60 protein-coding genes and 1 pseudogene (2 of these 61 running past the window's edge) are annotated in these 55,688 nt (G+C 62.5%); 27 read left to right on the top strand and 34 right to left on the bottom strand.

The annotated features are described in order from the left end of the window. The 4 genes from J2T57_RS17020 to J2T57_RS17005 all read right to left on the bottom strand — a co-directional run. On the bottom strand, positions 1–273 hold the beginning of the coding sequence (locus J2T57_RS17020; protein WP_366519124.1) for a beta-ketoacyl-ACP synthase III. The gene continues 699 nt to the left of window position 1, outside the view; 273 of the gene's 972 nt are visible here — the first part of the coding sequence; the start codon lies at positions 271–273; its stop codon lies off the left edge, out of view. Continuing rightward, positions 270–1,304 (bottom strand): phosphate acyltransferase PlsX, encoded by a 1,035-nt coding sequence (plsX, locus tag J2T57_RS17015; RefSeq protein ID WP_253481807.1) that lies wholly within the window; start codon positions 1,302–1,304, stop codon positions 270–272. The genes J2T57_RS17020 and plsX overlap by 4 nt, the downstream gene beginning before the upstream one ends. 133 nt (positions 1,305–1,437) lie before the next feature. After that, complete coding sequence (rpmF, locus tag J2T57_RS17010; protein WP_253481793.1) at positions 1,438–1,620, bottom strand: 50S ribosomal protein L32; 183 nt, start codon at positions 1,618–1,620, stop codon at positions 1,438–1,440. 19 nt (positions 1,621–1,639) lie between these two features. Continuing rightward, the gene (locus J2T57_RS17005; protein ID WP_253481790.1) at positions 1,640–2,185 is read right to left on the bottom strand and encodes a YceD family protein; all 546 of its coding nucleotides are present in this window, start codon (positions 2,183–2,185) and stop codon (positions 1,640–1,642) included. Positions 2,186–2,297: 112 nt separating this feature from the next. Between J2T57_RS17005 and J2T57_RS17000 the strand changes: the two genes are divergently transcribed. Next, complete coding sequence (locus tag J2T57_RS17000) at positions 2,298–2,885, top strand: Maf family protein (RefSeq protein ID WP_253481787.1); 588 nt, start codon at positions 2,298–2,300, stop codon at positions 2,883–2,885. 17 nt (positions 2,886–2,902) lie between these two features. On the opposite strand, the gene J2T57_RS16995 is transcribed toward J2T57_RS17000, so the two are convergent. Then, positions 2,903–3,898, bottom strand: a complete 996-nt coding sequence (locus J2T57_RS16995; protein ID WP_253481767.1) for a S49 family peptidase — start codon at positions 3,896–3,898, stop codon at positions 2,903–2,905. After that, positions 3,895–4,866 carry an RluA family pseudouridine synthase gene (locus J2T57_RS16990; protein WP_436262715.1) on the bottom strand — a complete coding sequence of 324 codons (972 nt, stop codon included), beginning with the start codon at positions 4,864–4,866 and terminating at the stop codon, positions 3,895–3,897. The genes J2T57_RS16995 and J2T57_RS16990 overlap by 4 nt, the downstream gene beginning before the upstream one ends. Positions 4,867–5,242: 376 nt before the next feature. On the opposite strand from J2T57_RS16990, the gene rne reads away from it, so the two are divergent. Further along, a complete protein-coding gene (gene rne, locus J2T57_RS16985) occupies positions 5,243–8,143 on the top strand; it encodes a ribonuclease E (RefSeq protein ID WP_253481764.1) in 2,901 nt (966 codons plus the stop codon). 83 nt (positions 8,144–8,226) lie between these two features. Here rne and J2T57_RS16980 read toward each other — a convergent pair whose 3' ends face one another. Genes J2T57_RS16980 through J2T57_RS16955 form a run of 6 tightly spaced genes read right to left on the bottom strand, consistent with a single transcriptional unit; the run spans position 8,227 to position 13,911 of the window. Beyond that, positions 8,227–8,718 (bottom strand): low molecular weight protein-tyrosine-phosphatase, encoded by a 492-nt coding sequence (locus J2T57_RS16980; protein ID WP_253481761.1) that lies wholly within the window; start codon positions 8,716–8,718, stop codon positions 8,227–8,229. 33 nt (positions 8,719–8,751) lie between these two features. Then, positions 8,752–9,510: a 3-deoxy-manno-octulosonate cytidylyltransferase gene (gene kdsB, locus J2T57_RS16975; RefSeq protein ID WP_253481758.1), complete on the bottom strand. Its 759-nt coding sequence runs from the start codon at positions 9,508–9,510 to the stop codon at positions 8,752–8,754. Then, positions 9,507–10,532, bottom strand: coding sequence for a tetraacyldisaccharide 4'-kinase (gene lpxK / locus J2T57_RS16970; protein WP_253481755.1), 1,026 nt, complete (start codon positions 10,530–10,532; stop codon positions 9,507–9,509). Before lpxK ends, kdsB begins: the two co-directional genes overlap by 4 nt. A 40-nt stretch (positions 10,533–10,572) precedes the next feature. Continuing rightward, positions 10,573–10,992 carry an ExbD/TolR family protein gene (locus J2T57_RS16965; protein ID WP_253481752.1) on the bottom strand — a complete coding sequence of 140 codons (420 nt, stop codon included), beginning with the start codon at positions 10,990–10,992 and terminating at the stop codon, positions 10,573–10,575. After that, on the bottom strand, positions 10,989–11,627 hold the full coding sequence (locus tag J2T57_RS16960) for a MotA/TolQ/ExbB proton channel family protein (RefSeq protein WP_253481749.1): 639 nt from the start codon (positions 11,625–11,627) through the stop codon (positions 10,989–10,991). Before J2T57_RS16960 ends, J2T57_RS16965 begins: the two co-directional genes overlap by 4 nt. A gap of 46 nt (positions 11,628–11,673) precedes the next feature. Next, a complete protein-coding gene (locus tag J2T57_RS16955) occupies positions 11,674–13,911 on the bottom strand; it encodes a DNA internalization-related competence protein ComEC/Rec2 (protein WP_253481746.1) in 2,238 nt (745 codons plus the stop codon). Between the two features lie 225 nt (positions 13,912–14,136). On the opposite strand from J2T57_RS16955, the gene J2T57_RS16950 reads away from it, so the two are divergent. Continuing rightward, entirely contained in the window at positions 14,137–14,676 is a 540-nt protein-coding gene (locus tag J2T57_RS16950) for a DUF2062 domain-containing protein (RefSeq protein ID WP_253481743.1), read from the top strand. On the opposite strand, the gene lolD is transcribed toward J2T57_RS16950, so the two are convergent. Genes lolD through sfsA form a run of 3 tightly spaced genes read right to left on the bottom strand, consistent with a single transcriptional unit; the run spans position 14,673 to position 17,358 of the window. Continuing rightward, on the bottom strand, positions 14,673–15,362 hold the full coding sequence (gene lolD / locus J2T57_RS16945) for a lipoprotein-releasing ABC transporter ATP-binding protein LolD (protein WP_253481740.1): 690 nt from the start codon (positions 15,360–15,362) through the stop codon (positions 14,673–14,675). The genes J2T57_RS16950 and lolD overlap by 4 nt on opposite strands. Further along, positions 15,355–16,602 (bottom strand): lipoprotein-releasing ABC transporter permease subunit, encoded by a 1,248-nt coding sequence (locus J2T57_RS16940; protein ID WP_253481737.1) that lies wholly within the window; start codon positions 16,600–16,602, stop codon positions 15,355–15,357. The genes lolD and J2T57_RS16940 overlap by 8 nt, the downstream gene beginning before the upstream one ends. Positions 16,603–16,626: 24 nt before the next feature. Next, a complete protein-coding gene (gene sfsA / locus J2T57_RS16935; protein ID WP_253481720.1) occupies positions 16,627–17,358 on the bottom strand; it encodes a DNA/RNA nuclease SfsA in 732 nt (243 codons plus the stop codon). A gap of 186 nt (positions 17,359–17,544) precedes the next feature. Here sfsA and J2T57_RS16930 point away from each other — a divergent pair, with 186 nt between their 5' ends. From J2T57_RS16930 to J2T57_RS16910, 5 genes are all read left to right on the top strand, one after another. After that, positions 17,545–17,835 (top strand): hypothetical protein, encoded by a 291-nt coding sequence (locus J2T57_RS16930; protein ID WP_253481718.1) that lies wholly within the window; start codon positions 17,545–17,547, stop codon positions 17,833–17,835. Between the two features lie 16 nt (positions 17,836–17,851). Then, positions 17,852–18,877, top strand: a complete 1,026-nt coding sequence (locus J2T57_RS16925) for an agmatine deiminase family protein (RefSeq protein ID WP_253481716.1) — start codon at positions 17,852–17,854, stop codon at positions 18,875–18,877. 62 nt (positions 18,878–18,939) lie between these two features. After that, positions 18,940–19,830, top strand: coding sequence for a carbon-nitrogen hydrolase (locus J2T57_RS16920; protein WP_301289477.1), 891 nt, complete (start codon positions 18,940–18,942; stop codon positions 19,828–19,830). A 10-nt stretch (positions 19,831–19,840) separates the two neighbouring features. Continuing rightward, a complete protein-coding gene (gene mfd, locus J2T57_RS16915; protein ID WP_253481714.1) occupies positions 19,841–23,338 on the top strand; it encodes a transcription-repair coupling factor in 3,498 nt (1,165 codons plus the stop codon). Positions 23,339–23,381: 43 nt separating this feature from the next. Then, the gene (locus J2T57_RS16910; protein ID WP_253481711.1) at positions 23,382–24,065 is read left to right on the top strand and encodes a CsiV family protein; all 684 of its coding nucleotides are present in this window, start codon (positions 23,382–23,384) and stop codon (positions 24,063–24,065) included. A gap of 33 nt (positions 24,066–24,098) precedes the next feature. On the opposite strand, the gene J2T57_RS16905 is transcribed toward J2T57_RS16910, so the two are convergent. Further along, complete coding sequence (locus tag J2T57_RS16905) at positions 24,099–24,836, bottom strand: S-methyl-5'-thioinosine phosphorylase (protein WP_253481708.1); 738 nt, start codon at positions 24,834–24,836, stop codon at positions 24,099–24,101. Then, on the bottom strand, positions 24,833–25,393 hold the full coding sequence (locus J2T57_RS16900; RefSeq protein ID WP_253481705.1) for a hypoxanthine-guanine phosphoribosyltransferase: 561 nt from the start codon (positions 25,391–25,393) through the stop codon (positions 24,833–24,835). Before J2T57_RS16900 ends, J2T57_RS16905 begins: the two co-directional genes overlap by 4 nt. A 126-nt stretch (positions 25,394–25,519) precedes the next feature. Between J2T57_RS16900 and J2T57_RS16895 the strand changes: the two genes are divergently transcribed. From J2T57_RS16895 to J2T57_RS16875, 5 genes are all read left to right on the top strand, one after another. Beyond that, positions 25,520–26,785 (top strand): DEAD/DEAH box helicase, encoded by a 1,266-nt coding sequence (locus J2T57_RS16895; protein ID WP_253481701.1) that lies wholly within the window; start codon positions 25,520–25,522, stop codon positions 26,783–26,785. 17 nt (positions 26,786–26,802) lie between these two features. Beyond that, positions 26,803–27,222, top strand: a complete 420-nt coding sequence (locus tag J2T57_RS16890; RefSeq protein ID WP_253481682.1) for an acyl-CoA thioesterase — start codon at positions 26,803–26,805, stop codon at positions 27,220–27,222. 13 nt (positions 27,223–27,235) lie between these two features. After that, positions 27,236–27,847 carry an acyl carrier protein phosphodiesterase gene (locus J2T57_RS16885; protein ID WP_253481679.1) on the top strand — a complete coding sequence of 204 codons (612 nt, stop codon included), beginning with the start codon at positions 27,236–27,238 and terminating at the stop codon, positions 27,845–27,847. After that, positions 27,844–29,064, top strand: a complete 1,221-nt coding sequence (locus J2T57_RS16880) for an MFS transporter (protein WP_253481676.1) — start codon at positions 27,844–27,846, stop codon at positions 29,062–29,064. Before J2T57_RS16885 ends, J2T57_RS16880 begins: the two co-directional genes overlap by 4 nt. A 109-nt stretch (positions 29,065–29,173) precedes the next feature. Continuing rightward, positions 29,174–29,566 (top strand): DUF4878 domain-containing protein, encoded by a 393-nt coding sequence (locus J2T57_RS16875; RefSeq protein ID WP_253481673.1) that lies wholly within the window; start codon positions 29,174–29,176, stop codon positions 29,564–29,566. Positions 29,567–29,568: 2 nt separating this feature from the next. Here the strand turns inward: J2T57_RS16875 and J2T57_RS16870 are convergent, their stop codons facing one another. Beyond that, a complete protein-coding gene (locus J2T57_RS16870) occupies positions 29,569–30,525 on the bottom strand; it encodes an alpha/beta fold hydrolase (RefSeq protein WP_253481670.1) in 957 nt (318 codons plus the stop codon). A gap of 155 nt (positions 30,526–30,680) precedes the next feature. On the opposite strand from J2T57_RS16870, the gene J2T57_RS16865 reads away from it, so the two are divergent. Beyond that, positions 30,681–31,904, top strand: coding sequence for a hypothetical protein (locus J2T57_RS16865; protein ID WP_253481667.1), 1,224 nt, complete (start codon positions 30,681–30,683; stop codon positions 31,902–31,904). A 47-nt stretch (positions 31,905–31,951) separates the two neighbouring features. Here the strand turns inward: J2T57_RS16865 and J2T57_RS16860 are convergent, their stop codons facing one another. Genes J2T57_RS16860 through J2T57_RS16850 form a run of 3 tightly spaced genes read right to left on the bottom strand, consistent with a single transcriptional unit; the run spans position 31,952 to position 33,878 of the window. Further along, positions 31,952–32,494, bottom strand: coding sequence for a hypothetical protein (locus tag J2T57_RS16860; protein ID WP_253481651.1), 543 nt, complete (start codon positions 32,492–32,494; stop codon positions 31,952–31,954). Next, the gene (gene mazG, locus J2T57_RS16855; RefSeq protein WP_253481648.1) at positions 32,491–33,339 is read right to left on the bottom strand and encodes a nucleoside triphosphate pyrophosphohydrolase; all 849 of its coding nucleotides are present in this window, start codon (positions 33,337–33,339) and stop codon (positions 32,491–32,493) included. Before mazG ends, J2T57_RS16860 begins: the two co-directional genes overlap by 4 nt. 41 nt (positions 33,340–33,380) lie before the next feature. Next, positions 33,381–33,878, bottom strand: a complete 498-nt coding sequence (locus tag J2T57_RS16850; RefSeq protein WP_253481979.1) for a tetratricopeptide repeat protein — start codon at positions 33,876–33,878, stop codon at positions 33,381–33,383. A 112-nt stretch (positions 33,879–33,990) separates the two neighbouring features. Between J2T57_RS16850 and ispG the strand changes: the two genes are divergently transcribed. After that, positions 33,991–35,259 carry a flavodoxin-dependent (E)-4-hydroxy-3-methylbut-2-enyl-diphosphate synthase gene (ispG, locus tag J2T57_RS16845; RefSeq protein ID WP_253481645.1) on the top strand — a complete coding sequence of 423 codons (1,269 nt, stop codon included), beginning with the start codon at positions 33,991–33,993 and terminating at the stop codon, positions 35,257–35,259. On the opposite strand, the gene J2T57_RS16840 is transcribed toward ispG, so the two are convergent. From J2T57_RS16840 to J2T57_RS16830, 3 genes are all read right to left on the bottom strand, one after another. Further along, positions 35,229–35,717, bottom strand: coding sequence for an RrF2 family transcriptional regulator (locus tag J2T57_RS16840; RefSeq protein ID WP_253481628.1), 489 nt, complete (start codon positions 35,715–35,717; stop codon positions 35,229–35,231). The two genes, ispG and J2T57_RS16840, sit on opposite strands and share 31 nt — an antisense overlap. A gap of 65 nt (positions 35,718–35,782) precedes the next feature. Beyond that, positions 35,783–36,610, bottom strand: a complete 828-nt coding sequence (thiD, locus tag J2T57_RS16835; RefSeq protein ID WP_253481624.1) for a bifunctional hydroxymethylpyrimidine kinase/phosphomethylpyrimidine kinase — start codon at positions 36,608–36,610, stop codon at positions 35,783–35,785. A 14-nt stretch (positions 36,611–36,624) separates the two neighbouring features. Further along, on the bottom strand, positions 36,625–38,202 hold the full coding sequence (locus J2T57_RS16830; RefSeq protein ID WP_253481605.1) for a class I adenylate-forming enzyme family protein: 1,578 nt from the start codon (positions 38,200–38,202) through the stop codon (positions 36,625–36,627). 107 nt (positions 38,203–38,309) lie between these two features. Between J2T57_RS16830 and J2T57_RS16825 the strand changes: the two genes are divergently transcribed. Further along, positions 38,310–39,128, top strand: a complete 819-nt coding sequence (locus tag J2T57_RS16825) for a TatD family hydrolase (RefSeq protein ID WP_253481603.1) — start codon at positions 38,310–38,312, stop codon at positions 39,126–39,128. A gap of 34 nt (positions 39,129–39,162) precedes the next feature. On the opposite strand, the gene dusA is transcribed toward J2T57_RS16825, so the two are convergent. Beyond that, positions 39,163–40,161 carry a tRNA dihydrouridine(20/20a) synthase DusA gene (gene dusA / locus J2T57_RS16820; protein WP_366519122.1) on the bottom strand — a complete coding sequence of 333 codons (999 nt, stop codon included), beginning with the start codon at positions 40,159–40,161 and terminating at the stop codon, positions 39,163–39,165. Positions 40,162–40,226: 65 nt separating this feature from the next. Continuing rightward, positions 40,227–40,349, bottom strand: a pseudogene (locus J2T57_RS16815) (IS3 family transposase); the annotation flags it as partial. A 131-nt stretch (positions 40,350–40,480) separates the two neighbouring features. On the opposite strand from J2T57_RS16815, the gene J2T57_RS16810 reads away from it, so the two are divergent. From J2T57_RS16810 to J2T57_RS16795, 4 genes are all read left to right on the top strand, one after another. After that, positions 40,481–40,651, top strand: coding sequence for a hypothetical protein (locus tag J2T57_RS16810; RefSeq protein WP_253481583.1), 171 nt, complete (start codon positions 40,481–40,483; stop codon positions 40,649–40,651). A 601-nt stretch (positions 40,652–41,252) separates the two neighbouring features. Next, complete coding sequence (locus tag J2T57_RS16805; RefSeq protein WP_253481580.1) at positions 41,253–41,519, top strand: glutaredoxin family protein; 267 nt, start codon at positions 41,253–41,255, stop codon at positions 41,517–41,519. After that, the gene (locus tag J2T57_RS16800; RefSeq protein WP_253481578.1) at positions 41,516–42,079 is read left to right on the top strand and encodes a L,D-transpeptidase family protein; all 564 of its coding nucleotides are present in this window, start codon (positions 41,516–41,518) and stop codon (positions 42,077–42,079) included. Before J2T57_RS16805 ends, J2T57_RS16800 begins: the two co-directional genes overlap by 4 nt. A gap of 195 nt (positions 42,080–42,274) precedes the next feature. Beyond that, a complete protein-coding gene (locus J2T57_RS16795; protein ID WP_253481575.1) occupies positions 42,275–42,568 on the top strand; it encodes an Lpp/OprI family alanine-zipper lipoprotein in 294 nt (97 codons plus the stop codon). A gap of 91 nt (positions 42,569–42,659) precedes the next feature. On the opposite strand, the gene J2T57_RS16790 is transcribed toward J2T57_RS16795, so the two are convergent. From J2T57_RS16790 to J2T57_RS16770, 5 genes are all read right to left on the bottom strand, one after another. Next, positions 42,660–43,712, bottom strand: a complete 1,053-nt coding sequence (locus J2T57_RS16790) for a L,D-transpeptidase family protein (protein WP_253481556.1) — start codon at positions 43,710–43,712, stop codon at positions 42,660–42,662. 125 nt (positions 43,713–43,837) lie between these two features. Next, positions 43,838–44,599, bottom strand: a complete 762-nt coding sequence (locus tag J2T57_RS16785; protein WP_253481535.1) for a lysophospholipid acyltransferase family protein — start codon at positions 44,597–44,599, stop codon at positions 43,838–43,840. Between the two features lie 11 nt (positions 44,600–44,610). Continuing rightward, on the bottom strand, positions 44,611–45,408 hold the full coding sequence (locus J2T57_RS16780) for a class II glutamine amidotransferase (protein WP_253481532.1): 798 nt from the start codon (positions 45,406–45,408) through the stop codon (positions 44,611–44,613). 25 nt (positions 45,409–45,433) lie between these two features. After that, positions 45,434–46,027, bottom strand: a complete 594-nt coding sequence (locus tag J2T57_RS16775) for a CoA pyrophosphatase (RefSeq protein WP_253481529.1) — start codon at positions 46,025–46,027, stop codon at positions 45,434–45,436. Between the two features lie 113 nt (positions 46,028–46,140). Then, positions 46,141–47,106 (bottom strand): 2-hydroxyacid dehydrogenase, encoded by a 966-nt coding sequence (locus J2T57_RS16770; protein ID WP_253481526.1) that lies wholly within the window; start codon positions 47,104–47,106, stop codon positions 46,141–46,143. Between the two features lie 97 nt (positions 47,107–47,203). Between J2T57_RS16770 and J2T57_RS16765 the strand changes: the two genes are divergently transcribed. The 6 genes from J2T57_RS16765 (at position 47,204) to J2T57_RS16740 (ending at position 53,356) form a co-directional block, all read left to right on the top strand. After that, the gene (locus J2T57_RS16765; RefSeq protein WP_253481524.1) at positions 47,204–47,761 is read left to right on the top strand and encodes an NUDIX hydrolase; all 558 of its coding nucleotides are present in this window, start codon (positions 47,204–47,206) and stop codon (positions 47,759–47,761) included. Between the two features lie 128 nt (positions 47,762–47,889). Beyond that, positions 47,890–48,690 (top strand): response regulator, encoded by an 801-nt coding sequence (locus tag J2T57_RS16760; RefSeq protein WP_253481522.1) that lies wholly within the window; start codon positions 47,890–47,892, stop codon positions 48,688–48,690. 19 nt (positions 48,691–48,709) lie between these two features. Continuing rightward, on the top strand, positions 48,710–49,660 hold the full coding sequence (locus tag J2T57_RS16755) for an AAA family ATPase (RefSeq protein ID WP_253481520.1): 951 nt from the start codon (positions 48,710–48,712) through the stop codon (positions 49,658–49,660). After that, the gene (locus J2T57_RS16750; RefSeq protein ID WP_253481518.1) at positions 49,660–50,619 is read left to right on the top strand and encodes a DUF58 domain-containing protein; all 960 of its coding nucleotides are present in this window, start codon (positions 49,660–49,662) and stop codon (positions 50,617–50,619) included. Before J2T57_RS16755 ends, J2T57_RS16750 begins: the two co-directional genes overlap by 1 nt. Next, positions 50,616–52,568, top strand: coding sequence for a transglutaminase TgpA family protein (locus J2T57_RS16745; RefSeq protein ID WP_253481516.1), 1,953 nt, complete (start codon positions 50,616–50,618; stop codon positions 52,566–52,568). The genes J2T57_RS16750 and J2T57_RS16745 overlap by 4 nt, the downstream gene beginning before the upstream one ends. A gap of 47 nt (positions 52,569–52,615) precedes the next feature. Continuing rightward, complete coding sequence (locus tag J2T57_RS16740; RefSeq protein ID WP_253481514.1) at positions 52,616–53,356, top strand: glycerophosphodiester phosphodiesterase family protein; 741 nt, start codon at positions 52,616–52,618, stop codon at positions 53,354–53,356. A 9-nt stretch (positions 53,357–53,365) separates the two neighbouring features. Here J2T57_RS16740 and J2T57_RS16735 read toward each other — a convergent pair whose 3' ends face one another. The 3 genes from J2T57_RS16735 to ppsR are packed head-to-tail and all read right to left on the bottom strand — an operon-like array spanning position 53,366 to position 55,201. Next, positions 53,366–53,836 carry an Rrf2 family transcriptional regulator gene (locus J2T57_RS16735; protein ID WP_253481512.1) on the bottom strand — a complete coding sequence of 157 codons (471 nt, stop codon included), beginning with the start codon at positions 53,834–53,836 and terminating at the stop codon, positions 53,366–53,368. Further along, positions 53,833–54,318, bottom strand: a complete 486-nt coding sequence (locus tag J2T57_RS16730; protein WP_253481510.1) for a DUF1249 domain-containing protein — start codon at positions 54,316–54,318, stop codon at positions 53,833–53,835. The genes J2T57_RS16735 and J2T57_RS16730 overlap by 4 nt, the downstream gene beginning before the upstream one ends. 52 nt (positions 54,319–54,370) lie before the next feature. After that, positions 54,371–55,201, bottom strand: coding sequence for a posphoenolpyruvate synthetase regulatory kinase/phosphorylase PpsR (gene ppsR / locus J2T57_RS16725; RefSeq protein ID WP_253481508.1), 831 nt, complete (start codon positions 55,199–55,201; stop codon positions 54,371–54,373). Positions 55,202–55,492: 291 nt separating this feature from the next. On the opposite strand from ppsR, the gene ppsA reads away from it, so the two are divergent. Further along, on the top strand, positions 55,493–55,688 hold the 5' portion of the coding sequence (gene ppsA / locus J2T57_RS16720; protein WP_253481975.1) for a phosphoenolpyruvate synthase. The gene runs 2,189 nt beyond the window's last position; the window shows 196 of its 2,385 coding nt (coding positions 1–196); it begins with the start codon at positions 55,493–55,495; its stop codon lies off the right edge, out of view.

The raw sequence follows: 55,688 nt of genomic DNA, 5'->3' as shown, positions 1-55,688 counted from the left end.
AGTGCTCGGGAAGATCTGATCGGGAGTGCAGGTGCCCAGCACCAGCAGGTCAATATCCTGGGGCTGAACGTTGGCGGACTCCATGGCTGCACGGGCGGCGCGAATCGCCAGATCACTGCACAGCTGTCCCTCCGCGACGATACGCCGTTCGCGTATGCCGGTGCGCTCCTGAATCCAGGCGTCCGTGGTATCAACCAGCGCCTCGAGTTCGGCATTGGTCATGATTCTGTCGGGCAGGTAACTGCCTGTGCCACTGATGCGCGAGTAGGTCACTTGTCGGGCCTTTCCGAGAGCATTTCATCAAGCCGACGATCAATCAGCGCCGGCACCGCCTTTTCGGCTTCGAGCACGGCGGTCTTGATCGCCCGCTGGAAGGCGTATACATCGGCACTGCCGTGACTTTTCAGCACGATACCACGCAATCCGAGCAGGCTTGCACCATTGTAGCGCCGCGGGTCAATACGAGAGCGGAAGCGGCGGATGACCGGCATGGCAATCAACCCGGCCAGCTTGGTGAACAGGTTCCGGCGGAATTCCTCGCGCATATAATGGCTGATGATCGACGCAACTCCCTCGGCGGATTTCAGAGCCACGTTGCCAACGAACCCATCGCAGACAACCACATCCACATCGTCACTGTAGATGCCGTCCGCCTCGACATAGCCGATGTAGTTCAAGCCATCTTGCGTGGACAGGATGCGGGCCGCCTGCTTGACCTGATCATTACCCTTGATGTCTTCCTCGCCGATATTGAGCAGGCCGACCCTGGGCTGCTCGATCCCGTCCAGCGCTTCAGCAAGAACAGAGCCCATGACCGCGAACTGGAACAGGTGTTCGGCGGAACAGTCCACGTTTGCGCCAAGGTCCAGCATGCGGGTGTAGCCGCCGATCGAGGGGATGGTGGTAATGATCGCGGGGCGATCGATACCCGGAAGAGTTTTCAGCACATAGCGCGCGGTGGCCATGAGAGCCCCGGTGTTGCCTGCGCTGACAGACGCATCGGCCTCGTTTTCCTTGACCAGATTGATGCTGACGCGCATCGAGGAGTCTTTCTTCAGGCGTAAGGCCTGGGACGGGGACTCATCCATGGCCACGGTCTGCGAGGCATGACGGACGACGAGCTGCTCGCTGCGTTGGGCGCCGGCGCTGGCAAGCTCAGCGTCGATCGCGGCCTCGTCGCCTACGAGGATCAGGCGGACACGGGGGTTTTCGCGGCAGATGCCGACAGCGGCGGGAACCACGACGCTGACGCCGTGATCGCCCCCCATTGCATCGAGCGCGATTGTCGCATTGTAGGTTGTCATGCTGAATCGACCGCCTGTCGAAGATCGTCTGGCCCAGCCGTGAACGCAAAAACCCGCGCGCGACGTTCAGCGAGCGCGGGTCTTCCTCCGGTCCGACTGGCGCGGGCCGGTGCCGCCACGCGGCGCGAGCCGATTATTCTTCGCCGCCGGTCTCCATGACCTTGCGACCACGGTAGTAACCGTCGGGCGTGATGTGATGGCGACGGTGGGTTTCACCCGTGGTGCTGTCCACCGACACAGCGGCACCCTTCAGGGCATCATGGGCGCGCCGCATGCCACGCTTGGACCGTGTTTTCCGATTCTGTTGAACAGCCATCTTCTTCTCCTGAAAAAATCTAGTCGTCGCGACGCTTGAGTGATTCCAGCGCCGCGAAAGGGTTCGGTTTGCTCTCAGCCTGGGGCTGAGATTTACTGCGCGGGGCCTTCAGGCAACCCACTTCATCCGGATGCCGGGCAACAATGGGCAAGCCCAGAATGACCTCATCTTCTATCAGCGCATGCAGGCGAAGCTCCCCGTCATCGACAATCAGCGGGTCGAGACTCTCCGGCAAGGCCTCCGCTTCAGCTTCCGATGCGACAATACCGATACTGACCGGCAGTGTCGCGCGCCACTCGAAAGCCTGCAGGCAGCGCTGGCATAACAGCCATACATTCAGGTGCAACTCGCCACTGATCACGGGGCGACGGCCGATGTCTCTGCCAAGCTTGAGGGCAACGTCGACGCTGCCACGGTCATCCGTCAGCAACTCACACAGCCGGGCCATGCCTGCAACAGGCAGAACGCCGAGTACTTCCCGTCGCTGGTCGAGCCAGCGGGCCACATCGACAGTAGCGGGGGGAGACAACGACGTCATGGCAACCTGTTCTTTTGTGCCGCGCATATTATCCGTGAGGTTCCAGCCTGTCAAAAAGCCCTGACGCGGTGGGAAACCGGGCGACGCACTGGCATTATCGCCGCAGACGTGTCACCTGTTCCGCCAATGGAGTCTATGGATGCCTCAGAGAAAAGCCCTGGTCCTCGCCTCGAGTTCCCCCTACCGACGACAATTGCTGGATCGACTCGGGCTCGACTACGTGGCCGACTCGCCGGAGATCGACGAAACCCCGCACAGGTCGGAGTCGCCGGCAGCGTACGTTGCTCGACTGGCAGAGGAAAAGGCGCGAGCCGTCGCCGAGCGCCATCCGGGCGCATTGATCATCGGTTCCGATCAGGCCTGCGTTCGAGACGGCGAGATTCTCGGCAAACCCGGCACGCTGGAGCGCGCGCATCAGCAGCTTTTGGCGGCTTCCGGGCGAACCGTGCTGTTCACCACTGCCGTTTGCCTACTGGATACGGATGCCAATGAGGCTTGCGGCGACGTCGTTACTTTCCGGGTCCGATTCCGGACCCTGGATGACGCAGCGGTTCAGCGTTACCTGGAGCGCGAGCCGGCTGTGGATGCGGCGGGAAGCTTTCACTCGGAAGCCTACGGCATCACCCTGTTCGAGAGCATGGACGGCTCCGACCCGACAGCGCTCGTCGGCTTGCCGCTGATTGCACTGTGTCGATTGTTGCGCCAGGCCGGCTTGCAGCTGCCCTGACGCAACCTTCGCCCGCCCTACTGCAGTCCTTGTCTCCCACCCAGGGCGTCCAGAACGGCGTTCGAGACGCTGGCCCCCAGACGGCTGCCGAACTGATCCAGGAAAGAGCGACGGGGCGTAAAGTCCCGCAACTCGTCCACACCGACGACCTCGCGGGCAACGTAATTGAGGTTGCCCAGACCATCGGCAAGCCCGAGTTCCACGCCCTGCTCCCCGTTCCAGACGAGTCCGGAAAACAGGCTATCGTCCCCGTTGAGTCGGTCACCACGACCGTCCCGGACGGCAGAGATGAACTGTTGGTGGATGTCATCGAGCAGATCCTGCAGCCAGGCCACATCGTCAGGATCAGCAGAAGAGAACGGGTCGAGAAATGCCTTGTTTTCGCCCGCCGTGTAGAGCCGACGCTCGATGCCCAGCCGCTGGATCGCCTCTTCCGCGCCAAAGCCATTGAACAGGACGCCGATGGACCCGATCAGGGTTGCCGGGCTCACGTAGATTTCATCCGCCGACACTGCCAGGTAATAGGCACCGGACGTAAACATGTCGTCAGCGACGGCGTAAACCGGGATATCCGGATGCATCGCCTTCAGCCTCTGGACCTCATCATTGATCTGGGCGGACTGCACCGGGCTGCCACCGGGACTGTTGATATGCAGCACCACCGCCCGTGTCGACTCGTGATCGAAGGCATTTTGCAGGCCACGGATGATATTCTGCGCGGAGTTATCGCCACCCGGTGCGATGGCACCATCGACACGAACCACGGCGGTGTGCGCTGATGGAGCAGGATCGCCACCGAGGCCGAAATCCCAATCCCGTACCAACACGACGAGAAGCAGCAGATAAGCCAGGAAGGCGAGCTTGAAGAAGATGCCCCAGCGCCGGGCCCGACGCCGTTCCTTGATGCCTTCCAGGGCGATGTCCTGCAGGACCTGTCTTTCCCATCGCTCCTGCATGGGTGAGTTGCCCTGGGACGTTGCCTCCTTGCTGGATTCCCGATTCCAAATGCTCATTGCTTGTCTCCGGATAAGGTGTCGACTACCGCTGCCAGGTCCACTGGCAACGGTGCTTCAAATCGTCTCTCCCGCCCCTTGGCGTCAGTAAAGGTCAACGCGCTGGCATGGAGGAAAAGCCGGTTCAAACCTGCCTTGCGAAGCCGCCCGTTCGCCGATTCATCACCGTAGCGGCTATCGCCGGCCAGCGGATGCCCGATATGCGAGGCATGCACGCGAATCTGGTGCGTACGCCCGGTGTCGATGGTCACGTCGGCCAGACTCCAGTCATCGAACGTACGCAAGCGGCGAAACACACTTCGCGCTGCCTTGCCCTCATGCACCACGCGCACGGTGCGCTCGCCACCCTGTCGATGGTCGACGTCAAGCTCGGCTTCTACTGGTGTAGCGCCGCGTGGCAACCGACCTGCTACCAGGGCCAGGTAGCGTTTCTCAAGACCCCCGTCGCGAATCAGGGCATGCAACTCCCGAAGATGACTGCGCCGCCGTGCAACGAGCAGACAGCCGCTGGTCTCACGGTCAAGGCGATGCACCAATTCGAGTTGCCTGTCTTCAGGCCGCAGGACTCGCAGCGCCTCGATGACCCCGAATGCAAGGCCACTCCCACCATGCACGGCCAGGCCCGAGGGCTTGTCGAGGACGAGCAGATCATCGTCCTCATGAATAATGCACGCGCGGAGGCGTTCCAGCACCTTTGGCGGGACCGACACGGATGCTTTCCCGGCAAGTCCATGCAAGGGTGGCAATCGCAGTTCATCGCCTGCCTTGAGCCGATAGACCGGCTTGACCCGTCCCCCGTTCACACGAATTTCGCCCTTACGCAGCAGGCGGTACAAGCGCGTTTTCGGGAGGCCACGCAATTCACGCAGCAGAAAATTGTCGATGCGCTGCCCTTCGGCAGCAGCACCCACTGAAAGCTTGCGTACGGTGGGGGATGACATGGTCGTACCGGCGTCGGGCGTTTTCACGATGGGGATGATAACAGGACCGTGATTGCCGGTCTCCGTCAACATTGCTATATTGACGCCACGTTTTATCGCAGCGCAGCAGAACAATCAGGCGCTTGCGGGCAAAAACGGCAAAAGCGCATCAGTTTCGGATCACTCGCAGGTGCGGGTGGTTTACTTGATATGTCGCCGGCCAACGCCGGCCCTAGAGAAAACGCTCCCATGCACGCAGCCCGAGCGGTCCTGACAAACATGCTGGTATGGCGGATTTCAGCGCTCCTTCTGGAGCAGCTGACCGCTCTCGGCGTACGGCCATTGCCCGACGCCCGAACCGCAGTGACCGAACCCGACTCGCGTCTGACTTCCCGCATGGTCGAGCGTTGGAGACGGATCCTGCATGAAAAGAATGCTAATCAATGCCACGCAGCCCGAAGAACTTCGGGTTGCGATGGTGGACGGTCAGAAGCTTTATGACCTTGACATCGAATCCCCATCACGGGAGCAGAAAAAGTCCAATATCTACAAGGGTAAAATCACCCGCGTAGAGCCCAGCCTCGAAGCCGCCTTCGTCCAATACGGATCGGATCGGCAACGGCACGGTTTCCTCCCCTTCAAGGAAATTGCCCGGAGCTACCATAATGGTAATGGCGGTGACGGCAAGTCCTCCATCAAGGATGTCATCAAGGAAGGTCAGGAAGTCGTCGTCCAGGTCGACAAGGAAGAACGTGGCAACAAGGGCGCCGCGCTGACCACCTTTATCAGTCTTGCTGGCCGTTACCTTGTCCTGATGCCCAACAACCCCCGCGCTGGTGGCGTATCGCGTCGCATAGAAGGCGAGGAGCGAGACGAGATCAGGGATGCCCTCCGGCAGCTCGACGTCCCAGAAGGCATGGGCTTGATCGTCCGGACTGCCGGCGTCGGTCGCAACATCGAAGAACTGCAGTGGGACCTCAACTACCTGCTCCAGCTCTGGGACATGATTCAGAAAGCGGCCGACGAGCGCCCTGCTCCCTTCCTGATCTACCAGGAGAGCAACCTCATCATCCGTGCGCTGCGGGATTACCTGCGTGCCGATACGGGCGAGATCCTCATCGACGACGCCGGCGTCTTCCAGCAGGCACAGGAGTTCGTGCAACAGGTGATGCCGCACTTCCTGCCGAAGGTGAAGCTCTACGAAGACACGGTTCCGCTGTTTACGCGCTACCAGATCGAGAGCCAGATCGAGTCCGCTTTCGACCGGCAGGTGCAGCTACCCTCTGGTGGCGCCATCGTCATCGACCACACCGAAGCACTCATCTCCATTGACATCAACTCGGCGCGCGCCACCAAGGGCAGCGATATCGAGGAGACGGCGCTGAACACGAATCTCGAGGCCGCGGACGAAATCGCCCGCCAGCTTCGAATCCGTGACCTCGGTGGCCTGATCGTGATCGATTTCATCGACATGGGCCCCAACCGCAATCAGCGAGAGGTCGAGCAACGACTGCGGGACGCGGTGAAGATGGACCGCGCGCGGGTCCAGGTCGGCAGAATATCGCGTTTCGGCCTGCTGGAGATGTCACGCCAGCGGCTGCGAGCCTCTCTCGGGGAAGCCAGTCAGGAAGTCTGCAAGCGCTGTAACGGCCAGGGCACCGTGCGTGGCGTCGAGTCGCTGGCGCTGTCGATACTCCGCATCGTCGAGGAAGAAGCGATGAAGGAGAAGACGGCGAAGGTGGTGGCACAGGTGCCGGTAGATGTTGCCACCTTCCTGCTGAACGAAAAGCGCAGCGCCGTCTCCACCATTGAGGGTCGGAACGGTGTGCAGGTCCTTTTGATACCCAATCGCACGCTCGAAACACCTCACTACACTGTGCAGCGTGTGCGGGGCGACGACGACTCCGCGGACGACGTCAGTTACAAACTGCCGACTGCCGAAGAACCGGAGACCGTAACGCCGGCGCTTGCAGAGCCGCCGCGTCCGGAACAGCCGGCGGTGCGAGCCGTCGCTCCGGCTCCCGCCCCACCGTCAACGATCCCACAGACCAGCCAGGTTGCAGCACCTGCCAACGAGGGCCACCAGTCGTCCCGTGGATTGCTTGGTTGGCTGGGCTCCCTGTTCAAGAGTGAACCGGCCAACACGGCAGATCGGGAGCCCCAGGAAGACAACCAGGACGGCGGTTCGAACAGGCGCCGTCGCGGCGGCAGCCGACGCAGCGAAGGTGGGGACCGCGGTACTGGTGGAGAGCGCGGTCGGCGGGGCGGTCGTCGCGGCGGACAGCGTGCCTCCGGTGGCGATCGTCAGGCGAATGGAAGCACCAGCAAGGCTGAGGACGACAAGCCGCAGAAGAAATCAGAGTCGCAGTCAGCGACGGCGGACGACGGACGACGCCCACGTCGGCCTGTACGCCAGCAGCGCCCTGCCGAAGTGAAGGAAACTTCGACGGAAGCCGAGGAACCGAAGGCCACCGCCCCTAACACGGGATCAGCCAACGATGAGCAGGATAACGACGGCGAGCGTAGCCGCAGTCGTAGCCGACGCGGCCGTCGTGGTGGTCGCCGACGTCGTCGTGGCAACGGGGCCCGCCAGGACGAGAATCAGACTCAGGAAACCGGGCAGAATCTTGAGTCTGGCCAGGAGGGAAGCGAAAGCCGCGCTTCCAGTGATCAGGAAGCGCAACCTTCCAATGCTTCCAAGGCTGGTGATCATCAGACGGAATCCGCCCCGGTCTCAGCCTCATCGACTCCGGCTGCGGCTCCTGCTGCAGCTCCCGTGCCCGCCCCTGCCAAGGATGTTGAGGCGGTAGAGCCGGACTCGGCAAAAGACACGGAAACGAAAAAGCAGACGCCGAAACCCCGGGATCCCCGTATGCGCGATGGCCGGCCAAGAATTCCTGCAGTGGCAACACCTCAGGAAGAGGTGGCGAATCGGGAAGACCCAGCGCCTGAAGCTTCGGCTCCTGCTCCCGCTCCGATGCCTGCCGCCGAAGCGAAGCAGGAATCCATGCCCACCAGGGAGTCAGAGGTCGAGGCCAGCCAACCGGCGGTGGAAGTGAAAGCAGCGGCGGAGCCTGTGACCCAGGCCGAGGAAAAACCTGCTCCTGTTGCATCCACCGACGAGCCCAAGCAGGAAACTGCCGAGCAGGCTCAACCGGACACCGGCCAGGCAAGGCGCCCCGAGAGTGAACACCCCCCCGAGGAGGCGGCGTCACGGGAGCAGCAGGTGCAGAAGACTGCTTTCGAGGAACCTGCCGAAGTGGGAGTTGGTGACGACAACGGCAATGGAGACGGCGACGAAAAGGAGAAGCCGACTCGGCCGTAATCATTTAGCGGTTTCGGGACACTAGTAACGGGGGTCGGCCACGCACTCGGTGGCGAGGCCGGCCCCAGTCCCAGCTGACGCCGTCAGCGCTTGATCTGCTGACTGACCCTCGCGAGCAATCCGTCACAACCCGCATCGACCAGGCTGAACACGTGCCTGAATCCGTCTTTGCCACCGTAGTAGGGGTCCGGCACATCGCCCGCTGGAACATCCGGGGCGAAATCCAGCAGTCTGTGGATCCGCCCATGGGTGGCAGTCGGAGCCGACGACAGAAGAATTTCGAGGTTGTGACTGTCCATGGCGATGATCCAGTCGAAGTAATCGAAGTCGCCAGCACTGATCTGTCGTCCTCGAAGATCGCTGATGTCTATGCCGTGGCGCAGGGCCTCCTGTTGCGACCGTCGATCCGGCGGCCGGCCCACATGGTAGGCGTGGGTGCCCGCTGAATCAGTCTCGACATTGTCTGCAAGTCCCGTCTGCCGGAGTTTGTGCCTGAACACACCCTCCGCCGTCGGTGAACGGCAAATGTTGCCCATGCAGACGAATATCACGCGAACCAGTTCACCATTCGCCATGCATCAGGTCCTCCTCTGTGTCTCGGGTGGAACTCAGCGCAGACGTGTCAGCGCCGCTTCAGCGAGATGCAGCTGCTCGGGGGTGTCGATTCCCGGGCCGGTATCGCCTTCCACCCTCGCGGTGACAATTGTTTCGCCGTGCCAGAGCGCGCGCAACTGTTCAAGGCTTTCGATCCGTTCCAGCTCTGGTGCCTGCATCGTCGGATAGTCCCGCAGGAATGCCACCCGATAAGCATAAATACCGAGGTGTCGGTACCAGCATTGGACACTGGCGGGACGGCCTGCGTTCTGCCGGTCCCAGGGAATAGGTGCTCTGCTGAAGTAGAGGGCCTCGCCCAAGCGGTTGATGACCACCTTCACCACATTGGGATCATGCAACTCCCCGGCAGTGGCAAGGGGCGTAACCAGTGTGGCCATACGGGCTTCGCTTGCCTCTGATAGGCGGGCATGCAGACGCCGGATGAAATCCGGTGGCATCAGTGGCTCGTCACCCTGGAGATTGATGACGATCTCATCATCAGCCAAGGCCAGCGTTGTGACCACCTCGGCAAGCCGATCGGTACCGGACTGGTGGTCGGCCGAGGTCATGATGACTTCATGGCCTGCATCCGTACAAACACCGGCGATTTCCTCATGGTCTGTCGCGACGACCACACGAGCTGCACCTGCTTCCCTTGCCCGATCGCAGGTGTGCAGAATCATCGGCCGACCGGCGATAGGCGCGAGCGGCTTACCCGGGAATCGGGTTGAACCGTAACGTGCCGGGATTGCCACCATGAAGGACTTGCTCATGTGTCAGCCCCGGTCTTTCCATGGTTGTGGCGCTTCCGAAACCGATCCAGTCCAGCTCGAACACGAGAAATCAGCATGCGTTCGGTCTCGGCGGTGAGTACGGTCTCGGCAGGCACGGCCCAGTGGCGCGAATCCGCGAAACGCGTGCACTTCACCGCATCCTTTTCTGTCATTAGCACTGGCAGCTCATCATCGAACAGGATATCGCGCTTGGTGAACGGGTGGTGATCGGCGAATGGATGGGGAATCACCTCGATACCGAAACGCCTCAACGCGGCAAAGAAGCGATCCGGGTTGCCGATACCCGTTACGGCATGCACTTGCGACCCGGAAAAGCTGCCAAGATCGCACACGGTGTCACTACTGAGTGCATGTGCCTTGTCGAGCTTCAACGTGAAGTAGTAGTGGGTGATCCAGGACGGCCCCCCGTTGGCCACCACGAGATCCACCCCTCTCAGCCGCCTGCGCGGTTCCCGCAAGGGTCCGGCGGGCAGGCAATGGCCGTTTCCGAGTCCGCGGGCGGCATCAATCACCACGACTTCGAGATCCCGGGCGAGGGCATAGTGCTGCAGCCCGTCATCAGAGACGATCACATCGCAGCCGAATTGGTGAAGCAGCGCTTCGGCAGCCTCCACACGGTTGGGGCTTGCCACCACCGGGCAACCCGTTCGCTGGGCCAACAGCACCGGTTCATCACCGACTTCGTAAGGATCGCTGTCGGGCTCGACAAGCTGTGGCCACTTTTCAGCCTGCCCGCCGTAACCCCGCGTGATGATGCCGGGCCGACGCTTCATGCTCTGAAGGTAACGGGTCATCCAGATGACCAACGGTGTCTTGCCAGTACCACCAACAAAGATGTTGCCAATGACCATGACCGGGACGGCTAGCTGATGGCGCTTGCGCAAGCCGAAACGGTAGGCCAGACGACGGCAGAGCATCACGCCACGGTACAGCCACGATAATGGCAACAAGGCAAGCGTGCGTGGGCCGGAATGCAGCCAGAAGTCCGGAAAGCCGCTCACGAAGGGCTTTCCACCGGGAGCGCATTCACGAGTGCCGTGTTCATTGCTGCTCCTGGGGAACCGTGGCGATGGACAACCGCGAGATATTCGCCTGGCTCGCCGCATCCATTGCAATGACCAGGTTCTGGTGCGGCGTTCTGGCATCGGCACGGATCACCAGTGGTGCATCCGGCGTGTCTTCACGGGCCTGCAGCAGGCCGCGACGCACCGTATCTACCTGGTTGTTCACCAGTGCGCGGCCATTGATGAAGAACTCTCCCTCGGCATTGATAGCCAGCTCTATGGGCTCGACGATCTGCTCGCCAGGCTCACGACTGGCCTCGGGCAGTGTCAATTCCAGGTCCGCCTGGCGCATGAACGTGGTGCTGACCATGAAGAAGATCAGCATGAGGAAGACGACGTCGATCAGCGGAGTCAGCGTGATCTCCGGATCTTCACGTCTGCGGTGACGCAGGTTCACGCCTTGCCCTCTTCATCGAGTGCGCTGCGCTCACGCTGCCCCTGCACCACCTCGACGAGCTTCAATGCCTCCTGCTCCATCTCCACCACGAACTGATCCACCAGGCCGCGGAAGTACCGGTAGGCAATCAGCGAGGGAATGGCGACTGTGAGGCCAGCCGCGGTCGTGATGAGGGCTTCGGATATACCACCAGCGAGTACCGGGGCGTTACCAACACCGTGTGCAGTTATGGCGCTGAACACCTTGATCATGCCGATAACCGTCCCGAGCAGGCCGAGCAATGGCGTGATCGAGGCGATGGTTCCGAGGGTATTGAGAAACCGCTCCAGCGCGTGGGCCTCGTGACGACCGGCATCCTCGATGCTCTCCATCATGATCGGGCGGCTGTGGTGGAGATTGATCAGCCCCGCGGCCAGAACTCGCCCCAGCGGGGAGGACTCCCGCAGCTTGCGAATCTGTGCGGCATCGAGTTGCTTGTTCTTGAACAGGTGCCAGACCTGCGCGACCAGATGCGATGGAATGATGCGCTTGCGCTGCAGCGTCCACAAGCGCTCGCCGATGATTGCGAGCGACAGCAGCGAGCAGCCGATGATAGGCACCATCAACCATCCGCCGGCCTGGATCAGTTCCCACACGTTGCCTGTCCCTCCTTCCTGAGCGCCGGGGGTGTGGCAGCAGTGCTCACCCCTCCCTGCATACGCTCGGCATCATATCGGATTTGCCGTCTTGACCGAAGGGGCGCGCCCCGTCCCACCATGGGCGTTGACTGCGCTGTGTGACCGGTCGCTCAGCGGAACCCAGCCGCCAGCCTACGGCGCCGTGGCAGCCAGTGCGCAGAACAGTTGTGCCGCCCGCCTCCATATGGTCGAGGAGGGAGGCATGCGGGAGGCCATAACGGCCCCGGGCATCGACGGGCACGATCGCGAAACCGGGAGTCGCCTCAAGGTCGGGGATCAGGTCGCGATGACCATGCCCCGGCACCACGAGATAATCAGGACTACCAACGGCCGAAGGCAACCGGGCCCAGTCCCCTGCCCGCTCGATGCCGGTGGCGATCAGCAGCTTGGCTTCACCGGCTGCCACACTCACCACACAGCGATCGTCCTCCCCCACGGCGTCCACGCGGAAGTCGACGCCGTCCCAATGCCAGGAGCCGGCTTGCCGGCACGGATGGTCTGCGTAACGCCCGTACGCCATTCGATGCGCTGGCCAATCCTGGCCCCTGGCGTGCTGCCCGGCGCGGTCGCGGCTGATGAGCAGGCGATCCAGTTTGCTGATACCGGCTTCGGCGAGGGCATCCAGTCTGCCACGCCGAAAAGCCGCAGGACCGGTGTCCACCAACAGCGAATGATGCCGCGTCCGCACGAGAGTGGCGTGGCCGTATCCCACATCTAGCACCAGCACGTCAGCCATGCCGTCGGGGATGCGGGCAGGCAGCCATGACAGGGTCAGGGCCAGCAACGCCGCCATCGGCAACAAGACCAAGCGGGACACGCCCCGCAACCAGACCAGCACCAGCACGAAGCTCAGCCCACCGATCACCGGACCCACTGTCGCCCCCTGCCGCAAGACCGGGCTGAAGGCAGCCAGCCCACCCAGGGCCGCGTCCAGCAGGGTGAGCAACCAGCCTGCCCAACCAATAATGAAGTCGGCAACGGCAGACGAGATCAGCAACATCGGCGTCGCCGCCAACAACAAGGGCACGATAAGCGCCCCCACCGCGGGCACCGCGAAGGCATTTGCCAGGGGTGCAACCAGTGCGACATGGCCGAAGTTCATGGCGGTCATTGGCGCAAGGCCGAGAAAAAGCGCGAGCTGTGCCGCCGCCCATTGCCGCCACGCTGGCCATGGCGGTGCGTGACGGTGGCGGATCACGGCGACCAGCACAGCCACAGCGAGAAAGGATAGCCAGAAGCCCGCCTGTAGCGGGGCAAGCGGGTCCCTCACCAGCACGGCAACCGCGGCGAGGGCCAGCACCTGGAATGGGCCCACCGTGCGACGACTGCAGAGGGCCACCGCCGCGATGAAGAGCATGATGAGCGCACGTTGTGTGGGTAACGCAAAGCCAGCCAGCGCTGCATAAGCGGCGCCCACCGCCAGCGCCGGTACCGCGCCGGCCAGTCTCGCCGGAAGGCGATCGCACCAGGGCGAGAATCTACGCCAGGCAAAAGCGGCAATCAGCCAGACTCCACCCGCGGCGAGACTGATATGTAGACCCGAGATGGCGACCAGGTGATTGGTGCCGGTATCAAGCAGTCGCTGCCACTGCTCAGGCTCCAGATGGCGCCGATCCCCCACCAGCAGGGCTGCCGCCATGGCCCCGCCCCCCGAATCCGGGATCACCCGCACAAGACGGTCGGATAGACGTTCACGCAGGGCGTGCAGCCCTTGTGCATCCTGTATCAGCGATGCGTCTTGCGTTGCAACAACCTGACCCACGGCGTGCACCCGACGAGCCGTGCGCCAGCGCTCAAGATCCAGGCCGCCGGGGTTTGCGGGTGCAACCACCGGCTGCAAGCGCAGACGAAAGCGCCACTGCTCGCCAGCGTGTACCGGTTCGGCATTGCCGAACCAGGCCACATCGATCCGCCGTGGAACCCAGGCTTCGGCCTTGTCCACCCGCAGCAGGAAGCGATGCCCACCCGCAGCCGGCAGGTCGGCAATTCTGCCCTCCACCAGTGCCTCCATGCCTGCCTTGTCATGGGGAAGGCGTGAATTCAACTCGGCGTCGATAACCCAGGCAGTCCAGGCGTATCCGAGGAGGAAAGCCAACACACCCAGGGCAGCACGACGCCGACGGCACCGCGACAGCAGGAATAGACCGGGGAGCAGGGCCATGAGCCCGGCCACCAAGAGTTCTGGCCGGTTCAGGTGTGCCAGCAGAAGCCCGGCGAGTAAGCCAGGCAGTATGTGAGCCATAGTCCGTCCCTGGAGGTCTGGCGACCATTCGAAGGTTGCGCGGGTCTGTTCAATAATGGCAGCGTCCGTTCCGTGGACAGCGCTCTGCTGACTATGCTGACGCTGAAGGCGAATCAGGGCAAGATAAGCCATCACCGTATCGGGTGATGCTCCTGTGGGCGCGCACCGTCACAGCCCGGCGCCGAACATCCATGTCACCAGATCGAGGCTTCAGAAAGTCGCGCGATGCCGAGAAAGTTTCTCCGCCGCTATCTGCCAAAGTCCAGCGAAGTGCGTCAGCACCGCCAGTTGCGGTTGTTTGGTGCCCTGCTCGGCAACCCCAGGTTATGGCATCTGAACCGACATGGTGTTGCCGGCGGGTTGGGTGTGGGAGTCTTCTGGACTTTTATTCCCATGCCGTTCCAAATGATCCCCTCCGCCGCCACGGCAATCCTGCTCCGGGTCAACGTGCCCATTGCCCTGGCTGGGGTCTGGATTTCCAACCCCATCACCATGGCGCCGATGATGTACGGCCAGTACAGGCTGGGGCTCTGGCTCATGGGGTCGGACATGCGGCAACGGCGCGGCTTCGAACCGACCATAGACTGGTTCTGGCAGGAGATGGCGAACATCTGGCAACCGCTGATGCTGGGCAGCCTGACCTGTGCGGTGCTACTTGGAATGGCCAGCTACGGCATGGTGCATTTGATCTGGCGACTGCACATTCGCGCACAATTGCGACGCCGCCGATTGCGGGCTCGCAGGAAAAGACCCGAGTCTTCCTAAGCAGTCTCGGACAGTCGCCCATCATCCATGATTGCGTGGCGCTGCAGTCTCGCCGCCAGTGCCTGATCGTGAGTCACGACCAGCAGACTTGTGCCCACCTGTTGATTCAACTCCAGCAGCAATTCGAAAACGGAATCTGCGGTTTGGCTATCCAGGTTCCCGGTGGGCTCATCCGCCAGCACGCAGGCCGGTCGCGTCACCAACGCTCTTGCGATGGCCGTGCGTTGACGCTCGCCACCGGAAAGCTCGGAGGGTTTGTGGTCACTGCGTGCCTTGAGGCCGACGCGCTCAAGCAGCGCAGCAGCCTCACGTCGCGCCAGGGATGCGGACTCCCCGCGGATCAGCAACGGCATTGCCACATTCTCCACGGCGGTGAATTCCGGCAGCAGGTGGTGGAATTGATAGATGAAGCCCAGATAACGGTTTCGCGCCAGGCCGCGCTCCTTGTTGCCCATGTCGTACAGCGAACGTCCGGCCAGACTCACCGTGCCCTCGCTTGGCCGCTCAAGCCCACCGAGAATATGAAGCAGCGTGCTCTTCCCGGAACCGGAACGCCCGACGATGGCGAGTTGCTCCCCCCGGTGCACCTCAAGATTCACATCCTCGAGCACGGTGACCGGAGCCGGACCTTCCTTGAACGTCTTGCCAACTGCCACGCAGGACAATGTCGTGTCGACTTCATTCATAGCGCAGCGCCTCCGCCGGTTCGGTTCGTGATGCTCTCCAGGCGGGATAGAGGGTGGCAACCAGGGAAAGCACAAGGGCGACACCGGAGATACGCAGAACATCCCGCATCTGCAGATCCGACGGCAAGTCGCTGATGTAATAGACATCCGCCGGGAGGAACTGCTGACCAAGCATGCTTTCGATGGCCGGCACCAGGGTTTCCACGTTCAGGGCCAGGGCGATGCCTGCCACCGTGCCAAGCAGTGTGCCGAAGATCCCGATAATGGCCCCCTGAATCATGAAGATCCGCATGATGCTGCCGGGGCTTGCACCCAGCGTGCGCAGTATGGCGATGTCGGAACGCTTCTCGTTTACCACCATGACCAGGGTCGACACGATGTTGAATGCCGCCACGGTGATGATCAGCGTCAGAATCACGAACATCACCGTCTTTTCCGTCTGCACAGCCCGGAAGAAGTTCGCATGCTCACGGGTCCAGTCCCGCACCGAGTAGCGCCCGTCGAGGGTCAGGGCGAGTTCACGGGCCAACCAGGGTGCAGCCATCATGTCGTCGAATTCGAGCCTCAGACCTGTGATGCCCTCGTCCAGGCGCATGATCGCGGCAGCATCGTCGAGATGCATGAGGGCAAGCCCGCGATCATATTCGTACATGCCCACATGGAAGGTGCCCGCCACCTCGAAGCGGCGCACCCGCGGTACGATACCGGCAACGGTAGCGCGGGCTTCCGGGGTGACGACGGTTATGCGGTCACCCACCCGGGCGTTGAGCATTCTTGCCAGGGCGCTGCCGAGAATGATCCGGTACTCGCCGGACTCAAGGCGCTCCGCGGCATCGCCTTGCACGTTATCGAGTACGCGGGACACGGTGGCTTCATGCTCCGGCAGGATGCCGCGGATCATGGCTCCGCTGACCTCGCCGCCTCGGGTCACCATGACCTCGCCAGAGACAAACGGTGCGGCGCCTTCGACCCGGGGGTGATCGAGCACCTGCTCGCGCAAATCACGCCAGTCCGACAGCGGCTCGGAGGCACCCTGGATGCTGGCATGTGCAACCATACCGAGAATGCGTTCGCGCAACTCCCGTTCGAAGCCGTTCATGACCGACAGCACGGTGATCAGCGCCATGACACCCAGTGCAATCCCGGCCATGGAGATCAATGAGATAAAGGACACAAATCGGTTGCGCCGCTTGGCACCCGTGTAACGCAGCCCGATGAAGAGCTCCAGAGGCTTGTACATGTATGTTCCCGTCAGTTCTTCAATTCAGGCCGCGTCGAGTTGCGGGCATATCACCGGAAGCCGCCGCTGCAACGCGATGCGCCGGGGCGAAACGCGGGCACCCAGCGCGCAGACTTCGACGCCGGCGGCAATGGCCTCGCGAAGCGCCAACCCATAGGCCGGGTCGATGGCATCGGCCGGCCGCACTTCCGCCACATCGTCACGCTGCACACAGAACACCAACGCCGCCCGGGCACCCTGGCTTGCCAGCTCGGCCAGATGCCGCATATGCCGTGTTCCCCTGGTGCTGACCGCATCGGGGAACAGGGCGACGCCGTCCTCGACGGCCGCGGTCACGTTCTTGACCTCCAGGTAGCAAGGCGGCTCCCCTGCAGGTCCTTCCAGCACGAAGTCGATACGGCTTCCGCCGCCGGGCAAGGTGACCTCCCGCCGGATTCGATCGAAACCGCCAAGCCGGTCAGCCAGCATGCCGGTTTTCAGCGCTTCCTCAACCAGCCGATTCGATCGGCCCGTGTGGATGCCGACCAGTACGCCAGGGCTGCTTTCCACCAATTCCCAGGTGTGCGGATACTTGCGACTCGGCCGATCGGATCGGCTCAACCAGACCCGGGCGCCGGGCTCCTGGCAGCCGAGCATGGAGCCGGTGTTGGGACAGTGGGCCGTCAGAGCGGTTCCATCGTCCAGATGCACATCGGCAAGGAAGCGTTTATAGCGTCTTATCAGGGTCGCCGGAATCAGCGGCGGTTCGAACTGCATGGCGAACTCCGGCATGCGGCGTGAGCAGTCGCGCAAGAGGATACCAGCCCAGCTTCGGCAAACGTAGCGGCTCGCCAACACATCGGGACGCATTGGGAATTTGCCGGAATGCCAACCAGTGCATGGTCGTTGCCCACTCCAAGACGGTGTAATACCCTCCAAGACAAATGATTGTGGAGATCACGGATGCCAGTCCGCGCAGCAAAAATCGGAGTACTCGCCCTGGGTCTCGCCCTGTTCGCCCCCATTGCCTCGGCAGATCGTCTGCTTATAGACAATGTGCGCCAGGCCGACCAGATTCGCTCTGAACGCCCCCAGAACGGCGAGACCATGGATCAGGTTGCCCGCCGCTACGGCGACCCCGGTGATCGCGTCGAGGCTGTGGGTGAGCCGCCGATCAGCCGCTGGATCTACGACGGCTTCACGGTGTATTTCGAGCACGACCGGGTGTTGCATTCGGTAGAACGCCACGACTGAGGCCGCGACAACCTTGATGCAAGCAGTGCACGGGCGGCGCCTGCCCGCCGAATGGGAGATGCAACGCGTCGCACTGCTGACCTGGCCCCATGCCGGTGGTGACTGGGGAGACAACCTGGCAGAAGTGGAACAGACATTCCTGCGTATGGCCGAGGCCATACTCGGGCACCAGCCTCTTGTAATTGCATGTAGCGACCAGCCCGCCCGCCAACGTCTCCAGAGCCAACTCGCGCCTCACGGCGCACCGGACATTCACGTTGTTCCCAGCAACGATATCTGGGTTCGTGACCATGGTCCGATTACCGTGGTCGGTCGCGATGGCCGCCCCCGTCTGCTTGATTTCAAGTTCAATGGCTGGGGTGGCAAATATCCGGCCGAGAAAGACGACAGGCTCACCCGCCACCTCCATGCGACCGGTGCCTTCGGCGATCTGCCCCTTGAGTCCGTGCCGTGGATTCTCGAGGGCGGCAGCCTGGAAACCGACGGCCGCGGAACGCTTCTCACCACAAGCAGCTGCCTACTCACGGATACACGCAACCCGGGAACCGACAAGGGCTGGTGGGAAGATCGCTTCGCCGAGTGGTTTGGGATTGATCGTGTGCTCTGGCTGGATCACGGCCACCTGGAAGGCGATGATACCGACGGACACGTGGACATGCTGGCGCGGTTCGTCAATCCGGAGACGATTGTCTACACCGCCTGCGACGACCCGGACGACCCCCACTACGACAGTCTCGCCCGCATGGCCGATCAGCTGCGGGCATTTCGCAGCCGATCCGGCAAACCGTACCACCTGATTCCGCTGCCATGGCCCAGCGCCCACCATGACGAGACTGGTGAACGCCTGCCATTGAGTTATGCCAACTTTCTCGTGATCAACGGCGCAGTTCTGCTGCCCTGCTACGCTCAACCACAGGATCAGGCAGCCGAAAACCTGCTCGCGCCTTTATTCCCGGGCCGTGAACTGCACCGCATACCCGCACTACCGCTGATCCGCCAGCACGGCAGCGTACACTGCGCAACCCAACAGATCGTTCGCTGATTCAACCGAGGCGGATTCGCCTGTTAGAATACGCGGCCCTTAACTCGAGCGCGGACACGTCCATGCCCGGCAAGACACTGACCGTCGGTCTGGTACAGCACCGCTGCACTGCTGATGCCGAGGCCAACCTCGCACGCTCCATCTCCGGCATCGAGGAAGCCGCCAGGGCCGGTGCAGAGCTGGTGCTGTTGCAGGAACTGCATCGCACACCCTACTTCTGCCAACGCGAACAGGCTTCCGCCTTCGATCTGGCTGAACCCATTCCGGGTCCGACCACGGATCAACTGGCCGATGCCGCAAAACGCCATGACTGCGTGGTGGTGGCGTCCGTTTTCGAGCGTCGCTCGGCGGGGCTCTATCACAACACGGCGGTGGTGCTGGAGCGCGATGGAAGCATCGCCGGGCGCTACCGCAAGATGCACATCCCGGATGATCCGGGCTACTACGAGAAATACTACTTCACGCCCGGCGATCTGGGCTTCACGCCCATCGACACCAGTGTCGGCAGGCTGGGCGTGCTGGTGTGCTGGGACCAGTGGTTTCCCGAAGCCGCCCGCCTGATGGCGCTCGCCGGGGCAGAGCTCCTGCTCTACCCCACTGCAATCGGTTGGGCGCAAGAGGACGACACCCAGGAGCAGGCCCGGCAGCGCGATGCATGGATCACCATTCAACGCGCCCATGCCGTGGCCAATGGCCTGCCGGTGCTGGTCTGCAACCGCCACGGCTTCGAGCCTGATCCGGAAGCTCCGGACCAGGGTGCACTTTTCTGGGGAAGCAGCTTCATCGCCGGTCCGCAGGGAGAGATCCTCGCCGAGGGTGCCGTTGACGCCGACCAGACGGTGGTGGTGACGCTTGACCGAAGCCGCAGCGAGGCCGTGCGCCGCGCCTGGCCCTATCTGCGCGATCGTCGTATTGATCATTACGGCGACCTGTGTCGCCTATACCGAGACTGACCGAACACTGATGAGTGAGATCCAGAGCCCACTGAATCCCGTCCTGCCCAAGCACACAGGGCGTACAATTCGTTGGAGTGGCTTATGGGGTAGCACCCCGGCACTCGCCCTGCTGCAGGCCGTCGCCGGCAAGGGTGATGGCATCGTGCTTGCCCTGGCGGCAACGCCCCACGACGCGCAGCAACTGGAGACAGAGCTGCGCTTCTACGCCGGAGACAACGACGCGGGAATACTGGCGTTTCCCGACTGGGAAACCCTGCCCTACGATGTCTTTTCACCCCACCAGGACATCGTTTCGCAACGGCTCAGGACACTCCATCGGCTGCCCGATACCCGTCACGGCATCCTGGTCGTACCTGTCAATACCCTGCTGCAGTGCTTGCCTCCCCCCAGTTTTGTCGAGCAGAACGTGTTCGAGCTGTCCGTGGGCGATCGCCTCCAGCTCGACGCATTGCGGCGGCGCCTGGAACAGGCCGGTTATCGCTGCGTGCCCGAGGTCATGGAACACGGTGAATTCGCTGTCCGGGGGGCACTGCTGGATCTCTACCCCATGGGCAGTGATCTGCCGTTCCGGGTGGATCTGTTCGATGACGAAGTCGAAACCATCCGGACCTTCGATCCGGAAACACAGCTCAGCCGTGATCGCGTTGAATCCATCTCACTGCTGCCCGGGCGGGAATTTCCTGTAGATGAGGCCGGCATCGGCCTGTTCCGGGCGGGTTTTCGCGCCAGCTTCGAAGGTGACCCCACCCGCAGCCTGATCTACCGCGACGTGAGTGAGGGCAACATGCCCAACGGCGTCGAGTCGTACCTGCCGTTGTTCTTCGAGGAAACGGCGACCCTGTTCGACTACCTGCCGAGCGGGGCGACCATCTACATGGCTGATGGAGTCGTCGCCGCGGCGGGAAGCGCATGGGCCGAAGTGCAGGACCGCTACGAGCAGCGCCGCCACGACAAGACCAGGCCACTACTGCCGCCCGAACGCCTGTACATGCCTGCCGAAGAGCTGTCCCGACGCCTTGAGGACAGTGCAGTGGTCGTGCTGCACCAGGAAACCGCTGCCGAACAGGCCAAGGGACCGGCGCCCGGCGTCGTTCGCCATGCGACCCGCCCGCTGCCATCACTGGCACTGAACGCCAAGGAAAACGAACCGGAGCGGCCAGCTCTTGCTGATTTTCTCGCCCAACAGGCGCCTTCGGCACGGGTGCTATTCGTGGCGGAAACTGCCGGTCATCGGGAGGCCATGCTGGACAGCCTGCGCCGCCACGACATCAAACCCCAGCAACATGGCAACTGGCCGGATTTCGTCGCCTCCAGCAATCGCCTGGGCATCGTCGTTTCAACGCTGGAGCGCGGCGCCTGGCTGACCGACGGCGAAGGGATCGTCATCGTCACCGAGGCAAACCTGTTCGGTAATCGCGCGCAGCAGCGCCGACGACGCCGGCGCCAGGACAGGGACCCCGCCCTCCTCTTTCGTGATCTCAATGACTTGAGAATCAACTCTCCTGTTGTACATGAGGATCACGGCGTTGGTCGGTATCTCGGGCTGCAACGCCTGGATGTGGGGGACTTCCCCACCGAGTTCCTCACACTGGAGTACGCCGGTGGCGACAAACTCTATGTGCCGGTGGCCTCGTTGCACCTGATCAGCCGCTATACCGGGGGCGATGAATCCAGCGCCCCACTGCATCGACTGGGTAGTGGGCAATGGGAGAAGGCCCGCCGCCGAGCGGCGGAGAAGGTCCGGGATGTCGCGGCAGAGTTACTGGACGTTTACGCCCGACGCGCGGCCCGCCAGGGAACCAGCATGGTGGCGGATGCAGACCAGTATCAGCGCTTCGCCGAGGCCTTCCCCTTCGAGGAAACGCCAGATCAGCAGGACGCCATCGATCAGGTGGTGGCCGATCTCGCCTCGCCACAGCCCATGGATCGCGTGGTCTGCGGCGATGTCGGTTTCGGCAAGACCGAGGTCGCCATGCGCGCCGCCTTCGTCGCCGTGGAGAGCGGGTTTCAGGTGGTGGTATTGGTGCCGACCACCCTGCTGGCTCAACAGCACTATCAGAATTTTCAGGATCGTTTCGCGGATTGGCCGGTGAAGATCGGTCTGCTGTCTCGCTTTGTGGACAGCAAATCGCAACGCGCAACCCAGTCGGGCCTGGCTGACGGCACCCTGGACATTGCCATCGGCACCCACAAGCTGCTGCAGTCGGATTTCAAGGCGAGAAACCTCGGTCTGGTGATCATTGACGAGGAGCACCGCTTCGGAGTGCGTCAGAAAGAGCGCATGAAGGAACTGCGTGCCGAGGTGGACCTGCTGACACTGACCGCGACGCCCATCCCGCGGACACTGAATATGGCCATGGCGGGCATGCGCGATCTGTCCATCATTGCAACGCCACCCGCCAGGCGGCTGGCGGTGAAAACTTTCGTGAACGAGTGGAACGAGGCGCTGGTTGAAGAGGCCTGCCTGCGGGAATTCAAGCGTGGTGGCCAAGTGTACTTTTTGCACAATGATGTGCAAACCATTGAAAAGAAAGCGAACGATCTGCAAGCGCTGCTACCCCAGGCGCGCATCGGCGTGGCCCACGGGCAGCTACCCGAACGGGAGCTGGAGCGCGTGATGCTCGACTTCTACCATCAGCGGCACAATCTGCTGGTGTGCAGCACCATCATCGAGTCGGGCATCGACGTCCCCAGCGCCAACACCATCATCATCAATCGGGCGGATCGCTTCGGGCTGGCGCAATTGCACCAGATGCGAGGACGCGTCGGCCGCTCCCACCATCGCGCCTACGCCTACCTGATCGCACCGCATCGCAAGGCCATGACCGCCGATGCCGCGAAGCGGCTGGAGGCCATATCAGCCCATGAGGATCTGGGTGTCGGCTTTAACCTCGCCAGCCATGACCTGGAAATCCGCGGTGCCGGCGAGTTGCTTGGTGCCGAGCAGAGCGGGCAGATCAACGAGATCGGCTTCTCCATGTACAACGACTTGCTCGAACGTGCCATCAAGGACTTGCGCTCGGGGCGTGAGCCCGCCCTGGATCAGCCGCTGCACCATGGCGCCGAAGTCGACCTGCGCCTCCCTGCCCTGCTGCCCGAGGACTACCTGCCGGACGTCCACACCCGTCTGGTGCTCTACAAGCGGATCGCCAATGCCGGCAGCAAGGCACAGTTGCGCGACCTGCAGGTGGAGATGATCGACCGTTTCGGGCTATTGCCCGATGCCACCAAGAATCTGTTCCGCATCACCGAATTGAAGATTCGCGCGGAAGCGCTGGGGATCAAGCGCATCGAGCTTGGACCCTCCGGTGGCAATCTCGCATTCGCTCCGACGACGCACATCGATCCCGCAGCCCTGGTGATGCTGATACAGGGCTCTCCGGACACCTATCGTCTCGAAGGTCAAGAGCGTTTGAAGGTCCGTCTGGATTTGCCGGAACCCACCGATCGTTTTGCCTTGGCCGAGCAACTGCTGGACAATCTCAGACAACGTGAAGCCGCCTGACCCTGTCGCACCATGCGAGCGGGGCAACGAATGGAGACTGGGGATGCGTCGGTTCTATCAACAATGGCTGGTCTTTGTCTGCCTGCTGATCGGCGCCAATGTGGCCTCTGCAGATTCCCGGCTGTTTGATGTCGAAGTCATCATCTTCCAGCAGACCCATGCAGATCTGGCGGAAGAACGCTGGCCGATGACCTGGCAGCCGGCGAGCTTCCCTCGCTACGCAGAGCTCGCCAATAGCGGCAACCCGGACAACGCGCGCTTCACCCAGCTGTCAGCGGATCAGTTGCGTCTAGGCCAGACTGCGCGCCGTCTGGACAACCAGGATCGCTATCGCGTGCTGCTCCACGCCGGCTGGAGGCAACCGGGCTTGAGCCAGACCACAGCGCCTGCTGTGAATATTCCACTTGGCGGGGCACCATCATCGCCCACACCAGCCCTCGGCGGAACCGACGACGAAGACAATGGCCTCGCTGCAGCCAGGCCGCTGCCGGGGCTGTCGGGTTATCTGCGGGTATACGTGGAGCGATTTCTCCATATCGAGAGCAATCTGCGCCTGGTGGATCCGAGCCTGCGACTGGCAGGGCGCGTGGATCATCTGCCGCTCTTCGACAGCGTGCAATCGCCAGTGGTCGTGATGCAGGAACGTCGGCGCATGCGCAGCGGAGAGACACACTATCTGGATCACCCTGTACTTGGGGTGATCGTGCGCATCGAACGCGCCGACTAGCAAGACACCACTGCCCTGCCATGCAGGCAGCGGCTACAGACTGGGAATGAACGCCCCCAGTAGCGTGCGGACACGTTCCATGCCCTCGTCGAGGTTCTTTTCGATGTCGGCCATGGTGATCTCCTCGGAGCGCAACCCCGCACCCCAGTTGGCCACTACCGCGCAGGTGGCGTAGGCAAGCTCCAGCTCCCGGGCGAGCGCTGCCTCCGGCATGCCGGTCATGCCCACCATGTCGCAGCCGTCCCGAAGCAGCTTGCGAATCTCCGCAGCGGTCTCAAGCCTGGGGCCCTGGGTGGCCGCGTATGTTCCCTGCTCAACTGCATCGAGGCCGGCGACACGCGCTGCCTGAATCATGACTTCACGCAGGGTCGGGTCATAGGGATGGGTGAAATCAATGTGAGTGACATGGGTCAGATCATGTTCGAAGAACGTGTGGTGCCGGGACCAGGTGTAGTCGATGATCTGATCAGGAAACGCAATCCGTCCCGGGGCCATGGCGTCGCTGATGCCACCCACCGCCGCCACGGCAATCACCCGGGTGACTTCGAGATGCCGTAATGCCCAGAGGTTGGCCCGGTAATTCACCTTGTGAGGAGGAATGGTGTGCCCATAACCGTGCCGCGCCAGAAACAGCACTTCCCGTCCGTGCAGAACCCCATGGGTGATCGGCCCCGATGGCTCGCCATAGGGCGTATGGACCACTTCCCGGTGGGTAATTTCCAGGCCCTTGAGGCGTGTCAGGCCGGTACCCCCGATAATTGCGACAGTCATTGGCCCGCCTCCTGCTCCACCACCGCGTAGATGCCGGGCGCATTACGCAGCATGTCGTGATAGTCCATGCCCGCCCCGAACACGTAGCGGTCATCCACCACCAGACCGACATAATCAGCGACGACCTCCGGATGACGGCGGTCGTGGCGCTTCTCCACCAGTGCTGCGACGCGCACCCGAGCAGCGCCCCTTTCGAGGCAGTCCTCGATAATGCCTCGCAGGGTGTGACCTTCGTCGAGAATGTCATCAACGATCAATACTTCGCGCCCCCGCAGATCAGACCGCGGCCGGGCGATCCAGACCAGCTCTCCGCCCCGGGTCGCACCGCGATAGCGCGTCGCGTGTACGTAATCCACTTCCAGCGGGAAATCGAGCTTGGGCAGCAGCCGACCGGTAGGAATCAGCCCGCCGATCAGGACGCACAACACCACGGGGACGGCCTCGGAAAGGTCCCGGGTGATGGCGACGGCCATCTCCTCCAAAGCTTGTTCGACTGCATGATCATCATGCAGCCGCTCCGCCGCTTGCAGGGCAGCTACCGTCTCGTCTCGATTCATGGGGGTTGATCCATCCAATGCCGGGCTGTCGAACACGGGATGGAACCACAAACACGTTCCGGTGGCAAAGGCAGCAGGGCTACCGACAGGCGACAATCAGCACGAAATCCTGTAGCCTCTCCGGCCATGAAAAACGACCATCTTTCAGTTACTACCTTCAAATCCCTCGGTATCACGCAATGCCTGCTCGATGCGTTGAACGAGGTCGGCTTCAGTCACTGCACCCCCATCCAGGAAGCGACCCTGCCCATGGCGCTGCAAGGGCGGGATCTGGCCGGTCAGGCCCAGACGGGCACGGGCAAGTCTGCCGCCTTCCTGCTTGCGACCATGCACTACCTCATGGAAACGCCGGTGGCAGATGACAAGCGCGGCCCCTGGAGCATCATGCTGGCACCGACCCGGGAGCTCGCCCTGCAGATCCACAAGGACGCAGAGAGCCTGGGCCAGTTCACCGGCATGAAGTTCGCTGCCATCTATGGCGGCACCGGTTACGAGCAGCAGCGCAAAATGCTCGAGGACGGCGTGGACATCATCATTGGTACGCCGGGCCGGATTATCGACTTCTACAAGCAGGGCGTTTTCAAGCTCGACAACATCGAGGTCGTGGTGCTGGATGAGGCCGACCGGATGTTCGATCTCGGTTTCATCGGTGACATCCGCTACCTCTTCCGGCGCATGCCGCCGCCGGACAAGCGCATCAACTACCTGTTCTCGGCCACGCTGTCGCAGCGCGTGCTGGAGCTGGCCTATGAGCACATGAACGACCCGGAAGTGGTGCGCATCGAGCCAGAACAGATCACCGCGCAGAACGTCACCCAGAAGCTCTATCACGTTGCCAAGGACGACAAGATCCGACTGCTGCTCGGCCTGTTCAGCAAGCACACGCCAAGTCGCACCATCGTCTTCGTCAACACCAAGCGCGCCGCCGATCAGGTCACGGGCTATCTGAAGGGCAACGACTTCGATGCCGAGGTGATCTCTGGGGATATTCCGCAGAAGAAGCGCGAATCCCTGCTCAAGCGCTTCCAGGACGGGGATCTCCCGATACTCGTGGCCACCGACGTGGCGGCGCGGGGGCTGCACATTCCCGGCGTCAGCCACGTGATCAATTTCGATCTGCCGCAGGATGCCGAAGACTACGTGCACCGTATCGGACGGACGGCGCGAGCCGGCGAATCCGGTGATGCGCTGAGCCTGGCCTGCGACGAATACGTCTATTCACTGCCCGATATCGAGGCCTACATCGAGCAGCGAATCCCCGCCGAAGTGGTTGCGCCGGAACTGCTGATCGAGCCCAAGCCACCGGTGCGCATGCGCCGCTCAAGCACGGGCCCGAAACGCAATGGTGGTGGTGGCCGTCGTCCCCGCCGACCATCTGCATCGCCGAACTGAGCATTGTGCCCGCCACCATGAGCAAGCCACGCACCCTGCTGCACGAGACCACGCTGGACACGCGCTGGGGTGACATGGATGCGCTTGGCCACATCAACAACGCCACCTACTTCACCTATTGTGAAAGCATCCGCGTGGAATGGCTTGAGGGGGTTTCGGGGCGCATTGCCGGCGCCCAGGGTGAGGGCCCCGTGCTGATCAACGCCAACTGCGATTTTCTTCGCTCCATCGTCCATCCTGCGCGGCTCCAGATCAGCATGTATGGTCTGGCACCCGGTCGAAGCAGTGTGATGACCGAGTACGAAATCCGGGATGCCCGGGATACCGACATTCTCTACGCCACCGGGTCGGCCAAAGTCGTGTGGGTGGATTTTGCCGAGAGCCGCTCCCGCCCTTTGCCGGAATCCTTGCGGGCCCTGCTGCCTGACCCCGACTGACCGCGCCGCGGCGATGAACTACCTCGGCCACCTGTATCTCGCCGACATGGATGCCGAGCATCGACTGGGCAACCTCATGGGCGACTGGGTCAAGGGGCCCCTGGACCGGCATGCACTGCCACCGCGCATCATGGCGGGCGTCAGGCGCCACCGGCAGGTGGACAGCAACAGCGACCAGCATCCGATCATGCGCCGCGCCAGGGCCCGCTTCAGCGGACGTCACCGCCGCGTCGCCGGCATTGCCCTGGATGTCCTCTGGGATCACTTCCTGCTGCGGCATTGGCCGGTGCGCTCGGAGGGCTCCCTCGACGCCTTCCTCGCCGGCTGCTACCGGGATGTGCTGAACGCCCTCCCCGCCTGCCCCGACCACCACACCCGACACCGGATCGAGCGCATCATCCAGGAGGACTGGATCAGACGCTATGCCGAGCTATCCAATGTCATTCAAGCGATTTCCCGCATCGGCTTGCGTCTCTCCCGTGATCCTGGCCTGCATGACATCGGTAGCCAGCTGGAGCAGCTCTATCCGGCGCTGGAGCAGGACTTTCTCGAATTCCCCCTGTTGCCCGGGCGGGATCAGGCGATTCCCGCACTGACCGGCACAGATGGCAGTCTACCGGCGTGAACCAGCGTATCAACCCGGAGTCGCCCCTGCTGCTGTTTGCCCTGCTGGCGGGTAGCAGCCTGACAGTCATGTCCGGGGCCGCAGTGTCCCCCGCGATGCCCGCCATCACCGCGGCCTTCGCCGATGAGCCCATGGCGGATTTCCTGACCCGCCTGGTGCTCACCATGCCGGCGCTGTTCATTGCCTTGTGCGCGCCGCTGGGTGGGCTACTGGTCGACCGGGTGGGGCGCAAACCCGTCATTGTTGTCGCACTGACGCTGTACGGGCTAAGCGGGACTGTCGGCCTGTACACGGACTCTCTGACAGTCCTGCTGGCCAGCCGCGCCCTCCTCGGCGTTGCCGTGGGTGGCTTGATGACTGCCTGCACCACGCTGATCGGCGATTGCTACCAGGGGGTGCGCCGAAGCCAGGTACTGGGCCTGCAGGCAAGTTCGGCCGCCATAGGCGGCGTCGTGTTCCTGCTCGGCGGCGGTCTCCTCACAGAATTGAGCTGGCGAGGACCATTCACGCTGTACCTGGCGGCGTTCGTGTTACTTCCAATTACCCTCATCGCCTTGCGCCAGGCTCCGGTCTATACGCCGGCGCAACGCGCCGAGGCTGCTGCCAGGGGCGACCAACAGCGCCCGGCAATGGCATCGCTAATCGGGCTTTATGCCTGCATGCTGCTCGGCATGGGTCTGTTCTACGTGGTCCCCCTGCAACTCCCCTACCGCTTGCATGAACTCGGCTACATGAGCGGTGCACTTGCCGGAGCCGCGTTGTCAGTGAATACGGTGTGCGCCGCAATCCTTAGCTTCAGCTACCGGCAGCTCTATTTGCGCTTTCCGGAATGGCAACTGCTGGCAGCCTCGTTTTTCGCCATAGCCGGTGGCCTGGGCCTGATCGGCGCAGCCGAGGGCCTGCCGCTGATCCTGACCGGACTGTCCTTTGTCGGTGCTGCACTCGGATTGCTGATTCCAACCGTGAATCAGTGGCTGTTACGAATCGCCCCCCTGTCCATGCGGGGTCGCATCATCAGCGGCAGCACGGCGGGTTTGTTCCTGGGGCAGTTCCTGTCCCCGTTTCTCAGTCAGCCACTGGTGGGGCTCACCGGGCTGGCAGGCGCGTTTCTAGCATTCTCGGCTCTGGCATTGGTGGTCGCGGTGCTTGTCACAGTGCTGGCTCGGCGTGGCCGACCCCACGACCCACGAACCGATGCCACCAGGGGTGCCAGTTGATTCGTGCGATGCTGCGCTGCGGCGTGCCTTGTGCCAGGTCGCACAGCACACTCTGAAACGCGTCTACAATCGCGCCGACGCAGTTGGTGTAATCAGTCCGGAGGTTGCAATGCGGATCTCATGGTTGTTTCTGGTTTTCGCTGCTCTGTTGCTGGGTGCCTGCGGCGGCTCGGCTCCGGAAAGCAGTTCTCCAGCAGACGCCTACACGGCCTTTTTCGAACGCCTCGATAACGGCGACCGGCAGCAGGCGCTGGAGTCGCTGGCGCCGGATGGTGCACTGGGCGATACCTTTCGGGGCGGCAGTTACTACATGATGGCCGAGGTCATGGAGCAGCAGTACGAACGACATGGTGGACTGGATGCTGTACTGATCGACGAGGAACGGGAGATCTCCAGCGAAGAAGTCCACGTGGAAGGGCGTGTCCGATATGGCGACGGCATGGAAGAACCGCGTCGCATCATCTTCGTGAAGGAAGGTGAACGCTGGGTGGGGCGCCTCTGATATCAGAGTCTTTTTTGCCCCTCCAGCCAATCGATCAACACGTCCATGCGAGCACGCTGATCCGGGGCTTGCAATATAAGGTGCGGAGCCTGCTCCTCAATGATCAATTCCACCGGCCCGGCCAGGCTTCTCTGCAATCCACGGATCGCTTCCGGTCTGACCATGCCGTCTTCTCCGCCGTAGAATATCAGCGTCGGCACAGCCACCTGCCCGGCGATCTCGGTGGCGTCGTCAGCAAGGCGCACCAATCCCGCGTAGGTGTCCAGCCGCACGCGGCGGACGATGCGTGGATCCTCCCCGAAGCGCTCGACGGCACTGTCAACCAGGGTGCCTTCATAGTTCCGCGACAATCGCACGCCAGCGCCGGGCAGGATGCGCTCTCCCAGCCACAGCAGAACATCCCAACCCCGCCGGAATGGGATGCCTTCCCGAACACCGGGCGCCGCAAGAACCAGACCGTCCGGCGGTATCTCGGCCTCTGCCGCGAGCAACAGGGCGACCGAGCCACCCATGCTCTCGCCAAGCAGATAGACCGGAGCGTCGGTCTGCGCCCGCACAGCATTGTAGACTTCCAGAGCATCGCGAATCATACGCTCCTCGCCAGCCCATCGTCCTTGCTCAGGGGTAGTGCCGAAGCCGCGTTGATCGAAAGCCACCACGCGATAGCCGGCCCGTGCCAGCTCAGGCCCGACTTCCTCGAAGGCAAGCCTGAAATCGCCAAAACTGTGCAGCGCGATGACGGTGCCGCGGGATTCGGAATCCGCGGGCTCCCACTCACTCACAGGCAGTGCGACGCCGTCATCGGCCATGAAGAACGACGCGGGGGGACTCAATGCCATGCCGTTATCTATCGTTTCCATGGAAGCCTGAGTACAGCCGACAAGACTCGCCGCCAACAGACTGCTGAGGGCGATACCGCGGTGCAGATGTCGGGCCATTTCGCCCAGCGTGCCATTCATAGCGCTGTCAGAGTGTGACACCCGTCGATGGTTCCTTCCCGGTTGCATGGGTATCATGCTGCAGTTCGTGGCGCAGGCAAGAGAGAAGTTAATCCATGTGGCGTTTCGTAACCCTAATCGCTGTCATCGCCCTGGCCCTTTCTGCGATACCTGGTTTGGCGGCAGACAATGAAGCCCAAGGCTGGCAAGTCAACGCAGAAGAGCTGGCTTTCGACGCCGATGAGGCGCATCCCTCGACGCGACGCCTGTGGGGAGAACATGAAGGTGCGGGATACCGCATCGAGGTTCCACCCGACTGGAATGGCACCCTGGTCCTCTACGCCCGACCACTGCGGGCCAGTGATCGCGCGGACCTGTCGGTCATCAATCCGCCCTTGCGCGGAGCCCTGCTGGATCAGGGAATCGCCTGGGCGGCGAGCAGCTTCCACGCCAACGGTTACCACGTCACCGCAGGCGTCGAGGACACACGGGCCCTGCTGGACGTGTTCTCACAACGCATCCGCGCGCCGGAAACTGCATTGGTGATCGGCCATGACCTGGGCGGCCAGGTCACCATCGCGAGCATGGAGCAGTACCCAGAGGACTACTCCGGTGGCCTGGCTTTCTGCGCACCCATGGATGGCAGGGATCACCTCAATTATCTGCTGGATATCAACCTCATCGCCCATGCCCTCACAGACACGGAGACCCGTTTTCCCGAGCCGGCCCTGCAGAGTGCGGGTATGGACGAGGTAGTCCAGCGCCTCGGCCCGGGCTTCCCCACGACCTTGCATCCAGCCGGTGACGATTTTCGCGCCGCGCTGCGTGCCCTGAGCGGCGGCAACACCCCGTTGTTCGACGCTGCCTTCGACGCCTGGGGCTTGCGCGTGCTCGAACTGGGCGCAGTTGATGGTGCTCTCGGAGGCCTGCTTCCCGGCAATCTTTACAGCAACGCCGAGCGGCACTATCAGGTTGACGGCGGCGCGGCCGAGCAGCGGCTGAACGAAACAATCCTGCGGGTTCCGCCGGACCCTGTACTGGAGCGCGCCGGTATCAGGCCCCTGCCGGAACTGCAGGGAACCCTGGGCGCCCCCCTGCTGTTGGTATCGGCACTCGGCGATCTTTACGCGCCCCCAAGCCTGCATCAGCAGTATGCACAGCGTGTGGACACGGCTGGTCAATCAGCGCTGCTGGCCAACTGGTTCGTTCGAGATGTGGGGCACTGTACCTTCAGTGATGCAGAAACAGGGGCCGCCCTGGATGCGCTGCTCGCCTGGGTAGAGGATGGCAACCGACCGCAAAGTGTTGACCTGACAGACCCTGGAGCGCTGGAGCAAGACGACGTCGGATGCGACGTGACCAACCCGCCGCGAGCCGGCCTACCTGCTTGCGAGGACTGAGGCATATGGCGTGACCGGCTGGCGGGGACCGCATTAAACGCTCGGAATCAGAAGTGGAAGCGAATGCCGCCAGTCGCCGTGTAATAGAGTTGCGTGCCGAAGCCGTATTGCACACCGGTATCGACAATGGCCTCGGCCCGTCTGCCGAGGGCGTGGCCAAGGCCGAGACCAAAACTGATCCTGCCCCAGTGCTCCCGGCTGTCATCGTCGGGATCGCGCTGACTGTAGACCCCGCCGATGCGCGTTCGCAGGAAAAGACGGTCGGTGAAGTAGTTGTTCCCGGTAAGGTGCAGGCCGACCAGGAGCTTGTGGGCCTGCCCGTCTCGACGCTGATCCGGCCGCACACGACGCACCGTGTCACCGATGTCCAACTCCACTGAGACATGTGTGCGCGGCGTGGCGGCGGACTGATAGCCGGAGCGGTAGCCAAGCTGCAGCCCGCGCGTGTAGCCTTCGCGCCCGCCCTCCGGGGCAATCATGCCGCCGGTGAGCCCGACAAAGTACCCTGGGCGCGGTAGCGGTTCAGCGCCCACGGCGGGCATACCGAACAACAGCAGCCCGCCAAGCACAACAAGGATTCGCCAATTCATGCATCTGCCTCCTGCTGCCGGGCGCGCTCTTTGCGCTTGGCGCTCTCCCAGGCCGCTTCCCGCTGTTCGAAACTGGCGTCCTCCATGGTGAGCCCCCGTCCGGCGAGAACCTTCTCCGCCTCCCGGAACCGCTCCTCGAAGCGACGGATCGTGCCGCGCAATGCGCTCTCCGGATCAATCCGCAGGTGACGGGCCAGGTTGGCAGTTGCAAACAGCATGTCGCCCAGCTCAGCTTCCACCCGGGCCTGGTCGCCCTCGCCCTGGTCCCATGCCTCCTCGAGCTCGGCAAGCTCTTCGCGGATCTTGTCGAACACGCCATGGGGGCTTGGCCAGTCAAAACCGACCCGGGCAGCGCGACGGGTCAGCTTGATCGTCCGCGGCAACCCGGGCAGTGCAGCACTGACATCATCGATGGCGGATGCAGCGGTGGCGTCGCCATCAGCTCGCTTCGCCGCCCTCTCCTCGGCCTTGATGTCCTCCCAATGGCGCGTCTGCTCGTCCACTCCCGGCATGGATGCGGTGGCGAACACATGGGGGTGGCGGCGGATCATCTTGTCGTTGATGGCTGCTGCAACGTCGCTGAAGGTAAAGGCGCCCTGCTCTTCCGCCATCCGCGCGTGAAAAACGACCTGCAACAGCAGGTCGCCAAGTTCGTCCCGCAGTTCGTTCAGATTACCCCGCTCGATGGCATCCGCGACTTCGTAAGCCTCTTCAATGGTATAGGGCGCGATGCTGCGGAAATCCTGCTGCAGATCCCAGGGGCAGCCGGATTGCGGATCCCGCAGGCGCGCCATGATGGACAGGAGGTCTTGCATCGGGTCGTGGGTCAACTCGGGATCGGCCATACGGCACTCCGCTTTATTGCTTAACTGGTTGTCTGAACGGTTCAGGGCGATGCAAGTTGCCCACAGGCCTCACTGAGGTCCACAGCCTCAACGATCTCCGCCAGCAGGCATACCATGTAGCCATCGGAAGCCGCCCCGGCACCACGGCGGCGCATCTGTGGCCGCGCCTCGCGGAGCGCATCGGCACCGATGCGCAGATGCACCATACCAAGGTTGTGCCGGGCCTCGGCCAGATCCGGGTCGATTTCTAGCGAGCGGCGATAGGCCAACAGCGCGGCGTCGAGATCGCCGTCCCGCGCCTCCAGATTAGCCAGGCGATACCAGCCTCTGGCACTGGCGCTACCAGAGGCCGCCAATTCGCGATGCAGATTCAGGGCCAGAGGCCAGTTCTCCGCCTGGTAGGCATCCATGGCGGCCTGGTTAAGGCGTAGCGGCTCAAGGCGATCAGGCCCGCCGATAGCGGCACAACCTGCCAGAATCAGTACCGCCATCGTGAGTGCCCCACCACGCAGCAGGCGTGGCACGAGCAGGTTGCCCATCAAACCCAAGACCTTACTCCCCAGTCATCGGGACAGCCGTCCCGGCATCCAGTATGATTGAGCCGGCAAACCGCCAGCCCTTTTTGCTCCGACAGTGGATCAATCAAGCCCCATGATCGAAGACACGATTCCAACACGCAGAAAGACGGTACCCGTGAATGTCGATGGCGTCACCATCGGCGGCGGGGCTCCCATTGTAGTGCAGTCCATGACCAATACCGATACGGCGGACGAAATCGCCACCGCCATCCAGGTGGCGGATCTGGCCAGAGCGGGGTCGGAGCTTGTCCGGATCACGGTGAACAACGAAGAGGCGGCTGCGGCGGTGCCGGCCATCCGCGAACGACTCGACGCCATGGGACTGAAGGCACCGCTGGTGGGTGATTTCCATTTCAATGGGCACAAGCTGCTGTCCCGCTTCCCCGCCTGTGCCGAGGCGCTGGCGAAGTATCGCATCAACCCGGGCAACGTCGGCCGGGGTGCCCGCCGGGACACCCAGTTCGCGGAGATGATCGAACTGGCCTGCCGCTACGACAAGCCGGTGCGCATCGGGGTCAACTGGGGCAGCCTGGACCAGGACCTGCTGGCCCGGATGATGGACGAGAATGCTGCTCTGAAGGAGCCCCGGGACGCGACCCTGGTAATGAAGGAAACGCTCATCGTCTCGGCCCTGGAGAGCGCGCGCCGCGCGGAAGAACTGGGGCTCCCCCACGATCGCATCATCATTTCCTGCAAGCTGAGCGGCGTGCAGGACCTCATCGCCGTTTACCGGTCACTGGCCTCGCGATGCGACTATCCGCTGCATCTTGGCCTGACCGAAGCGGGCATGGGCTCCAAGGGCATCGTGGCATCGTCGGCGGCCATGGGCGTACTGCTGCAGGAGGGCATCGGCGATACGATTCGCGTCAGCCTCACGCCTGAGCCCGGCGGCCCGCGCACCGGCGAGGTTCTGGTTGCGCAGGAACTCCTGCAGACCATGGGCCTGCGGGCCTTCACCCCGCTGGTCGCCGCCTGTCCCGGCTGTGGCCGCACCACCAGCACCTACTTCCAGGAACTGGCCAACGACATCCAGAGCTATGTGCGAACCCGCATGCCGGAGTGGCGGCGCCAGCATCCGGGGGTCGAGGAAATGTCCCTCGCGGTAATGGGCTGCGTGGTGAACGGGCCAGGTGAGAGCAAACATGCCAATATCGGCATCAGTCTGCCGGGCACCGGGGAGCGACCTGTTGCGCCGGTATATGAAGATGGCGAGAAGACGGTCACGTTGAAAGGTGAGCGCATCGCCGACGAGTTCAAGGACATCATCGAGCGTTACGTGGAGCGCACCTACAAGACCCCCGGCGCCAACGCTCAGGAATCAGCGCTGGACCGCCCTGGCTGACCACCGCTCCGGTAGGACAACGCCCCGCACACATCACAGCGCCATGGACTGCGCCGGTACTGCCGGTCCAGGCTGGCGCGAATTTCCGGGCGTTCTACCAGATCCGCAAGGGTCATCCCATCGAGGAAGGCGCGGATGCGCTGTTCGAGGTCATTCCAGATCAGACTGTTGAGACTTCCGCTGTCACCAGAATCCGGTGAGGTCTCCTGCAGTGCCGCGAAGATCTCACCCAGCCGCAGTTCCGATGGCGCACGCCCGAGTCGATAACCACCCCCAGGCCCCGGCGTGCCCTGTATCAGGCCGTGTTCACGCAGTCGAGCGAAGATCTGATCCACATAGGACATGGAGATCCCCTGACACACCGAAATCTCGGCCTGGGGCACCGGGCCCGCATCATTGTGCATGGCAAGATGGATCATGGCGCTGACCGCGTAGCGTGCCTTGGTGGAAATTCGCATCGGCGACCTCTTGACGGCTGGGACAGCCTTTGTGACAGAGCCAGTATACCACTGCCGCAGAGCCGCTAATCCGCCGCGCCCCGCTCTACCGCCTCCCGTGCGAGAGTATGGGCGTGGTTGACGGGACCATCCCCGCCACCGAGACCCGGAGCAGTGCGAATCGCTGTCAGCAGGTAGCGCCGCCCCCGGGCCACCGCGGCATCCAGCGTGAGCCCCTGGGCCAGGCCGGTCGCGATCGCCGAGGCCAGCGTGCATCCAGTACCATGGGTATGCCGCGTGGCGATACGCTGGTGATGGAAACTATGGGCGATGCCCTCATGAACGAGCACGTCGAGCAGATCTTCCCCCGGCAGATGCCCACCCTTCAGCAATATTGAGCCGCCAGTCATGTCACTCAGCGCCATCGCAGCCTCCTCCATGGCTGCGGCGCCAGACACAGTACGATCAAGCAGAGCTTCGGCCTCGGGCAGGTTGGGTGTCAGCAAGGTCGCGCGCGGAAGCAGCCGCTCACGCAGAGCGACGATAGCGCTGCGTTCCAGCAGATTGGCACCGGATTGGGCGATCATCACCGGGTCCACCACCAACGGCACATCGCGGGCGCATGCATCAAGCGTATCCACCACCGCGTCGATGACCGCCGCGTCGTGCAGCATGCCTGTCTTGATCGCGTCGACGCCCAGGTCGTCCACGACAACGCGGATCTGCTCACGGATGAAATCCGCCGGTACGGCATGAATCGCGGTAACACCCTGGGTATTCTGCGCCGTGAGCGCGGTTAGCGCCGTCATGGCGTAGCCACCCAGTCCCGAGACAGCCTTGATGTCGGCTTGTATGCCGGCACCACCCCCGGAATCGGATCCGGCAATAATCAGTACACGGCCGCTGACCTGCATGGCGCTCACTCCTTTCAATGCGAATCCGGACTGGCGAACAGGGCAGCCAGGGCACTGCGATCGAGTTTACCGGCACCGGTCAGCGGCAAGCCTTCCACGACGCGGATCTCTCGAGGCCGCTTGAATGCCGCAAGCTCCTGGCTGCAACGCCGCCGCAGGTCATCCAGCAGTACATCCGACTCCGCATCCGGTGCGACAACCGCGGCCACCGCCACCTGCCCCCAACGATCGTCGGCCACCGCCACCACACCAGCCTGGGTGACACTGGCATGGCCGGCGAGAACGGTCTCGATTTCCTCCGGCGAGACGTTTTCTCCACCGCTGACGAACATGTTGTCGGCCCGGCCGACGATGCGAATCATACCGTCTTCATCCTCCACGGCCAGATCACCGCTCCAGACCCAACCTGCATCGTCGATGGCCTTGGCCGTGCGGGCAGTATCACCCAGATAACCGCCGAAATGATGCAGGCTGCGCATGCACAGGACGCCTGTTTCACCGGCTGTAACAGGCTCTCCGGTCTCCTGATCCACGAGACGGTAGTCACAATGGGGCATGGCCGTACCAATACTGGCTGTCTGCCCACGCATCTGCTCCAAGTCCTCGTCCCAGGCCGCGTTGATGAAATTGGATGGTCCGGCCTCGGTGAGCCCGTAGGCCTGGGTCACGGCAATGCCCCGATCAAGGAAAGCGTCCATTACCGGCTGTGCGCAAGGAGCGCCGGCACTGGTAATGCCCTCCAGGCTTTGCAGCGTCGCTTTCTCGTAGTCGGGGTGTTGCTGGATAAAGCGAAACATGGCTTCGACACCGCCGAAGTGGCGTATCCGCTCCTGATCGATCAGGCGCAGCAACTCCCCGGGGTCGAATTGCCGCATGAGCACGGCATAGCCGCCACCGTGGAGAATTGGTGTCAGCGAATTCCATCCACCGATATGAAAAAACGGAAACGTAATCAACTCCCGCGCGTCCCGGGTTCCGCCACCGGCAACCATGAGATCGAACGAGTTCCAGATCATCTGCCGATACGGCACCACACACACCTTAGGGGTGGCCGTGGTGCCGCCGGTATGGATGTAAAGATAGGTGGCGCTCATGGGCAGGGATCGGTTTTGCTCACCGCCGGACTGCGCCGCCAGGCGCCCGGCCAACTCCTGGCCTTCTTCACTGAGGCGATAGCGCTGCCGCAGGGAATCAGGGAGCTCCAACTCGCCGGCAAGATCGTCGAATGCAGCCTCGTAGAGGAGCGCAGCCGGCGCCATTCTGCTCAACAGATCATTGAGTTCCCGCGGGCGCAGGCGGTAACTCAGGGGTGCCATGATCAGACCGAGCTTCCCACAGGCCAAGTATAGGTAAAGCGCTTCCAGGCGATTGCGGCACAGCAGGCAAACGACTTCCCCGGGCTGCATGCCGAGTTCGTCGGTAAGCCATTCCGCCATGCGGTTGGCCTTGTCATTCAGCTCCGCATAGCTGAGGTGGGCCCCACTCGCCGCATCGTATACCGCCTGCCGACCGGGGTAGCGACGGGCCCACGGGCCTATCCAGTTGCCAACCCAGTCCATGGGCAGATCATCAGGATTGGGCATGGTCGTCATGATACGTGCCTCCTGCAGTTTGAGCCTCTGCGCCTGCGCCGTGCATAATTCCGACCCGCGGGTCAGGCGAATCGCCTCGACCACCGGCGATCCGAACGGGAGAACCCATGGCGCTGATCGATATCGGAGTCAACCTCACCAGCCGGCGATTCGATCAGGATCGCGAGGCCGTGATCGCGCGCGCGCGTGCAGCGGGCGTCTCGGGGATGGTGATCACAGGCACTAGTGTCGAGGAAAGCGAGCAGGCCCTGCAACTCGCAGCTACTGCCAGGGAGATGTTGAGCAGCACGGCAGGCGTACACCCCCATCTGTCGCGAGAGCTGGATGACCAAGGCGTACGCCAACTGCGCAGCCTGCTTCAGGAGCCAATCGTGGTCGCCGTCGGAGAGACGGGTCTGGATTTCAATCGCGACTTTTCACCACGGCCGGATCAGGAGCGGGCGTTCGAAAGACAGCTGGAATTGGCCGTGGAGATCGGCAAACCGGTTTTCATTCATCAGCGCGACGCCCATTCCCGGCTCCACGCCATACTCCATCACTACCGGGACGATCTGGTGGATGCGGTGGTGCATTGCTTCACCGACGAACGCGAAGCGCTCTACGATTATCTCGACCTGGACCTGTACATCGGGATCACCGGCTGGATCTGCGACGAGCGCCGTGGGCGGGGCTTGCAGGAACTGGTGGGCGCCATCCCCCGCAATCGGCTGATGATCGAGACCGATGCGCCTTATCTGCTGCCGCGGGATTTGCCGAACCCGCCGGCCAATCGACGCAACGAGCCAGCATTTCTACCTCACGTGCTGCGTGCCGTGGCCCGGCATCGCGGCGAGGACCCGGAAGCACTGGGAGCGGCGACCACAGAGAACGCCAGAAGGTTTTTCCGCCTGCGGGACGAACCCGATCAGACCGTTCAAGAGAGCTGACACGCCAGGGAGGCGCTGAAGCGGTCAACCTATCCTAGGCCGCCTGATCACGGGACAAGCAAGCCGCTGCATCCTCGATGACCTCAATTCCTGCGCCGCGCCGGTGGGCGTTCTCGCTGATGTGGCGCCGAAAACGGCGGCTGCCCGGTACGCCCTGGAAAAGCCCGAGCAGATGGCGGGTGAGCGCCGGCAGCGCCGTCCCGCGGGATAACTCCTTGCTGACAAAGGGCAGATAGTCCTCCAGGACGTCCAGGCGGGTTCTGCTGCCAGGGGCGTCTCCGTAGATGCGCTGGTCAACTTCCGCCAGCACCCAGGGGTTGTGATAGGCCTCGCGGCCGAGCATCACGCCATCCACGTGCTGGAGTTGTTCCAGCGACTCATCCAGCGTCCGCAGACCGCCGTTAATAATGATTTCCAGGCTCGGAAACTCGCCCTTCAGCCGATGCACTCGCGGGTAGTTCAGCGGAGGCACCTCGCGATTTTCCCTGGGGCTCAACCCCTGCAACCAGGCCTTGCGCGCATGAACGATGAATGTCTCGCAGCCAGCGGCGGCAACCTCGGCGATGAACGCGGTGAGATCGGCGTCGGTGTCCTGGTCATCGATTCCGATACGGGTCTTGACCGTAACCGGCAGGCTGGTTGCCTCCCGCATGGCCGCAACACAGTGGGCCACATGGGCAGGCTCCGCCATCAGGCATGCACCGAAGCGGCCGGATTGCACCCGATCACTTGGGCAACCCACGTTCAGGTTCACCTCGTCATAGCCATAACGCTCCGCCCAGCGGGCGCAGGCTGCGAGTTCGTCGGGATCGCTGCCGCCAAACTGGACTGCCACGGGATGCTCCGCCCTGTCGAAGGGCAGAAAACGTGCCGCCTTGCCATGGGCAATCGCCGCTGCGGGCACCATTTCCGTGTACAACACGGCCCTGCGACTGATCAATCGCAGCAGGTAGCGTGCGAAGCGATCCGTGCAGTCCATCATCGGGGCTACCGAGAAACGCCGTAAATTCTTGAGATCGTTACTTGGCCTCACTTTCCTATACTCTTCAATCAGTTACGACAGTGGAGTGCCCCGGTTATGGCGGACACCTCCAAGCCTCAAAATGAGGCCTGTTCAAACGCCTCCCGAATGACGCCACCGAGATGGCTGTTTCGGCGCTGCCGATTGTAGAACACTTCGATGTAGTCGAAGACATCAGCTCGCGCCAGCTCACGGGTCTTGGCACAGTAATCTCTATCAACTGCTTCTGGTTGCAGGCATCCGGATTGACCAGGCGGTGGATCTGTACTTCAGCGAACCGACCTAGCCATCAGCCCCTGCTACTGATGGCAGAGGGTTAAGGAGAGTACCAATGACTACACCTTTTGATTTCTGGCTCGCCTACTGGTCCGCGCTTGCGTCCGCGGCGCCACCCGCCCGAACCACTGTTCAGGAGCGTACCGGTGTGGTACTGGACTACCGTACCTTCCGTGTCACCAAGAGGAAATGGGTAGAGCAAGAGACGGATGCCCACGGCGCTTAAAGAGATGGAAACCGAATAGGGCCGGCGACTGCAGGCTCAAGGTTCCTACACTCCATACGTCAGCATGGAACGAGGACGCTTGCCTGGACCCGATGGGTCGATGCCTACGCTTCCTGGGGCAGGTCCCCAAGGGACATCTGTGACTTTTGGGGACACCTGGTTCCGCAACCGCAGGCTCAACCGTAACGAAACCACCCAACCTTCTCCACCACCAGAAAATTGAACGCACCTATCATAAGTTTATGATTTGATGGGCTTTTATTATTATTCTGTCCAACCCGTTCCGATAGACATGAAATATTTTCTTCAATATCAACGGATTCTGACTGCCTCTTCGGACTTATATACTTTTCTATATTTTTTCTCACTAAATCATATATTTAAAACATAACCACATGTTCGAGACCGTCTTTTATTTTCTCTCAGTACATTCCACCATCGGGGCTACGGAAAATCGTCTATCCAACATGAGAAAAACTGGCTAATCGCTTGAAAGGATGATAGAAATGCCGAATCATAGCTGTTGCCAGCCAGGGCCACGTCCAACGGCGGAGCAGTATACCGCCCTACAGGCGCCGAAACACCAGTCCGCGGGAGACGCATGAGTCTGCAATTGCTGTTATATGGCACCGATGGATGCCACCTCTGCGAAGACGCGGCGCGCATCGTGAGCGAGACCGTTAAAGCGGAATACGTCACGGTGCAGGAAGTGGACATTGTGCATGATGAGGCGTTGCTCCAACGTTACGGCACGCGAATACCCGTGCTGAAGCGTGTTGGCGGCATGGACGAACTCTGCTGGCCCTTCGATCACGCCGATGTGGCCCGCCTGACTCGAACCGACTACCCGATGGAAAACGAAAAATGAAACGGATCAATCTCCTTGGCATTGTCATTGCAGCACTGCTACTTGCCCTGTTCGCCCCCACAGTCCATGCCGAGCACGACAGTCACTGGGTACTGATCGATACCCAGCGGCAGATGCTGGAACTGTATCGTGGCGAAGAACGCGTCCGCAGCTTTGAACATGTCGCCCTTGGTCGCGGTGGCGCGGCGGAAGATCGCGTACGCGGCGACAACAAGACGCCGCTCGGCGAGTTCCGGATCAGCTGGGTCAACAAGGAAAGCCAGTTCCACATCTTCCTGGGCCTCGACTATCCGACGTTCCAGCACGCGCGCCGTGCCTACTCCGGTGGGCGAATGTCCCTGGACGAGTTTCTTGATGTGGCAGAAGCCTACCGGGATCAGCGGCTGCCACCGCAAACCACTAGCCTTGGGGGCAACATCGGCATTCACGGACTCGGCAAGGCCGATGTGGATTTACACCGCCGCGCAAACTGGACGCGGGGCTGCGTCGCACTCACCGACGAGGAAATGGACGAACTGATCAGCTATGTTGGAATTGGAACACGCGTGATCGTTCGATAGTGATACGCCAGTTCCTCCGAGTAGGCCCTGGTCCGTATTCTGGTGAATTAGCGTCTGTAAAAATCTGTTCCTGGCAATTGTTCCAAAGTGGCGACACCACAGCGCTTTTAAATCGCCGATAACCTGCCTAGAATGATGCCCTGTTGCCGTTCATGGAGTTCGGCACGACAACACCAGTGAAAGGAGATTTCCACAATGTCCGACAATCTTAAAAATCTGCTGAAGGTTTCCGCCCTGGGTGCCTCCATGGCCTTTGTGGTCGGCTGCGCCTCCACCGCCAGCGAAGAAGACGAAATGATGATGATGGTGCAGGACGCACAGGCCACTGCCGAAGAAGCACTGGCTGTTGCCAACGAAGCGCGTGATCTTGCTCTGGATGCTGACGGCACTGCTCGCGCTGCCCAGTATCAGTCCAACCGCAACCAGCAGCGCATCGAAGAACTGGACGAGAAGATCGACCGGATGTTCGAGCGCTCCATGGCCAAGTAAGGCGCATTCGCGCTCAAAAAAAACCCCGCTTTCTGAGCGGGGTTTTTTTATGCCTGCACAAAACTGAAAAATTACGAACCGCTCATGGCAATCAGGTTTGCGAGCCGACAATCCCCCGCTCCGCCAAACCAGCAGTATCGGTATCACGAGAGATGCGGACCAGCATGCCGTTAGGCCCCTCCACGACGGACTTCAGCCGATCGTAGCTGATCCTGCCAGGGCGGTTCTCCAGGGCGCGGGCTACCGTCCGCACGGCTCCGGAGTAACGCTCTGCCTCGCGCTTAGCCCGTTCTTCCTCGAGGGCCGGAAAAGCCTGCACGAATAGATCACCGGCCATCCAGCCAGCCTTGTAGGGTTCATTGATGATCCGAACTGCGGTGCCCACGGGCAGGCGATACACCAGCGAGGCGATATCCTCGGGATACATGCGGATACACCCCGCACTGGCACGCATGCCGACGCCATAGGGGCGATTCGTGCCGTGGATGAAATATCCCGGGATATCGAGGCCGATGGCGTAGTCACCCAGCGGGTTGTCCGGGCCGGGTTCGACCCGACGCGGCAACTCGATACCGTCTTCCTTGAGGACACGCTCGCGCACCGAGGCCGGCGGATACCAGACCGGGTTCTCGATACGATTGGTGACCCGCGTCGTCCCCACCGGTGTCGCCCAATCCTGCCGCCCGATGCTGATGGCGTAGGTCTCGACAACGCGAGCCTGGCCAGAGCGCGCCGCCGGATAGTAGAACATGCGCATTTCCGGAAGATTGATCACCAGGCCCTCGCGGGGGACTGGCGGCAGGATGAACCGGGTGGGCACAACGATCTCGGTGCCCTCTCCCGGAATCCAGAGATCGATTCCCGGGTTGGCCATGCGCATCGCCTCGAAGCCAATTCCGTAGCGTCGACCGATGTCCAGCACCGTGTCTTCCCGGCGTGCGCGCACCACTTGCACTTCACCGATCACGTCTACATCCCGCGGTGGCAGCGGGTAAACGTTGCGCATGACGACCTCGGCGACGTCTTCTCCACCTTCAAGATCAGCACCTTCCAGCTGATCGTCAGCAACCGCTTTCGCGCTGATCAACAGCGACGGCGCGGCCACGGTGCCGGCGAGCAAAATGCATGCATGTCTGCGTTTCATGTTATTTCCCGCATCAGATGACGCCAAAGGCGCCTCGAACCAGAGTCGACCCAGTATATCGGCTGACAGCATCGCATGGGAAACAATCACTTGCCTGCTGATATTCGACGCGCGCGATCGGGCCTTTATACACCATTGTCTGCTTGATCCAGAAAGCGCGCCTGCCATTCCATATACCTGGCGTGCACGGCATCCCGAAACTGCCGTGCGTCTTTGTAGTCACCAGGCTGCATGGGCGCAAACACATGGATATGCGCCGTGCGGTTGCGGCTGCTGGCAATCTGCCAGATCTTCAACAGCAGGGGCTGGCCCTGCCATTCGAAATCGGCTTGCGCCTCGTAGTGCAGCAGCACAGGCAAGATGGGCACACCGGTTCGCATGCTGGCCTCGAAGGCGCCCAGGTGGAAACGTGGCTGCACACGTCGCCCCTTGCAGCCACCCTCGGGATAAACCGCGATACTCCGCCCGGAATCCAGCCGGGCAACCATGTCTTCTACCGCGCGCTGCCGGCTATCGGCGTCGTCGCGATCGACGAACAGCGTTCCGGCTGCACAGGCAAGACGCCCCACCCACCACCAATCAACCACCTGCCCCTTGGCCAGCGAATCCACGTCGAACAGCGCGGGCACGCCGACGTCCTCCAGTGCCGAGGGGTGATTGGATACCAGTACGAACTGCGGCGGCAGCCACCCCGGATAACGCTGATGCAGCCGTAGATCAACGCCCAGGGCGGCCACGAAGGATCTGCACCAGGCGCGGAACAGCGGCCGGAACCAGGTTGAGCCATTGCGTCCTGCCAGCCAGGACAACAGCCATGCAACCAGGGTGAATATGAGAAAATCGACGATCCGCACAAGCCGCCACAGCGCACCCAGCAACCACGCCATCCCTGATCTCCCTAACGAATGGCGCGGATCTGCCGCGTGTCGATTTCTGTCGCTTCCCCTTCCCGGAATATCACGAGTGCGCCGGGGCTGATGGTGTTCCAGGTCTCATTGCTGGTCAGCGGCTGGGTGGCGATCACCGTGACCACGTCGTCGGGAGTGGTCACGGTCTGGAAATCCACCTGCACCTCGGCGTCCAGCAGCTGGGCCATGCCAAACGGAGCGCGACGAGTCAGCCATGACAGGTGCGTGCTGCAGTAGGCGTAGAGTTGCTGCCCATCACTCAACAGCATGTTAAAGGTACCCATCTCGCCCAGTTGCCGGCACAAACGGGCAATACTGCGCCAGCGGGTGGTCGATCTCGCGGGCGGGCGCTCGTGACGATCGCGGAGCTGGCTCAGCAGCCAGCAGAACGCGTGCTCGCTGTCGGTGGTGCCGATGGGGCGGTAATGACCCAGAGGCAGGCGCTTGACGCCTTTGAGCTTGCCATTGTGCGCGAACGTCCAGGGTCGCCCCCACAGTTCCCGCTGGAAAGGATGCGTGTTCTCCAGTGCGACCCGGCCGTGGGTGGCCTGGCGGATATGGCAGATGACATTGCAACTCTTGATGGAGTAGCGCTGGATCAGCTCCGCGACTTCCGATTGGGCGCTGGGACGGGGATCGTGGAACATCCTGCAGCCACCATCCTCGTAGAAGGCGATACCCCAGCCGTCACGATGGGGCCCGGTGTGCCCTCCCCGCTGCATCAGCCCGGTGAAGCTGAAGCAGATATCGGTAGGAACATTGGCACTCATGCCGAGCAATTCACACATGATTGGATATCAAGCCGGACACTGGTCAGAGATCCGTGCGCAACAACTGATAGAGCTGATGAATGATGCCAGCCGTCGCGCCCCAGATGTGGTAGCCCCCATAGGGCATTGCGTAGATCTTGTACCGATGCCCGTCGCGCTCCACCGTTTCCACGCTGTGATTGCGTGCATCAAGAAGAAACGTCACCGGTACCTCGAAGATCTCGTCTACTTCAGCGGCATTCGGACGCCAGGGTGGCGGCTCGCGAATCAGACCAACCCAGGGGTGGATGAGATAGCCCGTTACCGTGTAGTAAGGCATCAGCCGCCCGACGATCTGCACGCGCTGGGGCGGCAGGCCGATCTCCTCGTGGGCCTCCCGGAGGGCAGTTTCCCGGGACGTGCGGTCATCGACCTCCATACGGCCGCCGGGGAAGGCGATCTGCCCGGCATGATCACGCATGCGCTGGCTTCGTCGCGTCAGCAACATCGCGTATCCATCATTCCGCTGCAGAACCGGCACCAGGACGGCGGAGGGAGTCAGCGAGTCCGGTGACAGGTGACGCATGCCACCCACCCGACCATTGCGATCCGCTGACCCCAGTCGTCGTCTTAATTCCGGTTCCAGATCGATGTCCACGCTAGTCCAGATCAAAGCCACCGCATGACCGCAAGGGGCGCGATCATGTCCCGGTTATCAGGTTAACAGACCCAACTTGCGCACAGGTTGTTCCAGTGCACCACCGAGGGCCATCAGGCAACGCGGTCACCTGGTTCGCGGCCAGCGAAGTAGGCATCAAGATTATCAAGTGCACGAAAGCCCATGGCATCCCGGGTCTCACGCGTCGCACTGCCGATATGCGGCAGCAGGAACACGTTGTCGAGTTCCCGATAGCGGGGATCGCCACCAGGTTCGCCGTTAAAGACGTCGAGACCAGCAGCCGCTACATGCCCCGAGCGCAGGGCATCCAGCAGCGCGTCGTCATCGACCAGCGCTCCGCGCGCCGTATTGACGACGACGGCACCCGAGGGCAGCCGGGCGATTCGCTCTGCGTTCAGGAGGCCCTTGCTCTCCGGGGTTGCCGGGCAATGCAGTGACAGAAAATCGGCGACCGACAGCAGATCATCAAGGGACGCATGAAAGATCGCGCCCTGCTCCTCCACCGGGTCAAGCTGTCGGCGGTTATGGTAGTGCACGGTCATGTCGAAGCCACGGAATCGGCTGGCGGCGGCGCGCCCGACGCGGCCCATGCCGACGATACCAACCCGCTTGCCGGTCATCTGTGTCCCGACCATGAACGCGGGGCTCCAATCCGTCCAGCCACCGCTGCGCACCAGGCGCTCGCCTTCGCTGGCCCGGCGCGCGGCCCCCAGGGCCAGCAGCAAGGCAATCTCTGCCGTGGCATCGGAGAGCACATCGGGGGTATTGGTCACCACCACGCCCCTTGCGCGGGCGGACTCCAGGTTCACGTGATCCACCCCGACGGAAAAGTTGGCGATAATCTTGACGCTGGCTGGCAGCCGGTCGAACACCGACTCGGTAAAGTGCTCCGTATGACACGGCATGATGGCGTCCATGCCCTCGGCCCGCTGCAGCAGCTCATCGGCGCCGAATACGTGATCGTCGACGTTGAACTCCGGCTCATAATCGCGACGCAGCCGTTCGCAGACGGCGTCAGGTAGACGCCGGGTCACCAGGACCTTGGGTTTAGTCATCATTGCTACTCCATAGTGGTGGGGTTACCCCCGTTGTTATTCAGGAGGCGCCTGTAAGGCGGATTTGCCTGCAAGCGGCAGAGCGCCATAGACTCCTACCATGTCGAAAAGCCCTTCCAATGATCCCACCCGCTTCAGCCGGCGCATCCCGACAGACGACGACCGCGAGCGACTGATCTGCGACAACTGTGGGTACGTTGCCTATGAGAACCCGAAGATTGTGGTGGGTAGTGTAGCCACTTGGGAAGACCGCATTCTGCTCTGCAGGCGCGCGATACCGCCGCGCGTCGGCTACTGGACTCTCCCCGCAGGGTATCTGGAGCTTGGCGAAACCCCCGTCGCCGGGGCGCTTCGCGAAGCTTGGGAAGAAGCCCGCGCACAGCTCGACATCGACCAGCTACTGGGCATCTACTCAATCCCACGCATCAGTCAGGTCCAGCTTATCTACCGGGCGCGGCTCCAGACCCCGGATGTGGCGCCGGGCCCTGAATCCCAGGAAGTGGGCCTGTTCCGCCTGGACGACATCCCCAAAGGGGAAATCGCCTTTCCGTCCGTGCACTGGGCCCTCGCCCACTTCCAAGCCAGCCGCGAGCTGACCGCATTCCCGCCATTCACGAACCCGGACGACAATGCACCTTCGCCTGACGAAGGGCTCTGACGAAGGAGTCTGCAGCGACACTGGTCATCGGGAATCCCGCGCCGCCAACGGGTTCTCAATTCGTCGTCGGCGGCCATTGTAGACTGCTATCGCACGCATTCCACGCGAAGAGGAGTCTACGCGTCCAGATGGCAGGTCTCTCTCCCAATCTGCACGAGCTGAATATCCTGCTCGCAGAACCCTCCTCCACCCAGCGCAGGATCATCATCCAGCATCTGAGGGAAGCAGGCGTCACGCATATTGATGACGCTGCCACCGTGGATGACGCCATCACCAGGGCGCGGATCAATCCGCCGGACCTGGTGGCAAGCGCCATGTACTTCGACGATCGAACCGGTACGGACCTGCTGGTCGAGCTGCGACGCGATCCCCGGCTCGGTGACGTGCCGTTCATGCTGGTCTCCAGCGAGCGCCACCCCCACAACCTGGAAGGGATCCGCCAGTCCGGCGTGATGGCCATTCTGCCAAAGCCATTCCGGGCCCACGAGCTGCGCCTAGCCCTGGACAACACCCTCAGCTATCTGGAGCCAAGGCGGCTAGAGCTGGACCACGCCGATGTCGAGGATGTCCGGGTACTCATTGTCGACGACAGCGCCCTGTCACGGCGTTTTCTGCGCAACACCCTGGGGCAGATGGGCGTCGAGCAACTGGTGGAGGCCGACAACGGTGCCTCAGCGGTGGAACGGCTGCAGGAACAAAGCTTTGATCTGGTGGTCACCGATTACAACATGCCCGAAATGGACGGCGAGCGCCTGGTGGAGTACATCCGCAACCACGGCTCCGACCCCACCGTCCCCGTTCTGATGGTGACCTGCGAGCGTGACAGCGCCCGCCTGGGTTCTATTCGACAATCCGGCGTCTCGGCGCTGTGCGACAAGCCCTTTGATATGGACACGGTGCGCGGCATCTTGCACCGCCTACTCAACTAGCCCGCAGGAGCATCTGCCAGTGCAGCTACCTCAAAGACGCCAGCCCGGACCTGGACGCCACAACCTTAGCGAGCTCCTGTCGCAGGCCGAAGGCATCATTCTGGGCAAGGGCCTGCAACTGCGCCAGGCGGTGGCCTGCATGCTGGCGGGTGGTCACCTGCTGATCGAGGATCTCCCCGGCGTCGGCAAGACCACGCTGGCACACCTGCTGGCCAACCTGTTCGGACTCGAATTTCGGCGCCTGCAGTTCACCAGCGACATGCTGCCGGCGGATATCATAGGCGCCACCGTTTATGAACGGGACACAGGCGGTTTCCGGTTTCATCCGGGACCGATCTTCACCCAGATGGTGCTGGCCGACGAGGTCAACCGGGCCACGCCAAAGACCCAGAGTGCCCTGCTCGAGGCCATGGAAGAGCGGCAGGTCACCGTGGAGGGCCAGACCAGACGCCTGCCCGAGCCATTTTTCGTGGTAGCCACCCAGAACCCCGGAACACAACTTGGCACCTTCGCGCTTCCCGAATCCCAACTGGATCGCTTTCTCATGCGCATCGAGATGGGTTATCCGGACCAGAACGCCGAACGCGATCTGCTCATGGGACAGGACCGCCGCATCATGCTGGATCACATCGAGCCGGCAATGTCCGTCGACGAACTTTTGCGGATGCAGGCCGCGGTGCGCGAGGTACATGCATCGCCCGCGGTCATCGACTATATCCAGGCGCTGATCAACTACACCCGCCGCAGCGACACGTTCCGCCATGGGATGTCGCCGCGAGCCGGACTGGCGCTGCTTCGGGCCGCCCGGGCCTGGACGTTGCTGGACGGTCGCGACGCCGTGCTACCGGAGGACATACAGGCCGTCTTCCCCGCAGTGGCCGGTCACCGCCTGGAGCCTGTCGACGCGACCGCCTCGGGACAGGGTGTGGAGCACGCGCGACGGATATTGCAGGCGGTGACGGTGCCCTGATGGCCGCCTCGCTTGGCCATCTCGATCAACTGCGACGGCGCTGGCTTACCCGCCGGCTAGCCCTGACCGGGCGGCGGGCGCGTCTTCACTACCGCCGGATCTTCATTCTTCCCAGCCGGGCAGGCCTGGTCTTCACGTTGATGCTGTTCGGAATCTGGCTCGGGGCGGTCAACTACAACAACAACATGGCTTTCCTGTTGTGTTTTCTGTTGATTGGCCTTGGTGTGTCGGCCAAGATCCATACCTTTCGAAATCTACTGGGCCTGGAAGTCGAAATGGACAATGCGCCGGCGGTATTTGCCGGCGGGGAAGCCATCTTCCCCCTGCGACTGCAAAACGGTGAACGCCGTCAGCGGGTTGGTCTGGAGGTCATTCACCCCAGCGATGACATCCAGGCTGTGGACGTTCCGGCGGGCGGCGAGGCAACGGCGAGCCTTGCCGTTGCCGCGCCCCGACGGGGACGCCTGAAAGCCGGTGAATTTCGTATTCGCAGCCGCTACCCTACCGGGCTGGTCACGGCGTGGTCCTGGCTGTCCCTGGAAGCAGAAGCACTGGTCTACCCTGCTCCCGAGGCGGGCGAGGTTCCGCTACCCTTCTCCGCCGGCGGAACCCACGGCGGTCAACGCACTGTCGACGGTGACGATGACTTCCACAGCCTGCGCCGCTACCAACCCGGGGACTCACTGCGTCAGGTTGCCTGGCATACCGTTGCCCGAGGCCAGGAACTGCAGACCAAGCGATTCGCTGGCATCGCCGGCGGCATCCTCTGGCTGCGCTGGGCGGACACCGACGGTCTTGCTGCCGAGCATCGCCTGTCGCGGCTGTGTCGCTGGATTCTGGATGCCGAGGAAGCAGGTATCCGATACGGGCTTGAGCTACCGGGGCTCCATCTCAAACCGGACCACGGCCGTACTCATCGCAATCGCTGCCTGTCGGCGCTGGCGCTGTTTCAGCCATGACCAGTGTCGACAAACTCCTGCCTCACCGTGTGCTTGCCTGGTTACTGGTGACCCTGGGTGCTGTTGCCGCCCCACATGTGCAGCATCTGCCCGTTTGGCTGACAGTGATTGTGGTGTTCTGTGGGGTCTGGCGGTACATGGCCGGACGCAACGCCTGGCGTCTGCCACCACGGGTCCTGCTGGTCCTGCTGACGCTGCTCTGTGCTGGCGGAGTCGTACTGAGCTACGGGACCATCGCCGGACGTGATGCCGGTGTGGCGCTACTTACCCTGCTTGTAGGGCTCAAGCTCCTGGAAATGCGCAGCCGCCGCGACACCGTGGTGGTGCTGTTTCTTGGCTATTTTCTGGTGGTTACCCACTTCCTGTTCTCCGAAAGTCTGCTGACGGCAGCCTGGATGCTCGCCATGGTGTGGGCGATGACTGCGCTGCTGATCACCGTCACGCGGCCCACCAGTCGACTGCTCAGCACCGACCACATGCGACTAAGCGGCGTGATGGTGCTTCAGGCTATCCCCATCATGGTCTTGCTGTTCGTGCTTTTCCCCCGCATTCCCGGTCCGCTGTGGGGCATGCCCGAGGACGACGCTCACGGGGTAACCGGGCTCAGCGACGAAATGACTCCAGGGATGATCAGCCAGCTCAGCCAATCTGATGCGGTGGCCTTTCGCGTGGAGTTTGATGACGAGCCACCACCGCCCTCGCAGCGCTATTGGCGTGGACCGGTACTACCCGCCTATGACGGGCGCACATGGCGGAGACCGGAGTCCCGGCATTCCGTGCAGCCGCCGCTGGAGGCGCTTGGCGGGGACGTGGGTTACGTGGTGACACTGGAACCGCACAACAACGACTGGATCTTCACCCTGGATATGCCGGTGGAACTCAGTGAGGCCGTGCGGTTGGGCAGCGAGTATGATCTGCGCCGGGCGACACCGGTCCGGGAGCGCATACGCTACCGCGCGCGATCCTATCTCAACTATCGCCTGGATCCGGACATGTCCGTCTACGACCCGGACCTCTACCGCTATCTGCCGGAGGACGCCCATCCCCGCACCCGCGAACTTGCCCAGCAATGGCGGGATGACAGCGCCGACAGCGATGCCTTTATCCGACGTGCCCTGGAGAATTTCCGCGAAGAACCTTTCGTGTACACGCTGCAGCCTCCCCTGTTGCGCAACGACCCGGTGGATGAATTCCTGTTCGATACACAGCGGGGCTTCTGCGAGAACTACGCATCGGCCTTTGCCGTGCTCATGCGCGCCGGGGGCATTCCGGCACGGGTGGTTACCGGGTACCAGGGCGGCGAAATCAACCCCACCGGCAATTACATGATCGTGCGCCAGTCAGACGCCCATGCCTGGGTGGAAATTTGGCGCGAAGGTGACGGTTGGAGCCGGGTTGATCCCACCGCCTGGGTGGCGCCGGAGCGCATTGAACTGGGGCTTGCAAACTCCGTGGCAGAAGCCGACACCCTGCCCACCATGGTCCGCCGTGATGGCGGCATGATGCGTGCGCTCGGGCTGCGCTGGGATGCTGTCAACGCCTATTGGGATCGGTGGGTACTTGCCTACGGCCCGAATCTGCAACAGCAGCTCATGCAGCACCTTGGGCTCGACAGCACCAGAAGAATGGTACTGACCCTGGCCGCCGGGCTGATTGCCTGCCTGCTCCTCATTGCCGTGAGCGTACTGTGGCGCCGCCCGTCCCGGCCAACCGATCCGGCCGCTGCAGCCTGGGACGCCCTGCAACGCCGCCTTGCCCGTAGCGGTATCCCACGGCTTGCAGGAGAAGGCCCACGCCACTATGCCGAGCGTGCAATGCAGCAGCGGCCGGATCTCGGCGATCAGCTACAACTTGCCCTGGCCGCCTACCTGCGCCTACGCTACGAGAGGCAGCAACGGCCTGACGATCTTGGACAACTCCGCCGTCTCGTTGCGCAGATGCGTCGCTGATCGGTCAGGATGTGGCCACCACTCCACCATTGGAAAGGAGTTCGCGTGTGTCAGAGTCGCCAGCCATCATTGCGCATCGCGGCTCAGCCTGCGATCACCCCGAGAACACCCTTAGCGCCTTTGCTGCAGCCATTGCCGCCGGCGCCGACGCAGTAGAGCTGGACGTCCAGATCGCCGCCTGCGGCACGCCCATGGTGATTCACGATGCCCTGCTCGAGCGGACCACCGGTCAGCCCGGGCTCGTGCAAGAGCTCACTGCGGCGGAAATCGGTGCCTATTCCGCCCATGAACCCGATCGATTCGGTCAGGCATTCCTCGGCGAACCAATCCCCAGTCTCGCCACAGCCTGTCACTTCCTGGCGAAACACGACGGACTGCTGGTCTTCATCGAAATCAAGGAAGAGACCCTGCGGCGCCATGCCCTGCCGGCGATCATGCAGCGGGTGGCTGAGGATTCCGCCATCCTGGGGAATAACCGCGTGGTCATCAGCTTTGTCGACGAGGCCATTCAGGTTGCCGGCAGTCTGTACGGCCTGCGCGTGGGCTGGGTATTACCGGCATTCGATCCCGGCACCATTGCCAGGGCACGGACCCTGGCTCCGGAGTTCCTGTTCTGCGATCGCCAACGGCTGCCTGAGGGGAACGCTCCCCTGCCATCCGGGTGCTGGAACTGGGCCGTCTACGAGGTGACCGATGCGGACGAGGCACTGGACCTTGCCGCAAGGGGGGTGAACTGGATCGAAACCATGACCCCCGCCGCGCTTCGCAGGGGGCTCGCGCAGCCCTGAGCTTTTCCGTCAGGCGTCAAGACGACGCTGCCGACCGCGATCGCGCTCGGAATCCTGGCGCGCCACGACGGCGACCACACCAGGCCGCTGCGCCATGTCCGCCAGCGAAATACCGGCCAGGAAGTTCTGGATCTGACAACTCAGCTCGCTCCACAGATCGTGGGTCAGACAGCGGTTTCCGCCCTGGCAATTCTCACGACCCTTGCAGCGGGTGGCATCCAGGCTCTCATCCACCGCCTCGATGACTGCAGCAACGCTGATTTCCGCGGCGGGACGGGCCAACCTGTAGCCACCGCCCGGGCCGCGCACTCCACTCACCAGGCCGGCACGCCGAAGCCGCGCGAACAGCTGCTCGAGGTAGGACAGGGAGATCTGCTGGGATTGGGAGATATCGGCAAGAGCCACCGGCCCATCGCCTTCATGAAGCACCAGATCCATGATGGCTGTCACGGCATAGCGGCCCTTGGTGGAGAGCTTCATCGTTGCACCCCGGCCGCGGAGGCCAGCTGGGATTCGCATCCGGCAAAGCGATGCCCCTCCCCAAGGCAATAGCGCAACCAGCGATTGAGGAAGCGATTCATTTCCCAACGCCATTCCAGGCTGCGCGGGTCCGGCTGGTCACCGTTCCAGAGCCTGAACCGCTCCACCGGCGTTTCCGGCATGACCTCGGCGACTCGGGCATCGTGATAGACCCGCAACAGCAGATCCGGCTCCACCGCACCCTCCTCCAGGTCGAAGTAGTGGGTCATGGACACCGTGGTGGTATAGGGCGAGCGCTCGTGAACCCTGAGATGCAGGTCAACCGTCCCGTCCACCCGGGAAATGTTGCTGTCCTGAAGGTGTCGCAAGGACGGCGCGAGACGCCGCATGAGGATGTAATTGCCCTCGTACAACTCCATCAGGGTTGCGAAGGATCTGGACGGAATCCTGTCCAGTAGCGGGTGATCGCGCAGGCTCAACATAGCCGCGGATGATAGCACAGGGCTCGCCGCTCAACGGCAATCCGCAAAGGGGTCAATGCACCCGCCTGCGCAAGCCGAAGGCGTGAATGATCGTACTGGCGATCTCCTCGATGGACTTCGAGGTCGAGTTGAGAAACGGGATCTTGTTCTGGCCGAACAGCCCTTCCGCCCGGAGGACCTCCAGCTGACACTGCTGGATGGACGCGTAACGCGAATTGGGTCGCCGCTCGTTACGAATGGCGCGCAGACGATCGGCAGCAATACTCAGCCCATAGAGCTTCTGGCGAAACGGCTGCAACAACCGCGGCAGACCGGATTCCATGATGTCGTCCTCGGTCAGGGGGTAGTTGGCTGCAAAGATGCCGTACTGCAAGGCGAGGTAGAGCGACACCGGCGTCTTGCCGGTACGCGACACGCCGATGATGATGATGTCAGCCCGGTCATAATGGCGCGTTGTGGCACCGTCGTCGTGGCTGAGGGCGTAGTTGATTGCGTCGATGCGCACATCGTAGTTCTGCCGGTTGCCCACACCATGGGCCTGACCGATGGCGTGTGAGGACTTCACCGCCAGTTCGCTTTCCAGCGGCGCAATGAAGGCATCGAAGAAGTCGAAGAAGGCCGCGCTGCTCTTGCGCAAGTATTCGCGCACATCGTCCTGGACCACCGTGCTGAAGACGATCGGTCGCGGCGCGCCGCTGACCGCCAGTCGATTGATCTGCTCCACCACCTTCTCCGCCCGCTCGACACTGTCGACGAACGGCAGCGTGACCTGCTCGAAGTCAATGTCGAACTGCGTCATCAGACTCTGGCCCAGGGTTTCCGCCGTGATGCCGGTGCGGTCCGAGATGTAGAACACGGTACGTTTACGGGTCTCGCTATTCATGCGTGGTGCGGGCTCCTGGGAGAATGCCGGATCAGCGCCGACGACCATCGACGACAGACTGTTCGGCTGCGGTCTCGCGCACAGGTTACAATGAGTGCGGTTCTTTCCCCACTGCGGATCGCCGCACCCGGTGTGGTGCAGGGGTATCCGGGGGGTGACGTAACGCGCGTCTTTTCGTAGGATACGCCCGCGATCGCAGATGGGCTTTGTGACGCTCATTCCACCACACGACCCGCTCGCCAGGGAGCGCAAGTCGATGCCATGCCAGTGTGCAAGCAGGGGGACGCCGCTTTGCAGGACTATGTAATCTGGTTCGATGAACTCGGCATGAACGATGTCGACCGGGTGGGCGGCAAGAATGCCAGCCTCGGTGAGATGATCTCCAACCTCGCGGCGGCCGGCGTTTCAGTGCCCGGCGGTTTCGCGACCACGGCGGCGGCCTATTGGGACTTCCTCGACGAGAGCGGTCTGCGCAAGCGTATCGGCG

Source organism: Natronocella acetinitrilica (assembly GCF_024170285.1).
Taxonomy (GTDB): Bacteria; Pseudomonadota; Gammaproteobacteria; order Nitrococcales; family Aquisalimonadaceae; genus Natronocella; species Natronocella acetinitrilica.
This window is presented reverse-complemented; position numbering and strand designations above follow the sequence as displayed.

Bases quoted from the DNA above. Each gene is read 5' to 3' on its own strand.
- plsX (WP_253481807.1), bottom strand. From the start codon at position 1,304: ATGACAACCTACAATGCGACAATCGCGCTCGATGCAATGGGGGGCGAT.
- rpmF (WP_253481793.1), bottom strand. From the start codon at position 1,620: ATGGCTGTTCAACAGAATCGGAAAACACGGTCCAAGCGTGGCATGCGG.
- J2T57_RS17005 (WP_253481790.1), bottom strand. From the start codon at position 2,185: ATGCGCGGCACAAAAGAACAGGTTGCCATGACGTCGTTGTCTCCCCCC.
- J2T57_RS17000 (WP_253481787.1), top strand. From the start codon at position 2,298: ATGCCTCAGAGAAAAGCCCTGGTCCTCGCCTCGAGTTCCCCCTACCGA.
- J2T57_RS16995 (WP_253481767.1), bottom strand. From the start codon at position 3,898: ATGAGCATTTGGAATCGGGAATCCAGCAAGGAGGCAACGTCCCAGGGC.
- rne (WP_253481764.1), top strand. From the start codon at position 5,243: ATGAAAAGAATGCTAATCAATGCCACGCAGCCCGAAGAACTTCGGGTT.
- J2T57_RS16980 (WP_253481761.1), bottom strand. From the start codon at position 8,718: ATGGCGAATGGTGAACTGGTTCGCGTGATATTCGTCTGCATGGGCAAC.
- kdsB (WP_253481758.1), bottom strand. From the start codon at position 9,510: ATGAGCAAGTCCTTCATGGTGGCAATCCCGGCACGTTACGGTTCAACC.
- J2T57_RS16955 (WP_253481746.1), bottom strand. From the start codon at position 13,911: ATGGCTCACATACTGCCTGGCTTACTCGCCGGGCTTCTGCTGGCACAC.
- J2T57_RS16950 (WP_253481743.1), top strand. From the start codon at position 14,137: ATGCCGAGAAAGTTTCTCCGCCGCTATCTGCCAAAGTCCAGCGAAGTG.
- lolD (WP_253481740.1), bottom strand. From the start codon at position 15,362: ATGAATGAAGTCGACACGACATTGTCCTGCGTGGCAGTTGGCAAGACG.
- J2T57_RS16940 (WP_253481737.1), bottom strand. From the start codon at position 16,602: ATGTACAAGCCTCTGGAGCTCTTCATCGGGCTGCGTTACACGGGTGCC.
- sfsA (WP_253481720.1), bottom strand. From the start codon at position 17,358: ATGCAGTTCGAACCGCCGCTGATTCCGGCGACCCTGATAAGACGCTAT.
- J2T57_RS16930 (WP_253481718.1), top strand. From the start codon at position 17,545: ATGCCAGTCCGCGCAGCAAAAATCGGAGTACTCGCCCTGGGTCTCGCC.
- J2T57_RS16925 (WP_253481716.1), top strand. From the start codon at position 17,852: ATGCAAGCAGTGCACGGGCGGCGCCTGCCCGCCGAATGGGAGATGCAA.
- J2T57_RS16920 (WP_301289477.1), top strand. From the start codon at position 18,940: ATGCCCGGCAAGACACTGACCGTCGGTCTGGTACAGCACCGCTGCACT.
- mfd (WP_253481714.1), top strand. From the start codon at position 19,841: ATGAGTGAGATCCAGAGCCCACTGAATCCCGTCCTGCCCAAGCACACA.
- J2T57_RS16910 (WP_253481711.1), top strand. From the start codon at position 23,382: ATGCGTCGGTTCTATCAACAATGGCTGGTCTTTGTCTGCCTGCTGATC.
- J2T57_RS16905 (WP_253481708.1), bottom strand. From the start codon at position 24,836: ATGACTGTCGCAATTATCGGGGGTACCGGCCTGACACGCCTCAAGGGC.
- J2T57_RS16900 (WP_253481705.1), bottom strand. From the start codon at position 25,393: ATGAATCGAGACGAGACGGTAGCTGCCCTGCAAGCGGCGGAGCGGCTG.
- J2T57_RS16895 (WP_253481701.1), top strand. From the start codon at position 25,520: ATGAAAAACGACCATCTTTCAGTTACTACCTTCAAATCCCTCGGTATC.
- J2T57_RS16890 (WP_253481682.1), top strand. From the start codon at position 26,803: ATGAGCAAGCCACGCACCCTGCTGCACGAGACCACGCTGGACACGCGC.
- J2T57_RS16885 (WP_253481679.1), top strand. From the start codon at position 27,236: ATGAACTACCTCGGCCACCTGTATCTCGCCGACATGGATGCCGAGCAT.
- J2T57_RS16875 (WP_253481673.1), top strand. From the start codon at position 29,174: ATGCGGATCTCATGGTTGTTTCTGGTTTTCGCTGCTCTGTTGCTGGGT.
- J2T57_RS16870 (WP_253481670.1), bottom strand. From the start codon at position 30,525: ATGAATGGCACGCTGGGCGAAATGGCCCGACATCTGCACCGCGGTATC.
- J2T57_RS16860 (WP_253481651.1), bottom strand. From the start codon at position 32,494: ATGAATTGGCGAATCCTTGTTGTGCTTGGCGGGCTGCTGTTGTTCGGT.
- mazG (WP_253481648.1), bottom strand. From the start codon at position 33,339: ATGGCCGATCCCGAGTTGACCCACGACCCGATGCAAGACCTCCTGTCC.
- J2T57_RS16850 (WP_253481979.1), bottom strand. From the start codon at position 33,878: ATGGGCAACCTGCTCGTGCCACGCCTGCTGCGTGGTGGGGCACTCACG.
- ispG (WP_253481645.1), top strand. From the start codon at position 33,991: ATGATCGAAGACACGATTCCAACACGCAGAAAGACGGTACCCGTGAAT.
- J2T57_RS16840 (WP_253481628.1), bottom strand. From the start codon at position 35,717: ATGCGAATTTCCACCAAGGCACGCTACGCGGTCAGCGCCATGATCCAT.
- thiD (WP_253481624.1), bottom strand. From the start codon at position 36,610: ATGCAGGTCAGCGGCCGTGTACTGATTATTGCCGGATCCGATTCCGGG.
- J2T57_RS16830 (WP_253481605.1), bottom strand. From the start codon at position 38,202: ATGACGACCATGCCCAATCCTGATGATCTGCCCATGGACTGGGTTGGC.
- J2T57_RS16825 (WP_253481603.1), top strand. From the start codon at position 38,310: ATGGCGCTGATCGATATCGGAGTCAACCTCACCAGCCGGCGATTCGAT.
- J2T57_RS16810 (WP_253481583.1), top strand. From the start codon at position 40,481: ATGACTACACCTTTTGATTTCTGGCTCGCCTACTGGTCCGCGCTTGCG.
- J2T57_RS16805 (WP_253481580.1), top strand. From the start codon at position 41,253: ATGAGTCTGCAATTGCTGTTATATGGCACCGATGGATGCCACCTCTGC.
- J2T57_RS16800 (WP_253481578.1), top strand. From the start codon at position 41,516: ATGAAACGGATCAATCTCCTTGGCATTGTCATTGCAGCACTGCTACTT.
- J2T57_RS16795 (WP_253481575.1), top strand. From the start codon at position 42,275: ATGTCCGACAATCTTAAAAATCTGCTGAAGGTTTCCGCCCTGGGTGCC.
- J2T57_RS16790 (WP_253481556.1), bottom strand. From the start codon at position 43,712: ATGAAACGCAGACATGCATGCATTTTGCTCGCCGGCACCGTGGCCGCG.
- J2T57_RS16785 (WP_253481535.1), bottom strand. From the start codon at position 44,599: ATGGCGTGGTTGCTGGGTGCGCTGTGGCGGCTTGTGCGGATCGTCGAT.
- J2T57_RS16780 (WP_253481532.1), bottom strand. From the start codon at position 45,408: ATGTGTGAATTGCTCGGCATGAGTGCCAATGTTCCTACCGATATCTGC.
- J2T57_RS16770 (WP_253481526.1), bottom strand. From the start codon at position 47,106: ATGATGACTAAACCCAAGGTCCTGGTGACCCGGCGTCTACCTGACGCC.
- J2T57_RS16765 (WP_253481524.1), top strand. From the start codon at position 47,204: ATGTCGAAAAGCCCTTCCAATGATCCCACCCGCTTCAGCCGGCGCATC.
- J2T57_RS16760 (WP_253481522.1), top strand. From the start codon at position 47,890: ATGGCAGGTCTCTCTCCCAATCTGCACGAGCTGAATATCCTGCTCGCA.
- J2T57_RS16750 (WP_253481518.1), top strand. From the start codon at position 49,660: ATGGCCGCCTCGCTTGGCCATCTCGATCAACTGCGACGGCGCTGGCTT.
- J2T57_RS16745 (WP_253481516.1), top strand. From the start codon at position 50,616: ATGACCAGTGTCGACAAACTCCTGCCTCACCGTGTGCTTGCCTGGTTA.
- J2T57_RS16735 (WP_253481512.1), bottom strand. From the start codon at position 53,836: ATGAAGCTCTCCACCAAGGGCCGCTATGCCGTGACAGCCATCATGGAT.
- J2T57_RS16730 (WP_253481510.1), bottom strand. From the start codon at position 54,318: ATGTTGAGCCTGCGCGATCACCCGCTACTGGACAGGATTCCGTCCAGA.
- ppsR (WP_253481508.1), bottom strand. From the start codon at position 55,201: ATGAATAGCGAGACCCGTAAACGTACCGTGTTCTACATCTCGGACCGC.